Source organism: Streptomyces sp. NPDC046335, assembly GCF_055587985.1.
In genome coordinates, this window is sequence record NZ_JBVJFF010000019.1 from 114,364 (window position 1) to 172,034 (window position 57,671).

Consider the following 57,671-nt stretch of genomic DNA (forward strand, 5'->3'; position numbering starts at 1 on the left):
GCCGTGGTGGCGCAGAAGGCCGCGACCATGCAGCTCCTCGCCGAGGGCCGCTTCCGGCTCGGCCTCGGCTCGGGCGAGAGCCTCAACGAGCACGTCGTCGGGACCGGCTGGCCCTCGCCGAAGGTCCGCGTCGAGATGCTCGAAGAGGCCATCGAGATCATCCGGGCGCTCTTCACCGGCGACAACGTGAACCACCAGGGCACCCACTTCGACGTCGCGGACGCCCGCCTCTGGGACCTGCCCGACGAGCTGCCGCCCATCGGCGTCGCCGTCTCGGGCAAGCGGTCCTGCTCGGTGGCCGGACGCCTCGCCGACCTGGTCATCGCGACCGAGCCCAAGGCCGAGCTCCTCGACGCCTTCGACCGGCACGGCGGCAGCGGCAAGCCCCGCGTCGGCCAGCTCCCGGTCTGCTACGACACCGACAAGGACGCGGCGATCGCCCGCGCCCACGACCAGTTCCGCTGGTCCGTCGGCGGCTGGCCGGTCAACTCCGAGCTGCCGGGCCCCTCCGGCTTCGCCGGTGCCACCCAGCACGTGACCCCGCGGGACCTCGCGGAGACCATCCCCTGCGGCGACGACGTCGACGCTTTCGTGGCGGCGGTACGCCCCTTCGCGGAGGCGGGCTTCACGGAGATCGCGCTCGTCCAGGTGGGCGGCGACCACCAGCGTCCCTTCATCGAATGGGCGGAGAAGAAGCTGCTGCCCGCATGCCGCGAGCTCTGACCCCCGGATACCCGGGACGCCCCCGGATACCCGAGACGCCACCGGGTACCCGCGCTCCATCAGCCACAGCCAAAGGCACAGCCACCTAAGCCACCTCCACCTGCCATCCCACGGAGAGACTCAGCGTGAACGACACCCCGAACGCCGCATCGCCCGACCCGGATTCCCCCTCCCCCTACCTGGTGCAGGTCGTCCTCGACCAGTGCTCGGCGGCCGACGCCGACACCGTCTTCGGCGTGCTGCGCGAACACTTCCGCTCCGACCGGGGAGAGGACGCGCCCCGCCAGACGGGCCAGCACGAGCCCGCCGTGTGGACCGGGGAGTTCTGCGCGGACAAGCCCCCGGGGCCCGTCTCCGGCGTCCTGCTCGCGGACTCCGTCACCGCCGACCTTCAGGGCGGCCCCGTCGCGGTCGACCGGGTGCACTCGGTCCTGTGCTCGGCCTTCGTCGCCGAGGAGGGCGGCAAGGCCTCCGGTGACCAGGAGGTCCAGCTACAGCTCCGGCTGACGGGCGCCGAGCACGGGGAGCCCCGCAAGAAGGCCTGATCGGGCGCACTCCTCCGCGTGTCGTACGCCGAACCCCGGGGCGCCGGCTCGGCGTACGGCATCGTGTCGGCAGTGCTCGCACCCGGCGCGGGACCCCCGCGGGGTGACGCAGGGTGCGGCAGCCCACGGCCCGGCGGCCCGCGAGGGGAGCGGTATCGGTGCGCGCGAGAGGCTCGGCCCTGCTCACGGTGGCGCTGCTCGGCGCGCTCACCGGCTGCGGCGGCGTCGACGTACGCGAGGACGCCGCGGCACGGGCGGCCACCCGCTTCGAGGAGAGTCTGCGCACCGCGGACACCGCACGCGGCTGCGCCGCGCTCGCCCCGGGCACCCGCGACGAACTGGAACAGAACGCCGAGCTGCCCTGCGCACGCGCCCTGCCCGACGCCGGACTGCCCGACGCGGGCCCTGTCCGCTCCGTCGACGTCCACGGAAAGCAGGCACGGGTGGTGGCCGCCGGGGACACGCTCTTCCTGTCGTCCTTCCCGCGCGGCTGGAAGGTCGTGGCCGCGGGCTGCACCGAACGCCCGGAGCGGCCGTACCAGTGTCTGATCAAGGGCGGTTGAGCGTGCGGACGTTGTTCACGGCGTACCTGGTGATGGTGCTCGGCGGCCTCGCCTACTGCGTGGCCCTGGGGCTGATGCAGCGATGACGGGCCCCCGCCGCTTCCTCCGCGACAATGGACTGACCCTCGCCTTCGGCGTGGCCTTCCTGCTCTCCCTCGCCGGACAGGCCGTCGCGGGCCACGCCGACTTCAACAACCAGCTCATCGCCGAGGACCTGCAACCGCTGAGCTTCGGCGGCTACCTCCTCAGCTCCGACTTCGCCGTGGACGTGACGGAGAACTGGCAGTCCGAGTACCTGCAGTTCTTCCTCTACATCTTCGGCACCGTCTGGCTGCTCCAGCGCGGCTCGCCGGAGTCCAAGCAGCTCCACAAGGCGGGCGTCGAGTCGGACGAGGAACAGAAGGTGGGACGGCACGCCAAGTCCGACTCACCGCGCTGGGCGGCCGCCGACGGCTGGCGCCAGTCCTGGTACGCGCGCTCGCTCGGCACCCTGATGTGCGTGCTGTTCCTGCTGTCCTGGCTCACCCAGTCCGTGACCGGCGTGGCCGCGTACAACGAACAGCACCTGCGCGAACTCCAGGCACCCATCAGCTGGCAGCAGTACCTGGGCGCCGCCGACTTCTGGTCGCGCACCCTCCAGAACTGGCAGTCCGAACTGCTCGCCGTGGGCTCGATGGCCATCTTCTCCGTCTATCTGCGCCAGCGCGGCTCACCCGAGTCCAAGCCCGTCGGCGCACCGCACGGCGCGACCGGCGTCGAGGGCTGACCGCCGCCCACGCGGCACGCACCCCTCATGCTTCGCGCATCGCGCTGCGGCCCTGCCGCCAGCTCCCCAGCAGCAGCGCGCCGAGCCGGTCCTCCAGGAAACCGGTGGTCTGGATGCCGAACGCCACGTCGGCGTCGAGATCCGGCTCGGCGGCGAGGAGGCCGCCGACGACATCCCTGCGGACCACCTGCTCGTGCACCGCGTCCGCCTCCACGTGTTCGTCGTAGAACCGCTGCGCGGCCGGCCCCGCACCGACACGGCGCAGGGCGGCGGCCAGCCGCCGTGAGCCCGGCGGCGAGGTGACCTCGACAGCCGCGAAGTGCCCGACCAGCGCGCCGCGCAGCGCGCGGTGCAGGCCGAAGAGCGACATCAGGTTCACCGTGGCGATGGCCTCCGCGGGCGCCGCCTCGGTGTAGTGGCCGTAGTCCGTCTCGAGGTCGAGGTCGGCCATCAGCTCCGCGAACAGCCGGGCGTGGATGTCCTCGGCGCGCCCGGCGCCGAACTCGTCGAACTCGATGGCCACCATGGCCGCCTTGGCCCTGCCGTGCAGCCGGGGGATGACCCAGGCGTGCGGGTCGGCCTCCTTGAGGTGGTACAGGGAGCGCAGGGCCGCGTACTCCCTGAGCTGCCACAGCTCTCCGTCGCGCTGGAGGTGGTGGCTGACGCTGCTCCCGTCGTGGCCGACGGGTTCCACCAGGAGCCCGGCCAGGGCCTCCTCGGCGGTGTCGACGGAGGGGACGTCGGCGCGCAGGGCCTGGAGGAACCGCTGCTCAAGGGCGTGCCGCACGGTCAGCAGCCCGGGGTCCCACTCCCGCTCGTCGGAGACGTCCGCGTAGCCCTGGTAGTGGAGTTCGTACAGGACGTAGAGGGCGAGCTGGAGGTCTTCGCCGTACGGGTCGGCGTCCGCCGCCTGCCGCTGGAGACGGGGCGCGGGCCCGGCCTGCCGCAGGGCGGCGATGACCCCGTCGGAGAGATCGCCTCGGGGGGCGGGCAGCGCGGGGCTGTGGAGGCGTGATTCCCGGGTGGCGGCGGGGGCGCTCATGACGTCTCCTCCGTTTCCCCGGAGCCGGCCGCCGTGCGCGCACGACGGCCCTCCGGTTTCACTCGCTTGCGGTGGCTGGTGTCGCACCACGGGTACATGCGGCTGCGGCGGCAGGTGCAGATCGCGACGTTGAAGCGCCGTGACGTGTGGACGGTCCCGTCCTCGCCCACAACCTCGACGGGGCCCTCCAGCAGGAGCGGTCCCTCGGGGTCGACCGTGACGCGGCGGGGGCGGTCATCGGCGTTCGGCACGGATCACCACCAGTTCTTCGAGGTTCTCGTCCGCGCCGAGGAGGTTCTGGCTGCGCAGCCACGCCTTGCGGGAGCGGAGCACCGGGCCGAGCGGGATGTACTCCCGGTCGGTGACCCTCGGGACCATGCCGGCCTCCCTGAGCCTGGTCAGCGTGGTGTCCACGTCGCAGAGCGCGGAGTGCACCATCAGCAGGACGCCGTCCTCGCGCAGGGCGTGCGGTGCCGCCTCGCAGACCCGGTCCACGATGGACCGGCCGCGGGGGCCGCCGTCCCAGGCCCGCGCCGCGCCGCGCCGGGGCAGCACGGGGGAGGGCGAGGGGACGTAGGGCGGATTGCTGATCAGGAAGTCGTACGGGCCGTCCGGCGCCGCGGCCGCCAGGTCGCCCCGGCGCACGGTGACCGACTGCCCGGCGAGGCGGGCGTTGAGCCGCGCGGTCAGCACGGCCCGCCGGGAGATGTCGACCGCTGTGACCCGCCCGCCCCGGCGGGCCGCGGCCACGGCGAGCGCGCCGCTGCCCGTGCCCAGGTCCAGTACGGACGCGCCGTCGACGGCCTCGCGGCGCAGGGCGCGGATGAGCAGCTCGGTGTCGTGCTGGGGTGCGTATACGCCGGGCGGGGCTATCAGGCGTGCCGGGCGTACCGGGGTCGGCATGGGTATCCGCGTCTGCGTCGTCATACGGCGTCTCCCGTCTGTGGGAACTCCCACGAGGGGCGTCCCTCCCTCCACACTCCGCCGATTCGCAGGGCGTCACCAGTCGAACCGTGACAGTTCGTGACAAGTTGCGAACAGTGCGGATTTCTTCCAGGCTTCCGTCCCGGAACTGAGTGCCCGCCCCGCCCTGATCCATTCCTCGGCGCACGGAAGCGCCCGGCCGCCACCTGGTGTGACCGCCCGGCCGGCGCCCCACCGACTACTGACGACCCGCGTCCTCGGCCTTGTCGTCTTCCTCGTCCTGGTCCGGCGTCGTGTGGCGGTGCCGGGCCCAGGCGGGCAGCACGAACCAGCAGAGCAGGTACCAGCCGACGACTCCGGCCACCAGGAAGGGCACCACGTCGTTGTGCGTGGCCACGCGCAGCACGAGCAGCAGCGCCGCCGTCAGGGTGCCGAGGAGCAGCACCAGGCCCACGAGGGTGAGGCGCGAGGCCCACGCCACCGACTCCGGTTTGATGCGGCGGCCCGTCACCAGGCGGTGGAAGGAGACGGGGGCGATGAGGGCACCCGTCGCCGTCGAGCCGAGGACGACCGTCACGATGTAGATGGCCCGGTCGGTGTCGCCCAGATTCGCGAACCGCTCGGTGAAGACGACGGTGAGCAGGAAGCCGAAGAGGATCTGCACGCCGGTCTGCGCCACCCGGACTTCCTGGATGAGCTCCCCCCAGCGCCGGTCCGCGCGCTCCTCCTGCGTCTCGCGGCGGCCATCACCCCCGGGCGCCTCCCGGCTCTTGTCATCGGCCCCGCCGCGCAGCACGTCCACGGCTTCGAGTCTGCCCACGAACCGGGGAAACGACAATCGGAGAGATCGGCGCCGATCCTGATTCGAGTGACCGGGGCGGGGCAGACGGACCGCTGAGGGAAATGCTCACGACAGAGCCTGAGGGAGGAGCCCCCGTGCTGCTGGCACACCCCGTCCTGCTGGAAGACCTGGTGAAGCGCTACAAGGCCCTGGCGAAGCTGCGTGCCGACCAGGGCAGCGCCGCGAGCCGCCAGGAGTACGAGGACGTCGCGTACAGCCTGTGCGTCGCGACCGGTACGAGCGACGTCGACGCCGCGCTGCTCGCGGCCAGCCACCGGCTGCCGGGTGCCCGCACGGCGGACGACTCCCTGCTGACCGCCGAACACCTGTGAGGTCTACTCGGTCGGGCCGTACCAGACCGTCGTGGCGTTGCAGAACTCGCGGATGCCGTGGCCCGAGAGCTCACGGCCGTAGCCGGAGCGCTTGACGCCGCCGAAGGGCAGGCCGGGGTGGGAGGCGGTCATCCCGTTGAAGAACACGCCGCCGGCCTGGAGGTCGCGTACGCAGCGCTCGATGTCGGCGTCGTCGCGGGTCCACACGTTGGAACTGAGCCCGAACGGCACGTCGTTGGCGAGCGTCACCGCCTCGTCCAGGTCCCGCACGCGGTACAGCGTGGCCACGGGGCCGAACGTCTCCTCGCGGTGGACGCGCATCTTGGGGGTGATGTCCGCCAGGACGGTGGGGGAGTAGAACCAGCCTTGGTCCCGGTCCTCGGGACGCCCGCCGCCGCAGAGGGCGGTCGCGCCCTGGCCCAGGGCGTCGTCGACGAGCTCCTCCAGGGCCGCGCGGCCCTGTTCGCTGGAGAGCGGGCCGACGTCGGTGTTCCGGTCGAGGGGGTCGCCGACGGTCAGCTCCCGCATTCCGGCGACGAACCGGTCGCGGAAGTCGTCGTAGACGTCGGCGTGCACGATGAAGCGTTTGGCGGCGATGCACGACTGGCCGTTGTTCTGCACCCGGGCGGTCACTGCGGTCCTGGCGGCGCGTTCGACGTCGGCGCTGGGCAGGACGAGGTAGGGGTCGCTGCCGCCGAGTTCCAGGACGGTCTTCTTGATCTCGTCGCCCGCGACGGAGGCCACCGAGCGGCCCGCGGGTTCGCTGCCGGTGAGGGTCGCGGCGGCCACCCGGTCGTCGCGCAGGATCGCCTCGACGGCGTCCGACCCGACGAGCAGCGTCTGGAAACACCCCTCGGGGTATCCGGCCCGCCGGAAGAGGTCCTCCACGTACAGGGCCGTCCGCGGCACGTTGGACGCGTGCTTGAGCAGGCCCACGTTGCCCGCCATCAGGGCGGGGGCGGCGAAGCGCACCACCTGCCAGAGCGGGAAGTTCCACGGCATCACGGCGAGCACGACGCCCAGCGGGCGGTAGTGGACCATGGCCTGGGTGGCGCCGGAGTCCGTCACGTCGGCCTGCGCGGGGTGCTCGTCGGCGAGGAGTTCCTCGGCGTGCTCGGCGTACCAGCGCATGGCCTTGACGCACTTCGCCGTCTCGGCCTCGGCCGCCTTGACGGGCTTGCCCATCTCGGTGGTCATCGTCCTGGCGATGTCGGCCGTGTCCTCTTCGAGGAGGTCGGCGGCCCGGTTCAGCAGCCGGGCACGCTCGGCGAAGCCGGTCGTGCGGTGTTCGGCGTACGCCGCTTCGGCCGCCGCCAGGCGGCGCTCGATCTCCGCGGACCCGAGGGGCTCGAAGGTTTCGAGCGTCTCACCGGTGGCGGGGTTGACCGTGGCGATGGGCATGCGCTTCCTCCTGGTGGGGGTGCCTGGGCGCGGCGGACGAGGGCCCCCGGCCCGGGATGGCCAGCGTAGGCCGGGGGCTGCGCGGGGGCATGCGGAGAGACCGGAACGCGCCGGCCCGGGGGAGAGGAGAGCGGCGCGTTCCGGCGACGACTGGGTGTCAGTCGGTGGAGAGGGCTTCCAGGAGCTGTCCGGCCTTGGGGTCGGCGAGCGCGCGGGCCGCGTCGGCGAGCGCCACCATCCCGACCAGGGCGTGGCCGTCGATCACCGGGAGCCGCCGTACCTTGTGGCTCGTCATGGTCGCGAAGATCTCGTCGGCGCTGTCGTCGGCGCCGATCGTCACGGCCTCGCCCTGCGCGAGCTCCCCCACGAGCACCTTGGAGGGGTCCTTGCCCTTCCCGAGGACCTTGACCACGATGTCGCGGTCGGTGAGGACCCCCTTGAGGCGGTTGTCGGTGCCGCAGATGGGCAGCGCGCCGACGCCGAGTTCGGTGAGCTTGGCGGCCGCCTGAAGGACGGTCTCCTCGGCTCCCGCGCATTCGGCGCCCGGGGTCATGATGTCGCGAGCGGTGGTCACGTGTGCCTCCTTGCCGGTCGTTGGGCGTTGCGGTCCGGTGTGCCGGACCGTCGACGTACCGGACCGTCGACGCCCTCCGGGTGCCCAGCCGGGCGGGACGTAACACGCCCGTCGCCCGGCGCTCATCGCACGGCGCCGCTCACAGTCCGAGTTCGGTGAGCCCGGGGTGACCGTCGGGGCGGCGGCCGAGGGGCCAGTGGTAGAGACGGTCGGACCCGGCGATGGGGAGGTCGTTGATGCAGGCGTGACGCACCGTCATCAGGCCGTCGTCGCCGAACTCCCAGTTCTCGTTCCCGTACGACCGGTACCACTGCCCGGAGTCGTCGTGCCACTCGTACGCGAACCGCACCGCGATGCGGTGGCCGTCGTGTGCCCAGACCTCTTTGATCAGCCGGTAGTCGAGCTCGCGGGCCCACTTGCGGGACAGGAAGGCGACGATCTCCGCGCGTCCGTTGATGAACTCGGCGCGGTTGCGCCACCGGGAGTCCTCGCTGTACGCGAGGGCCACCTTCTCGGGGTCGCGGCTGTTCCAGCCGTCCTCGGCGAGCCGGGCCTTGTGGATCGCCGTCTCGCGGGTGAAGGGGGGTACGGGGGGTCGCGCGGTGGTGGTCATGACTCTCCTGGTGGTTGGGCTGACGGAGAGCGTACGTTCATGAGAACCGGACCAGCGAAAGAGCGAGGGGCCGGGCGGTCCTGATACGGGATCAGGACCGCCCGGCCCCGGTGCTCGGCGCTCGCGTCAGCAGCTCAGGTTGGAGCCCGGCGTGGTGCCGAGGACCTGCGTGAACTGCTTGTAGCGGTCGATGCGGCTCTGCACCTGGGCGGGGTTGCCGCCGTTGCACTCCAGGGTGCCGTTGATGGCGCGGATGGTCTCACCGAATCCGGCACCGTTGACCATGGCGTTGTGCGGCGTCATGGTGCCCGGTCCCGACTGGGTGTTCCAGTACCAGAGGCCCGTCTGCCAGGCGACCGCCGGGTCCCGCTCCACCAGGTACGGGTTGTTCAGGAGGTCGATGCCGAGCGCGTCGCCCGCGGCCTTGTAGTTGAAGTTCCAGCTGAGCTGGATCGGGCCGCGGCCGTAGTAGGCGGCCTGTCCTGCGGGGCAGCCGTAGGGCTGGTTCGCGTCGCAGTAGTGCGGGTAGTTGGCCTGGTTCTGCTCGACCACGTGCACCAGACCGCCCGTCTCGTGGTGGACGTTGGCGAGGAACGCCGCCGCCTCCTGGCGCTTGACGGTGTCGCTGCCGGTGTTGGCGAAGGCCGGGTACTTCTTGAGGGCGTCGGTCAGGCCCTTGTACGTGTAGAACGAGTTCCGGCTCGGGAACATCTGGTTGAACTGGCTCTCGCTGACCACGAATCCGGACGGGTCGGGGTTGCCCGGGTCCGTGCCGCCGCCGCAGGTGCCCGCGTCCGCCCAGACGTCGGAGCGGCCCGGCGTCTCGTTCTGGGTCCACCACTTGGCGGTCCAGTTGTGCCCGTTGTGCGAGGCGGTCTTGCCGCCCGTGTAGACGGAGGAGGAGCTCCACGGCGAGGCGCAGGCGGCGGCGGACGCCGTGGCGGCAGCCGGGCCGAGGACGATCATCGCGCAGAGCGCGGCCAGCGCGGCCGCGAGACTGGTGAGGCGTTTGATCATGCGACAACTCCTAACGGGCGGGCGTGGGGTGGGTTCCACGTCGCCATGGGGGTGTCGGTGACTCAAGCGAAATGGTCTGAACCTGTCAAGGTCTGGACCAATATTGGTCCAGACCTTGACCAAGATGGGACCGTCGGCCGGCGCTCGGCGCCGCGCGAAAGCCGGTCGGCCGGGCAGGATGGAACGGGTGCGGTCCACGGCGGCCCACCGTGTCCTTCGAGAAGGGTGCAGCGATGACGGATTCGGCCCCCGGGCGGCTCGCGGTCTCGCGGGCGACGCTCGACGACTGGCGTGTGGTGACCGGGTGGGCGGCGGACGAGGGCTGGAACCCGGGCCTCGCCGACGCCCCCTCGTTCTTCGCGCAGGACCCCCAGGGGTTCTTCGTGGGGCGCGTCGACGGCGAACCGGTCTCCGCGGTCTCCGTGGTCAACTACGGCGACGACTACGCGTTCCTGGGTTTCTACCTCGTCCGCCCCGACATGCGCGGCCGCGGCCACGGCCTCGCCACGTGGCAGGCCGGGCTCACCCACGCCACCGGCCGGACCGTGGGCCTCGACGGCGTCCCCGCCCAGCAGGACAACTACCGCCGCTCCGGATTCGCCCACGCGCACGGCACCCGGCGCTACATCGGCGTGCTGCCCGCCCCCGACCTGCCCGACCTGCCCGACCGGCACGTACGCCCCGTCGAGGCCGCGGGCCTACGGGCGCTCACGGCGTACGACGGTGCCTGCGTGCCCGCCGACCGCCCGCGCTTCCTCCGGTCCTGGCTCGCCGCCCCCGGGCACCGGGCGCTGGCCCGTGTCGTCGACGGCGCACTCACCGGGTACGGGGTGATCCGCCCCGGCCGTGACGCGCTGCGCGTGGGGCCGCTCTTCGCGGACACGCGCGCCGACGCGGAGGCGCTCCTGGACGCGCTGGCCGCCGGGGCGGACGGCACGCCCGTCGCCATGGACGTGCCGGAAAGCAACGCGGCGGCCGTCGCGCTCGCGGAGGCGCGCGGCATGAAGCCCACGTTCGACACGGCCCGGATGTACACCGGGCCGGTCAGGGAGTTCGCGCGCGAGCGGGTCTTCGGCGTCACCACCCTCGAACTCGGTTGAGCCCGGCCGCCGTCGCCTCAGGTGATCGTCAGCGTCCTCTTGGTCTTCGCCTCCGAGCTGTTGCCGACGTAGAGGTCGACGGTGCCCTCCTCCACGACGAACTCGCCGTGCGGCGCGTTCGTCCAGAAGCCGAGGTCCTCGGCGCCCAGCCGGAAGCGGACGGTGCGTGACCTGCCCGGCGCCAGGGTGACCCGGCGGAAGCCGCGCAGCCTGCGCACCGGCTGCGTCATACTGGCCGCCACATCGTGGACGTAGAGCTGGACGACCTCGTCGCCCTCGCGGTCGCCGGTGTTGGTGACGCGCACGGACACCTCCAGGGTGTCGCCCTTGCGCAGGGCGTCCGCCGGGACGCGCTCACGGCTGAGCTTCGGCTCGCCGGTCTCGAACGTCGTGTAGCTCAGACCGTGGCCGAAGGCGAACTGCGGGCCCGGCGGCAGGTCGAGGTACTTGGAGGTGTACTTGTTGTCCGCGTCGTAGGGGCGGCCCGTCGACTCGTGGTTGTAGTGGACCGGGATCTGGCCGACCGCGCGCGGGAACGACACGGGCAGCTTGCCGCCGGGCACGACCTCGCCGAACAGCACGTCGGCGATGGCGTTGCCCGCCTCCAGGCCCGGGTGCCAGGCCTCCAGGACGGCGGGCGCGGAGTCCAGCCAGTCGCCGATGGTCAGCGGACGGCCGTTGACGAGGACGACGACGAAGGGGCGGCCGGTCGCGGCGATGGCCTTGACCAGCTTCTCCTGGGCGCCGGGCAGCGAGATGTCGCTGCGCGCCGCGGCCTCGCCGCTCATCGCTGACGGCTCGCCCACCACGACGACCGTCACGTCGGCGGCCTTCGCGGCGGCCACCGCCTTGCCGATGCCGCCGGTGTCCTCGCCCTCGGGGTCGACGCCCCGCGCGTACGTCACCTTCGCACCGGGCGCCGCACGTTTGACGGCGTCGAGGACCTTCACCGAGGGGTACTTCTTGACGGCGCCGGGGAACGACCAGGTGCCGAGGAGGTCGTCGGAGTCGCCGAAGGGGCCGACGACGGCGATGGACTCGACCGACGGCTTCAGCGGCAGCGCCCTGCCCTTGTTCTTGAGCAGCACCATCGAGCGGGCGGCGGCCCGGCGGGCCGCCTTGCGGGTGGCGGCGCTCGGCCCGTCAATGGCGTCGTCCTCGTCGACGTACGGGTCCTCGAAGAGCCCGAGGTCGAACTTGAGGCGCAGAACGCGGGCCACCGCGTCGTCGAGCCGCCGCTCGCTGATCCTGCCGTCGCGCAGCAGCTTCTTGCCGTGCTCGGCCAGGTTGGTGCTGGTCATCTCCATGTCGACGCCCGCGTTCAGGGAGAGGCGGGCGGCCGCCGCACCGTCCTCGGCGAAGCCGTGCGCGATCAGCTCCTGAACGCCGGTCCAGTCGCTGACGACCATGCCGTCGAAGTCCCACTCCTTCTTCAGGATGTCGGTGAGGGTGTGCGTGTTGCCGTGCGCGGGGACGCCGCTGATGGTGTTGAACGAGGCCATGACCGTGGCGGCCCCGGCTTCCAGGGCCGCCTTGAACGGCGGGAGGTAGAGGTTGCGCAGGCGTGACTCCGAGACGTCCACCGTGTTGTAGTCACGGCCGCCCTCGGCGCCGCCGTACGCGACGAAGTGCTTGGCGCAGGCGGCGACGCGGTCCTTGGCCCGGTAGGGCGCGGAGTCCTCGCCGTCCGCCTCACCCTGATAGCCCGTGACCTTGGCCGCGGCGAACACCGACGTCAGGTACGGGTCCTCGCCGTTGCCCTCCGCGACGCGGCCCCAGCGCGGCTCGTGCGTGACGTCCATGGCCGGCGCGAACGTCCAGTGCACACCGTTGGAGCGGGCCTCCCTCGCCGAGACCTCGCCGTCCGCCCGGGTGACGCCGGGGTCGAAGCTCGCGGCCTGCGCCAGCGGGATCGGGAACGTCGTCCAGAAGCCGTGGATGACGTCGAGGCCGAAGACCAGCGGGATGCCGAGGCGCGACTCCTCGACGGCGATGCGCTGGAGCGCGTTGGTGGACTTCGCGCCGTAGATGCTCAGCACGGAACCGAGCCTCCCCGCGCGCGCCGCGTCCTCCGCCTCCTTGGTGTCACCGCCGCCGGGACCCGTGTCGTATGTCCACGGGAGCTGCTGGAGCTGACCCAGCTTCTCTTCGACTGTCATACGGTCGAGCAGCTTCTGGATCTTGTGGTGATACGTGTTCACCGGGCGGGCCCCTGGGCTGCCCTGCGCCGCGTCTGCGCTGCCCGCACCCAGGGTGCCCACGGCGCCGAGCGCGCCTCCCGCGACCGCCGTGCCGCCCATCGCGGACAGCAGAGTACGCCTTCGTACATCACGCATGCGTTCGCCTTCTCACCTCAGTGGGGGGACAACTTCTCTGGTGACCACAAGAATTGAAGCGAAAGTACGTTCCTGTTACACGTGGGGTCAAGAGACGCGGCAGAGGCGATCGTGCCTGTTGTGAATGGTTGACCTGAAGTTAGCTTGAGGTCCTAACGTTCTCCCCATGAGCATGGAAACCACGGCCTGGACCCAGCTGTACAGCGTGATGCACGCGCAGCAGGACCGCCGCCCCTTCGCCCGAGCCACCCTCCGCCGCATCGGCACCTTCGCGCGCCCCCACCGCAAACGCATCTGGCAGTTCGTGCTGCTGAGCGTCGTCACCGCACTGCTCGCCGTGGCCACGCCCGTCCTCGCGGGGAAGGTCGTCAACGTCATCGTCTCCGGCGGCGACTCCGGCACCGTCGTCCGCTACGCCCTCCTGATCGCCGCCATCGCGCTCGCCGAGGCCGGCATCGGCCTGCTGAGCCGCTGGCTGTCGGCCAACCTCGGCGAGGGCCTCATCCTCGACCTGCGGACCTCCGTCTTCGACCACGTACAGCGCATGCCCGTCGCCTTCTTCACCCGCACCCGCACGGGCGCCCTGGTCAGCCGCCTCAACAACGACGTGATCGGCGCCCAGCGGGCCTTCAGCAACACGCTCTCCGGAGTCGTCGGCAACGTCGTCACGCTGGTCCTGACCCTCGCCGTGATGCTCACCCTCTCGTGGCAGATCACCCTGCTCGCCCTGGTGCTGCTCCCCGTCTTCGTCGTGCCCGCCCGCCGCATGGGCACACGCATGGCCAAGCTCCAGCGGGAGGCCGCGCACCACAACGCCGCCATGGGCACCCGGATGACCGAGCGCTTCTCGGCGCCCGGCGCCACCCTCATCAAGCTCTTCGGCAGGCCCGGCGACGAGTCCGCCGAGTTCGCCGCGCGGGCCCGCCGCGTGCGCGACATCGGGGTACGCACCGCCATGGCGCAGTCCGCGTTCATCACCGCCCTCACGCTGGTCTCGGCGCTCGCGCTGGCCCTGGTGTACGGGCTCGGCGGGTACTTCGCCCTTGAGGGGTCCCTGAAGGCGGGCGCCATCGTCTCGCTCGCGCTGCTGCTCACCCGGCTGTACGCGCCGCTCACCTCCCTGGCGGGCGCACGGGTCGAGGTGATGAGCGCCCTGGTCAGCTTCGAGCGGGTCTTCGAGGTCCTCGACCTGAAGCCGCTGATCGAGGAGAAGCCGGAGCCCGCGAAGGTCCCCGACGGGGCCGTGGCCGTCGAGTTCGACGACGTGCGCTTCGCCTACCCGGCCGCCGACAAGGTCTCCCTGGCCTCCCTCGAAGAGGTCACCTCGCTCGACACCCGCGGCGGCGACGAGGTCCTGCACGGCGTCTCCTTCCGCGCCGAACCCGGCCAGACCGTCGCGCTCGTGGGCTCGTCCGGGGCGGGCAAGTCGACCATCGCGCAACTCCTCCCGCGGCTCTACGACACCGACCAGGGGGCGGTGCGCATCGGCGGCGTCGACGTGCGGGACCTGTCGGCCGAGTCGATGCGGGCCACCCTCGGCATGGTCACCCAGGACGGCCACCTCTTCCACGAGTCCGTACGCGCCAACCTGCTCCTCGCCCGGCCTGACGCGAGCGAGGACGAGCTGTGGGACGTGCTGCGGCGCTCCCGGCTCGAAGACCTGGTGCGCTCCCTGCCCGACGGCCTCGACACCGTCGTCGGCGAGCGCGGCTACCGCCTCTCCGGCGGCGAGCGCCAGCGCATGACCATCGCGCGCCTGCTCCTGGCCCGGCAGCGGGTCGTCATCCTCGACGAGGCGACGGCACACCTCGACAACACCTCCGAGGCGGCCGTCCAGGAAGCGCTCGCCGAAGCCCTCGATGGCCGCACCGCCGTGGTCATCGCCCACCGGCTCTCCACGATCCGCGCCGCCGACCTCATCCTCGTCGTCGAGGCGGGGCAGATCGTCGAACGCGGCACGCACGAGGAGCTGCTCGCCCTGGACGGGCGGTACGCGGAGCTGCACCAGACGCAGTTCGCCAAGGGGCCGGGCCCGGCCGACGCCGCGGCGGAGGTCGTGGAGGCGGCGTGAGGCCCACGAGGCGGCCCGAGGCCCACGGACGCGTCGAATCCGTGTCCGGACGTCCACCGGGAGTTCATCCGTTCCCCACCATCCCCGCCCGCATCCGTGAGAGAAACCCTCCATGTGCGACGACGAGCTGATACCGCCGAGCGCGGACATGACCGAGGAGCAGTGGCTGCGGGCGGACCCCGCGCTCTCGCAGGGGCCGGTGGGGGAGCGGGTCCGTGCCATGCGGGCGCCGGGGCGGCGGGCCGTGCTCGGCTCGGTGGTGGCGGGCGCGGCGGCGCTCACGGTCCTGCCCGGCGCGGGCCACGCGCCCGCGGCGGCCGCCGCCCGCGCCGACACGTTCCCGCTGCCCTCGGCCCCCGGCCGGAACGGGGAGTACGCGGTGCTCCTGACCGGTGACGCCGGTACGGGCGAGGAGGCGCAGCACGCGGTGGCCGCCGCGGCCCGCGAGGTCTGCCGCGCCGAAGGGGTCACCCTGGCCGTGGGCCTCGGCGACAACATCTACGAGAACGGACCCGAGTCCGCGGACGACTCCGAGTTCCGCACCAAGTTCGAGGAGCCCAACGCGGGCCTGGACATGCCGTGGCTGATGGTCCTCGGCAACCACGACTGCTCAGGGCTGATACCCGGCAGCGGCGGCGACCCCTCGCGCGGCGACCGCGAGGTCACCTACGCCAAGGGTTCGCCACGCTGGCACATGCCGGGCCGCTACTACAACGTGGCGCTGCCGGGTACCGGCGAGGACGGGCCGCTGGTGGAGTTCTTCGCCATCGACACCAACCCCGTCTCCTCCTACGTGGCCCAGCTCGACCCGCGCTACCGGTGGGACGGCCCCTACATGCGGGAGCAGCGCGCCTGGCTGGACGGGGCGCTCAAGGCGTCACGGGCCCGCTGGAAGGTGGTGCTCGGCCACCACCCGTACCTGAACAACGGCAAGCACGGCAGCGCCGGTTCGTACGACGGCTTCGTGATCGGCAACTACACCAGCGGCATCCACCTCAAGGAGCTGTACGAGGAGGTGGTGTGCGGTCGGGCCGACCTCATCCTCTCCGGCCACGACCACACGCTCCAGATCCTGGAACCCACCACCCGCACCGGCGGCACCCGCCAGATCGTCTGCGGGGCCGCGGGCAAGGCGGGCGACGGCAAGGCCCACTTCACCCACCCCGCGGCCTGGCAGAACTTCGCCGACCACGGCTTCATGCTCCTCAAGACCTCGGAGCGGGCGATGACGCTGGACGCGTACACCGTGGACGTCCCCACCCGCACGGCCCGCCTGGCCCACAGCACCCGCACGGCGCGACCGCTCGGCGCGACCGCGTCCGCGCCGGTGCGGTGAGGTCAGGCGAACGTCACCCGCGCCACCGGGGCGAGCTGGTTCCCGTCGAGCAGGGCCCGGCAGCGGAAACGCTGGATCTTGCCGCTCGGCGTCTTCGGCAGGACGCCGCGCGGCAGGAACAGGCACTCCGCCAGCGCGACCCCGGCCTTCTCCATGGCCAGGGTCGCCGCCTCATCGGCTATGGGGCGGTAGTCGCGCGGGTTGCCCTGCGCCTCCACCAGCAGGACCAGCCGCGACATGCCCGAGTCGCCCGCCTCGACGACGGCGGCGCAGCCCTTGCGCACGTTCTTGAGGCTGTCGACCGCCGACTCGATCTCCGAGGCGTACACCTTCCTGCCGCCCACCGACAGCATGTCGTCGGCCCTGCCGAGCACATACAGCTCACCGTCCCGCACGAAGCCCAGGTCGCCCGTGCGCAGCCGGCCGTCGACGAAGCGGGCCGCGGTGCGCTCGGGGTCGGCGTAGTAGCCCCGCGCCAGGCTCGGTGACGCCACCTCGATCTCGGCGATGGCGCCGTCCGCGCCCGCACGGACCGAGACGCCGGGCAGGGGCGTGCCGTTGGAGACGAGGCGGGTGGCCTTCGGGTGGTCCGGGGCCACCTCGACGACCCGGCCCTCGACGAGCGCGGGCCCGTCGAAGGCGAGCGCCCCGGGCGCCTGGTCCCACGGCTTGCCGGTCACCGCCAGCGTCGCCTCCGCCATGCCGTACGCGGGCTGGAAGGCGGTGTCGGACAGACCGAAGGGCCGGAACTTCTCCGTCGCCGTGGCCAGAGTGCCCCAGTCGACGCGCTCGGCGCCGATCACGGCCGCCCGCAGCTTCAGCTCCTTGGGCAGCTCCCCCCGGCCCTGCGCGCGCGCCGCGAGGTAGACGGCGGTGCTCGTGCCCGCCGTCATGGTCGCCCCGTACTCCGACATGTCACGGAACCAGGTGCGCGGCGCCATGCCGAACCGGTCCGGTGAGGAGAGCACGAAGTCGAAGTCGTACGCCCACGAGTACAGCAGGCAGCCGAACATGCCCATGTCGTGGGAGAGCGGCAGCCAGGAGGCGACGGTGTCCGCGCCGGGCCGTCCGCCCGTCAGGTGCAGGATGATCCGCAACTGCTGCTCGATGGCGCGCGTCGTGAGCGCACACCCCTTGGGCGTGCTGGTGGAGCCGGACGAGTACTGGATGAACGCCAGGTCGTCACGGCCCGGCGGGCTCGGTGTGCACCGCGCGCCCGTGCCGCGCAGCTTCGACCAGCCGTACACCGGGAGCCGGCCGGCGAGCCCCGGCGGGACCATCGCCGTCAGCCAGTCGTCGACGAGCAGCAGCGTCGGGTCGAGCCGCGCCGAGAGGGCGACGAGCTGGTCCCCGTACGCCTCGCCGCTCTGCCCCCGGGTGGGCAGCGGGAGCGAGGCCACCGCGCCGCCCGCGAGCCAGACCGCGAGCAGCCCGCGCACGGTGTCGGGGGTGTTGGTGAGGATGCCGGCGACCCGCGTGCCGGGGCCGACGCCGAGGGCGCGGAGCTCGGCGGCCATGCCGTGGGCGTCCCGGACGACCTCGCGCCAGGGCGTGTGGTCGAACGCGTCGCCGTTCCACTCGTGCAGGACGCCGTGCGAGGCGCCGTTGGTCAGGGCGTTGAAGAACTCCATGCGTGTGATTCCCCGTTGACTTGTTGGGTCCCCGTGCGGGGCGGCTACTCGACGTCGACGAGAGACGTGTCGGAGTCACGCCGGCGCTCGGCCATGGGGGCCAGGTTCTGCTGCGACTCCAGGAGCTGCTTCTTGTCCAGGGCGGAGCCGGAGACCCGGCTGACGTTGGCCTCGCGCATTTCCATGCGCTCGGGGTCGATGCGGACGACCTTCCAGGCCAGGTGGGTCTTCTCCAGGGACCAGATGAGGATGGCGGAGAGGTCGATCTCGTACCACTTCATGCCGTGCCTGGCCGAGCGCGGGAAGGCGTGGTGGTTGTTGTGCCAGGCCTCGCCGAAGGAGGGGATGGACAGCCAGGCCACGTTGCGGGACTGGTCGGTGGTCTCGAAGCGGCGGCGGCCGAAGACGTGGCCGACGGAGTTGACCGCGTAGGTCATGTGGTTGATGAGGAAGATGCGGACCAGGCCGCCCCAGAGCATGCCGGTCAGGCCGGCCTTCCAGTCGCCGCCGGTGATGGCGAAGGCGATGAGGCCGGGCAGGACGACGCTGGAGGCGGTGACCAGGACGAGGTTCTCGCTGAGCCAGCGCAGGGGCTTCTCGCGGACCAGGTCGGGGCAGTAGCGCATGGGGTCGGAGGAGAGGCTCACGTCGAAGAGCCAGCCCAGGTGGGCGTGCCACAGACCGGCCATGGTGCCCTTGAAGCCCGGCTCGAAGTCCAGGTGCGGGGAGTGGGGGTCGCCGGGCTTGTCGGCGACGCGATGGTGTTTGCGGTGGTGGGCGGCCCAGATCAGCGGCGGGCCCTGCCCGGCCATGACACCGGCGGTGGCCAGCGCGATGCGGATGGGTTTGTAGGTCTCGAAGGAGCGGTGGGTGAGCATGCGGTGGTAGCCGGCGGAGATGCCGAAGCCGGAGATCGCGTACATGATGACCAGCACGACGACGTCCGACCAGCCGAAGATCTCGTTCCACAGCAGGCCCATGGCGCCGAAGACCGCGACCAGCGGTATCAGCGACGCCCCGAGGATGAACCAGCGGTGTTTCCTGCCGTCCATGTACCTCTCACTTCCGGAAGTTGGGTGTCCGACGGTCTTGCGTGGTGCTTCTCGCGCTGCGCAGCATGGGCAGGAACGCCCGGCGCAGCACGGGGAAGAGCAGCGGTCGCGGGGTGTGGCGGCCCGCGAGGTACTGGGCCTTGGCGACCGGGCCCGGGACCACGAGACGGCGCCCCTGCTCCAGGCCCCGCAGGCCCGCCTCGGCGACGCGCCCGGGCGTGAGCCAGGCCAGGAACGACCGGTCCTGGAGGCCCGGCACACCGCCCACCGCGTAGAAGTTGGTCCGCACGGGACCGGGCGAGAGCAGCGTGCAGCTCACCCCCGTGCCGCGCAGCTCGACGTGGAGCGCCTCGGCGAAGGTGTTGGCGAACGCCTTGGTCGCCGAGTAGGTGGCCGCTGTCGGCACGGGCTGGTAGCCCGCCGTGGAACCGGTGACCAGGACGCGGCCCCGGCGCCGGGCCAGCATCCCCGGCAGCAGGGACTGGGTCAGGGCGTGCAGCGAGACGACGTTGACCTGCACCTCCGCGCTCTCCAGCACGGGGTCGTTCTCGCTGAACGGACCGCAGGTGGGAAATCCCGCGTTGGCGCAGAGCACCGTCACGGGGTGCGCGGCCAGCTCGTCGACGAGCGCGCCGCGCGCGGCCGGGTCGGCGAGGTCACAGGTCCTGACCTCCACCGGCACGCCGTGGGCCGCCCGCAGTTCGTCGGCGAGCAGCTTCAGGGCGTCGGTGGACCGGGCGACCAGCCACAGTCCGTACCCGCGCCGGGCCAGGCCCCGGGCGAGGTGCTCGCCGATGCCGGAGGAGGCGCCCGTCACCACGGCCCAGTCGGTGCGGCTCACGCGGGCGGCCCGAGGTGGTCGGCGAGCCGGCCGGCCGCCGCGCGGCCCGTGCGCGCGCAGGCCTCGATGGACACGCCCTGGATGTAGTCGCCCGCGAGCTCCAGGCCCGCGATGTCCGTCACGCCCCCGCGGATCTCGGCGAGGAAGTCGGCGTGGTGGGGGAGATAACCGCTGTAGGCGGCCTTCCAGTGCTTGACCAGGAGGTTGACGCGCTCGGCGCGCGGCGCGCCCAGGTGGGTGACGAGCCGCTCCTCGGTCTCCCGCGTGAGCCGGTCGATGTTCTCGGGGCTCAGGTCGGTGAGCCTGCCCTCGCGTCCGCTGTACGTGTAGCGGACGATGTGCCGGTCCTCCATCCCGTACGAACCGGCGTTGCTGCACGGTCCGTCGTCCATGGCGAGCGCGCGCACGTCGTGCGTGAAGATGTCCCGGTCGTACTCCACGAGGACCACGGTCGAGGGGAAGTAGTTCACGTCGGAGAGGCGGCGGGCGAGCGCGGGACGGGCCGAGCGGACGATGTCGGCGGTGGCGTAGGCCGGGGTGGCGAGCACGACGCCGTCGTAGTCGCGGGATGTTGCCTCGGCGCCCTTCTCCGAGATCCGCAGGCCGGTGACCCTGCCGTCCCGGATCTCCACGCCCTCCACCGTGGAGTCGAGCCGTACGGGCACGCGCTTGGCGAAGGCTTCGAGGACCGGCTGGATGCCGCCCGAGAGCTGGTCGTAGTGGTCCATCAGCATGGCGATGTTGGTGCCGAACGTGCCGGGATAGACCTCGTCGGGCTCGGCACCGTTGTTCCGGATCACCATGGGCCGCACCAGCATGTCCGTCATGCCGGTGCCGAAGAACGAGCTGAGCGGGGCGTGGTCGTGCCGGCGCGAGACGCCGCTGAAGTAGCGGGAGCCGAGGAAGCGGTTGCTCTCGTCGGCGCGGATGCGGGCCGCCATGGCCGCCATCCGCGCGAAGTCGCGCGTCGAGCCCATGCGGCGGATGTTCTTCAGGGTCTGGCTGCGGCGCTCGCTGTCGAGGGTGAGTACCTCGCCGTCCTTGATGCGTGAGGCGTTGTACCCGAAGGACTCGTAGCGGTCCGAGCCGAGCTCCGAGGTGAACCAGCGGAAGGTGTGGTAGCGGCGGCCGATGTTCTTGCCGCCCGTCATGACCGGCCGGTCACCGAGCTTGTCGAGGCCGAACCGGCCGCCCAGGGTGGCATCGGCCTCGATGACTTCTACGTCGTGGCCGAGCAGGTCGAGGCGGAGCGCGGCGGTGAGGCCCGCGATGCCGCCGCCGACCACGGCTGTCCGGCGTTTGGTGCGTTCAGATGACATGGATCAGACTCCGTGACCTCGGGTGGCCGGATGGGAGGTGGGATGCGGGCTCGGGCCCGCGGTCGGGTGGGGGAGCAGCTCGACGCGGCCCTCGACGACCGTGCTGCCGAACTGCCGCAGGTCGACGGCGACCGGGACGCGGCCGTCGGGGGTGGGAGTGCCGACCCGCGCCTCGTACACGAGGTCCGCCTCGAATTCGGCGAAGTCCAGGAACGCCGCCTCACAGCCGACCGCGATGGCGTGGGCGTTGTCGACGGCGCCGGTCCGGTGGGCCGCGGCGACGGCCGCCTGACGCAGCCCCTCGACCATGAGGGGCCCCGGCACGTGGTCGTACTCGTGGTCGAAGAACGCGGGGTGCCGCTGATCGGCGGCCAGCAGGTACCGCACGGGACGCTCCTCGGGGCGGGTGGACGCCAGGTCGTCGGAGCCCGGGGCGGCCGAGCCGATCACGACGTTGCGGGCGATCTCCCGGCCGACCAGGGCGGGCTCAAGGCGCCGGGCGGGTGTCGACTCGGCGGTGTCCACGGGCTTGCGGGCCCGCTGGAAGGCGCGGAAGACGTCGTAGTCCTCCTGGGACATGAAGGCGAGGTGCGCGTTGAGCGTCATGGCCCGGCGGCCGCCGATCTCCATGACCCCGTCCAGGACCATGCTCACCACGTCGGAACCCTTGCCCTGCCGCTCGGCGACCCGGTAGTGCACATAGCCCTGGAGCGCGGAGGTCCCGTCGTTGGCGTACGCGGCCGGGTCCTCGACCCGCAGCGTGATCCGCTGGAGGCTGAAGGGCACGCCGACCGGGACTCCGACGTGGCGGTGCAGCAGCACGAAGATGGACTGCCGAGCGGCCTCGGCGGAGGCGAACGGGTCGTGGTGGGAGGGGTGCTGGTCCGCCCAGAGGCTGTGCGCGCGGGGGATCTGGAAGGACAGGTGGAAGTCGTCCTCCGAGCCCTGCACGGAGTCGGCGACGAAGACCTCGCCGATCTGTCTGCGGTGCGCGAGGGAGCGCGGCACGGTCTGCTCGAAGCGGAGCTTGTCGGCGGCGAGTCGTGTGGTCGCGAGTCCTGCGGTCATGTGATCGGCTCCGGTTCGGGCGATTCCTGCTGTACGGGGCGCGGCTGCGGGCCGCTCTGGTAGACGGGCCTGCGCATGGCCTGGCGGCGGCGGATCTCCGTGGCGGCGAGCCGTCCCAACTCGCCCACCGCCATCCGGCGTTGCTCGCGACCGCGCAGCGCGGCCCGGCCGGTGGCGCCGAGCACGCGGCCCGGGGTGAGGACGTCGAGGACGGAGGCGCGGTGGCTCAGCAGGTTCAGGACGCCGTCGACCCGGCCGTCGGCGTGCAGGCCGCGCACCACCCGGGGGACGACGCCCGCGATGGGGCCCGCCACTCCGAGGTCAGCGGCGAGGCCGTAGTACTCGGCGTAGGTGCGGTCCCGCCACCGGCCGAACCCGGCGGTGGCCCGGTCGAGCCCCGCGGCGCCGCGGTTGTCCGCCAGCGCCGCCACGATCGCGGACGCGAGCCGCTCGGCCTGGTGGAAGGCGTCGCCGATGCCGCGCCCGCCCGCCGGGTCCTTGAAGTGCCCGGCGTCGCCGAGCAGCACCCAGCCGGCGCCCGCCGCCTCGCGGAAGTATCCGAAGAAGCGCCGGATGCCGTAGATCCTGCCGACCCTGGTGGCTCCCGCGAGGGCCTTGGCGATGGGCGCGCAGCGCAGCGCGTGGGCGTGCACGGAGCCTTCGAGGTCGGTGCGGAAGGACTCCCGCTCGTGCCGCTGCGGGGAGACGCCCACGATGTACAGGCCGTTGTCGGCGGGGCCGCCGAGCATGTGCCGGTCGCCCCAGCGGTGGAAGACGAAGGTGGGCCGCTCGCCGAGGTCCGCGCCCTCGAAGTAGGTCCAGTAGTAGCTGCGTTCACCGGGTGTCACGTGGTACATGCGGGCCCCCGCGGTCTCGGCGACCTTGGAGGTGCGGCCGTCGGCGCCGACGACGAGGCGGGCCCTGAGGACGGTCTCGACGCCGCCGGACACGGTACGTACGCCCGACACGCGTCCGCCGTCCCGTACGAGTCCGGTGACCCGGGTGCCCAGACGGACGTCGGCGCCGGAGTCGCGGGCCGCGTCCACCAGGACGGGGTCGAGCACCTCCCTGCGGATGCAGGCCGCGCCGCCCACGTCGCCGGGGGCCTGCGGGAAGGCCGCCTCGCAGCGGAACTCCTCCAGCCGCATGTCGACATGGCTCATGGGGTTCACCCCGGCGGCCCGCAGGGCGTCCATCACGCCGAGGCGATTCAGGAAGGCCAGCGAGTCGGCCTGGAGGATGTTCGAGGACAGGGTGGAGCGGATGGCCGTCGCCTGGTCGAGCACGGCGACCCGCACACCCTGGCGGGCAAGCAGCGCGCCGAGCGTGGCACCCGCACAGCGCGCGCCCACGACGACGACGTCGTAGTGGTCGGCGGGCACGTCGCGCACGTGCCTCGCGGACGTGCTCATGCGGCACCGTTCCAGCGCACGGCGGCAGCCGCCGCGAAGTCACCGGCGTGCGCGAACCCGGACATCACGATGAGGTCGCCGTCGCGCAGCTCACCGGCGCGGGCCGCCTGGTCGAGGGTGACGGGCACGGCCGCGCCGTACAGGTTGCCGAACCGGTCGAAGGTGTCGAGGTGCCGCTTGTCGTCCACGCCCAGGGCCTGCCGCCAGTTCTTCAGGAAGATCCGGTTCGGCTGGTTGGTGACCAGGACGTCGATCGCGGACGTGGGCTCGCCGAGTTCGGCGCAGAGCTCCTCGACGAGTTCGGGGACGAGTGCGTTGCCGCGCCCCAGGATCTCCGTCTGTTTCGAGGCGTCGAACCAGATGTCGGTCTGGCCGGTGCCGGGTTCCCAGTACTTGCGCCCGTCCGGTGCCGCGAGGCCGAGGTCCACGGAGTACTCGGGGGTGCTGCGCTTGTGCACCCCGAGCACCGGTGAACCGCCGCCCGCCTCCAGATAGGCCACCCCGCAGCCGTCGCCCGGCACCGCCGCGTGCGAGTGCTTGCGCACCTCGGACTGGGCGAACATCTGGCCGGCGGTGTTCTGCACGTTGGCGATCAGCGCGGTGCGCGCGGAGCCGTCGGCCATGATCTTCCGGGCCAGCTCCACCATGTACATGAACGAGGCGCAGCCCGCGTTGTGCAGGTCCACGATCCACTCGGGGCCGATGCCGAGGCGGTGCGCGGCCTGGGCCCCGATGCCCATGAACGGCTCGTCGGGGAGCAGGACGTTGGTCAGGAGGACGTCCACGGGCGGCTTCCCGCCGAGCCGGCGGAAGAGCGGCTCGGCGGCCTTCGCGATCATGTCGGAGGCGCGCTCGTCGGGTGCGACGTGATGGCGGGCCGCGGGCACCTTGAACAGCGGCGCGTTGGCGAGGGGGTCCACCGGGGCGTCCGGGTCGTGGAAGAACTCGGGCCCCACGACGTTCTCGGGGAGGTAACTCCCGAAGTCGACTATGCCGACGGGTTGCATGGCAGTTCCTTTCCGAGCCAGTCCTCGACCGTCCGCGCCGTGCCGACGGCGTCGTCGTCGAGGAGCGAGAAGTGGTCGCCGGGGACCGGCGTGACGGTGTCCGCCGCGCGCCACGGGCGCCAGTCGGCGGCGCCCGGCGCGCCGGGGCCGCGTTCGGCGGTGAGCAGCAGCGTCGGGGCGGTCAGCGGGTCGGCGGCCCAGTCGCCGAAGAGGCGCAGATAGCCGCCCATGGTCAGGACGTCCGCCTCATCGGCGTGGGCGTCTCCTTCGGCGTGGTCGAGGATGTGGCCCATCGCCCAGGCGAACACCTCGCGCTGCCGCTCCTGTTCGGGTTCGTAGGTGTCGATCAGGACGACGCCCGCGACCCCGTGCCCCGCGCGTTCCAGGTGCGCCGCGGCGGCGTGGGCCAGGGCGCCGCCGATGGAGTGCCCGATCAGGACCGGTGGGGCGCCGCCCGCGGCCCGCAGGGCGGCGTCGGCGAGGCTCTCGACGGCCGCGCCCCAGGAGCCGGGCAGGAGGGTGGAGGTGCCGGGCCCCGGCAGGGGCAGCGCCGTCATCCGCGGCCTGCGCCGGAATCCCGCCGCGAACCGGGCGAACTGGTGCGGCCCCGATCCCGCGAGGAAGGACGGCAGACAGACCACGGCGGGCTCGGCGGCCCCGTCGGAGACCAGGACGGCCGGCGGCGGCGCGTCGAGCCGCGCGGCCGAGGTGAACGTCGGGAGCCGCTCGGCCGCACGCTGCAACTCCGGAACCACGTCGGCCAGTTCACCCCGTACGTGGGCTTCCCGCAGCAGGGCCGCGAGGGAGCCGGACGGTGTGGGTTCGGGCGGTGACGGGACCGCGGTGACGGCGAGCAGGGGACGCAGGTGGTCGGCGATCGCTCCCGGAGTCGGGTGGTCGACCAGGAGCGTCGCGGGCAGGTCGAGCCCGGTGACCGCGGACAGGCGGCGCTGGAGCCTGACGGCACCGAGCGAGTCGATGCCGAGTTCCAGGAGGGTCCTGTCCACGTCCACCGAGGAGGCGTCGTCGAAGCCGAGGACGGCGGCGGCCTGGGCGCGGACGTGATCCAGCACGTCCCGCTCGGGCTCGGCATCCGGACTCTGCCGCGGCTCGGTAGGCGTGTCGGCCGGTGCCGGGCGCGGATCGCGCACCGACTGCTGTACGTCGATCCAGTGCCGCCGGGTCTGGAACGCGTACGTGGGAAGGCTCACCCCGTGGCCCGCCCCCGGCGCGAACAGCCCCGCCAGGTCACCGCCCGCGCCCCCCGTGTGCAGCTCGGCGAGAGCCGTGACCAGCGCGGCAGGCTCGTCGCCGCGCCCGTCGAGCGAGGCCGCGAGGACCGCTCCGGACCCGTCGCCAAGACACTCCCGCACCATGGCGGTGAGCACTCCGGCGGGGCCGAGCTCCAGGAAGCCGGTCACGCCCGCGTCCCGCAGGGTGTGCGTACCGTCGAGGAAGCGGACCGGGAGTTCCGCGTGGCGCACCCAGTGGTCGGGCGTGGCGAGGGCGGCCGGATCCGCGAGCGCCCCGGTGAGGGTGGAGACGATGGGGATGCTGGGCGTGCGGTAGCTGAGCCCCGCCGCGACGGCCCGCAGCCGCTCCAGAACAGGGCGCATCAAAGGCGAGTGGAAGGCGTGGCTGACCCGCAGGCGGCGGGTGCGGCGGCCCCGCTCGCGCCAGGGGCTTTCCCAGGCGTCGAGGGCGTCGGCCGCGCCGGAGACGACCGTTGAGCGGGGCCCGTTCACGGCGGCCACCGCCAGGTGCGGCAGTCCTTCGAGGCTCTTGGCCACCTCGTCCTCGGACGCCTCGACGGCGACCATCGCGCCGCCCTCCGGCAGCGCGTCCATGAGCGTGCCGCGGGCGGCGACGAGGCGGGCGGCGTCGGCCAGGGAGAACACCCCCGCCACGTGTGCGGCGGACAGCTCGCCGATCGAGTGGCCCATCAGGAAGTCCGGCCGGTAGCCCCAGGATTCGAGCAGCCGGTACAGGGCCACCTCCAGGGCGAACAGGGCGGGCTGCGTATAGCCGGTGCGGTGCAGGAACGCCGCGTCCGGGCTGCCCTCGGCGGCGGACATGACCTGCCGCAGGGGCCGCTCCAGATGCTGGTCGAGTTCGGCGCGGACCTCGTCGAGCGCGTCGGCGAACACGGGGTGCGCGGCGGCGAGTCCATGGCCCGTCCCTGGGCGCTGTGAGCCCTGCCCGGAGAAGAGGAAGGCGGTCTTTCCCGGCCGTGCGGCCACTCCCAGGACGCCGTTGCCCGGCAGCCCGCCCGCGCCGAACTCCCGCAGCCCGGCGAGCAGTTCCTCGGGGGAGCAGCCGATGACGGCCATCCGGTGGTCGAAGCGGGCCCGGGTCCTGAGGAGGGCAGCGCCGATCTCCGCGGGCGGTGTGCCGGGGCGGGCGGTGAGGTGGTCGTGCAGACGGCGGGCCTGGTCGCGCAGGGCCTCGGGGCTCCTGGCGGAGAGCACCCACGGCACCGAGGGAAGCCCGGCGCCGTCCACCGAGGCCCCCGCCGGGGTGTTCCCCGTGGGCTCGGACGGGGCCTCTTCGAGGACGACGTGGGCGTTGCTGCCGCTGATGCCGAAGGAGGAGACCGCCGCGCGCCGCACCCGCTCGCCGCGCGGCCAGGGCGTGGCCTCCGTCAGGAGGGAGACGGCCCCGCCGGACCAGTCGGCCTTCGGCGTCGGCCGGTCGACGTGCAGGGTCGCGGGGAGCACCTCGTGACGCAGCGCCTGCACCATCTTGATCAGTCCGCCGACGCCGGCCGCCGCCTGGCTGTGCCCGAGGTTCGACTTCAGCGAGCCGAGCCTGAGCGGAGGCCGGTCCGCCCGGTCACGCCCGTACACGGCGGAGAGGGCGTCGATCTCGATGGGGTCACCGAGCGTGGTGCCGGTGCCGTGGCCCTCCACGGCGTCGATGTCGGCAGGACGCAGCCGCGCCGCCGCGAGCGCCTGGCCGATGACACGTTGCTGCGAGGCGCCGTTGGGCGCGGTCAGGCCGTTGCTCGCGCCGTCCTGGTTGACGGCCGAACCCCTGACGACCGCCAGGACCCGGTGACCGTTGCGCCGGGCCTCACTCAGCCGTTCGAGCAGGACGACGCCCACACCCTCGGCCCAGCCGGTGCCGTCCGCCGCCTGCGCGTAGGACCGGCACCTGCCGTCCGGGGACAGCGCCCGCTGCCTGCTGAACTCCGTGAACACCCCGGGCGTCGACATCACCGTCACACCACCGGCCAGCGCGAGGGAGCACTCGCCCTGGCGCAGCGCCTGCACCGCGAGGTGGACACCGACCAGGGAGGACGAGCACGCCGTGTCGATCGTCAGGGCGGGGCCCTCGAACCCCATCACGTACGAGACGCGCCCCGACAGGACGCTGCCCGCCGAGCCGATGCCCCAGTACCCCTCCAGGCCGGCGGGGCCCGAGCGGGCGAGCTGTACGTAGTCCTGGCCGGTGGTGCCCACGAACACACCCGTGCGCGAGCCGCGCAGCGTGCCCGGGTCGATGCCCGCGTCCTCCAGCGTCTCCCAGACGGTCTGAAGGAGCAGCCGCTGCTGGGGGTCCATGGCCTGCGCCTCGGTGTGGCCGACGCCGAAGAACCCGGCGTCGAACTCCGCCGCCCCGTCGAGGAACCCGCCCGCCCTCGCGTACGTCGTGCCGGGGTGGTCGGGGTCGTCGTCGAAGAGGTGGTCGAGGTCCCAGCCGCGGTCGCGGGGGAAGTCCCCGACGACGTCGCGCCCGGCGGCCACGGCCTCCCAGAGCCCGTCGGCGGAAGCGATGCCGCCCGGGTAGCGGCAGGCCATGCCGACCACCGCCACGGGTTCGTTCGTACGTTCCTCCGCGCGACGCAACCGCTCGCGGGTGTCCTGGAGTTCGGCGGTGACCCGCTTGAGGTACTGGAGTGTCCTGGCCTCGTCCGGCATGTCAGCGCACCCCCAGGTCGTTGTCGATCAGGTCGAAGAGTTCGTCCGCGGTGGCGTCGTCCAGTCCTTCGCGCTCCGTACGGGGCTCCTTCCGCCCCTCGAACGCGGCGAGGAGCTGCCGCAGCCGTGCCTCCACGACGTCGGCGTCGGCCGCCGCGACCGAGGGCAGCAGGGCCGCCACGCGGTCGAGTTCCGCGTGGAGGACGGGCGCGGTCTCCGGCTGCCCGGGCGGTGCTTCGCGCTCGTCGAGCAGGGTGCGCAGGTGGGCCGCCAGGGCCGGGACGCTGGGGTGACTGAACACCAGGGTCGATGGCAGGGTGAGCCCCGTCGCCCGGCCGAGCTGGTTGCGCAGCCGTACCGCGCCGAGCGAGTCGAGGCCCAGCTCCTTGAAGGGCCGCTCCGCGTCGACCGCCCCGGCGTCCTCGTGGCCGAGAGCGGCGGCGACCTCGGCGATGACCAGCTCGGTGACGAGGGCGTCCCGCCCGGCTTCGGGCGTGGCCGCGAGCCGCGCCGCCAAGAGGCCGCCCGAGGGGCCCGCGGGCCGGGGCGCGGCGGGCACCAGGGCCCGCAGCACCGCCGGCAGGGTGTCGTCGCGGGCCTGGGCGCGCAGGGCGGCCATGTCGAGGCGGGCGGGGAGCAGCAGCGACTCCTCCGTGCCGTGGGCGGCGTCGAAGAGGCCGAGCCCCTCCTCGGTGGTGAGCGGGGCGATGCCCGACCTGCCGAGCCGGGCGACTCCGGCGCCCGCCAGGTGCCGGGTCATGTCGCTCGCTTCGCCCCACAGCCCCCAGGCGAGGGAGACGGCGGGCAGGCCCTCCGCCCGGCGCCACCGGGCGAAGGCGTCCAGGAAACTGTTGGCGGCGGCGTAGTTCGCCTGCCCCGGGCCGCCGATGGTCCCGGCGACGGAGGAGAACATCACGAAGGCGTCGAGCGGCGCGCCCACGGTCGCCTCGTGCAGGTTCAGCACGGCGTCGGCCTTCGGCCGCAGGACCCGGTCGAGCCGCTCGGGGGTGAGCGATTCGACGAGCCCGTCGTCGAGCACGCCCGCGGAGTGGATGACGGCGGTCAGCGGATGGGCGGCGGGTACGGAGGCGACGAGCGCGGCGGTGGCATCGCGGTCGGCGAAGTCGCATGCGGCGACGGTCACGTGGGCGCCGAGGGCGGTCAGCTCGGCGGCCAGCGCGTCGGAGCCCTCGGCGGCGCGGCCACGCCGTCCGGCGAGCAGCAGGTGCCGGGCACCGTGCCGGGCGGCGAGGTGCCGGGCCACCTGGGCGCCGATGCCGCTGGTGCCGCCGGTGACGAGGACGGTGCCCTCGGGGTCAAAGGTGAGCGGGTCCCCGGCGGCCCGGGCGCGGACGACCCGCGGTACGAGCACCCGCCCTTCGCGCACGGCGACCTGCGGCTCCCGCGAAGCAAGGACCTCGCTCAGCGCGGAGACGTCCTCCGGCTCACCCAGGTCGACGAGCACCAACCGCCCCGGATGCTCGGCCTGCGCGGCCCGCACCAGCCCCCAGAGGGCCGCGACGCCGGGCCGGCCGACGTCCCCCTCCCCGGCGGCGACGGCCCCCCGGGTGACGAACACGAGCCGCGCCCCGCTGAGCCGCTCATCGCCCAACCACCCCTGCACAAGAGCGAGCCCCCCGTGCAGAAGCCCCCGAACGTCCCCCGCACCGAGGCCACCCGAGAGCTCGGGCACGTCCACGAGCACGATGTCGGGAGCGGGATGACCGGCGTCGAGAGAGGCGGTGAGGGCGGCGAGACCGGGGTAACGGGCGTGGGCGGCGAGGCAAGGATGAGCGAGGAGACGACCGCCGACGTCCTGGGCGGGGGCCTCGGTGCGCCCCCCGGTCTCCTCGCACATCCCCAGTACCCCCCACCGCTCCTCCGAAGAGGGTGACGGCGGCGGCTCCTCCGGAACTCCGGCCCGCTGCCACTCCAAGCGGAACAGGGACTCCGTCACCGGTCGGGACGACGTCAGTTTCGACGGGGGTACCGGTCGGGCCACCAGCGAGGCGATCGTCACCGTCGGCGCGCCCGTCTCGTCCGTCGCCGACATGCCTACCGCGCCCTCGCCCTGCGGGGTCAGCGTCACCCGCAGGCGCGTGGCCCCCGGGCGGATGACCCGTACGCCGGACCAGGCGAACGGCAGCCATGCCCCGGCGGACTCCGTGTCCGGGCCCGCGAGCTCCGTGAGCTGGACGTGGAACGCCGCGTCGAGCAGCGCCGGGTGCACCCCGAAGCCGGCCGGGTCCGCGGCCGTTTCCACCTCGGCGAGGAGCTTGCCGTCGTGCCGCCAGGCCGCGCGCAGGCCGCGGAAGGCGGGGCCGTACCCGAAGCCGCGGTCGGCGAGGTCGTCGTAGAGGGCGTCGACGGGCAGCGGGGTCGCCCCCGGGGGCGGCCACGGCGTCGCGGCAGCGGGAAGCGCGGCAGGCGGTGGCGTGACGGAGAGGAACCCCGTGGCGTGGCGGGTCCAGGGTGCGTCGGGGGCGCCGGCAGGGCGGGAGTGCACGGCGATGGTGCGCCGCCCCTCCGCGTCCGGCGCGCCCACCGAGGTCTGCACGTCCACCGCGCCCTCGTCCGGGAGGATCAGCGGCTCCTCCAGGGTCAGCTCGTCCACCACCTCGCAGCCGCTCTGCGCCGCCGCCCGCGCCGCCAGGTCCGCGAAGGCGGTGCCGGGCAGCAGGACCGTGCCGTGGACCGCGTGGTCGTCGAGCCAGGCGTGGGCGGCCCGGGAGACCCGCGCGGTGAACAGCCACCCCGCGCCCTCGGCCAGCTCCGTGGCCGCCGCGAGGAACGGATGCCCCGTCGTACGCAGGCCCGCGCCCGCGATGTCACCCGTCGAGGGGCGGGGAGGCGCCCAGAGCCGCTCCGCCCGGAAGGCATAGGTGGGCAGGTCGACGCCGTGGGCGGCGCCCGGGGAGACCAGCGCGTCCCAGGCCACCGGCGCTCCGTGCGCCCACGCGTCGCCGAGCGCCGCGGTGTAGCGGGACAGCTCACCGTCGCGCCGCGCCGAGCCGAAGACGGCGGCCGCGGGACCCGACGCCGACTCCACGGTCTGCTCCAGGGCGAACGTGAGGATGGGGTGCGGGCTCACCTCGATGAAGGTGGTGTGGCCGAGCGCCAGCAGACCGCGTACGACCTCCTCGAACCGGACGGTCCGCCGCAGATTGCGGTACCAGTACCCCGCGTCGAGACCCGCCGTGTCGAACGCGGCACCGGTGACGGTGGAGTGGAAGGGGACCGAGCCGGAGCGGGGCGCCAGGGACGCGAGGGCGTCGGCCAGCGTGCCCTCGACCGACTCGACGTGCGGGGAGTGGGAGGCGTAGTCGACGGGGACCCTGCGGGCCCAGATGTCCTGCGCGGCGCACACGGCGAGCAGCTCGTCGAGCGCGCCGGGATCGCCGGAGACCGTCATGGAGGACGGCCCGTTCACCGCGGCCACGGATATGCGGTCGTCCCACTGCCCGAGCAGGGGGAGCAGCCGGTCGGGGGTGGCGGTGACAGAGGCCATGCCGCCTTCGGCCAGGCCGGCGATGGCCTGGCTGCGGAGCGCCACGACGCGGGCCGCGTCGTCGAGGGACAGGCCGCCGGCGACGTACGCGGCCACGATCTCGCCCTGCGAGTGCCCGACGACGGCGTCCGGCCGGACCCCGTGGTGGCGCCAGAGCGCGGCGAGGGCGGCCATGACGGCGAACAGCGCGGGCTGCACGACGTCCACGCGGTCCAGCGGGGGCGCGCCCGGCGCTCCGCTCAGCACGTCGTCGAGCGACCAGTCGATGTGCGGCGCGAGGGCGTCCGCGCAGGCCCGCAGTTCCTCGGCGAACACCGGGTGCGCGGCGGCGAGTTCACGGCCCATGCCGGCCCACTGCGAGCCCTGTCCGGGAAAGACGAGGACGACCTTGCCGCCGGTGCGCGCGCGGGCGACGGCGGCCCGGTCGGTGGACTCGCCCCGCGCGACGGCGGCCACGGCGTCGAGCAGCTCCGCCCGCGTCGCACCGGTCACGGCGGCCCGGTGCTCGAACGGGGCCCGGGTGAGCGCGAGCGCGGCGGCGACCGCGTCGAGCGGGGCGTCCGGGCGGGCGGTGAGGTGACCGGCCAGCCGCCGCGCCTGATCACGCAGGGCGGCGGGTGACTTCGCGGAGATGACCCACGGGATGGCGGGCGGACCCGGCACCTGTGCGGCAGGCTCCGGAGCGGCGTCCGGCAGCGGCGCCTCCGCCACGAGGACGTGCGCGTTGGTGCCGCCGACCCCGAACGCGGAGACCCCGGCCCTGCGCACCCGGGCCCCGCGCGGCCACGGCACCGTCTCCGTCAGGAGGGCCACCGCTCCGCTGCTCCAGTCGGCCTTGGGGGTCGGCCGGTCGACGTGCAGGGTCCGGGGGAGTTCCCCCTGCCGCAACGCCATGACCATCTTGATGAGGCCGCCGACCCCGGCCGCCGCCTGGCTGTGCCCGATGTTGGACTTCAGCGAGCCGAGGCGCAGCGGCTGTCCGGCCGGGCGGTCCGCGGCGAACACCGCGGTGAGGGCGTCGATCTCGATCGGGTCGCCCAGGGTCGTGCCCGTGCCGTGGCCCTCCACCGCGTCGACGTCGCCGGGGCGGAGCCCGGCCGAGGCCAGCGCCTGCCGGAGAACGCGCTGCTGGGCGGGGCCGTTGGGCGCGGTCAGGCCGTTGCTCGCGCCGTCCTGGTTGACCGCGGAGCCGGGGATCAGCGCGAGGACGCGGTGGCCCTTGCGGCGCGCCTCACCGAGGCGTTCCAGGGCGAGGAGCCCGACCCCCTCGGCCCAGCCGGTGCCGTCGGCCCCGGCCGCGTAGGACCGGCACCTGCCGTCGGGGGAGAGGGCGCGCTGCCTGCTGAACTCCGTGAACACCTTGGGCGTCGCCATCACGGCGGCGCCCCCCGCGAGGGCGAGCGAGCACTCGCCCCGGCGCAGCGCCTGCACCGCGAGGTGCACGCTCACCAGGGACGACGAGCAGGCCGTGTCGACGGTGATGGCGGGGCCCCCGAAGCCGAAGGCGTAGGCGACGCGGCCGGAGAGGACGCTGCCCGCCGAGCCGATGCCCCAGTAGCCCTCCAGGTCGGGCGAGCCCGCGCGCGCCACCTGTTCGTAGTCCTGGCCGCTGCTGCCGATGTAGACGCCGGTGGGTGACTCGCGCAGGGTGCCGGGGTCGATGCCCGCGTCCTCCAGGCACTCCCAGGCGGCCATCAGGAGCAACCGCTGCTGTGGGTCCATGGCCAGGGCCTCGCGCCGGGCGATGCCGAAGAAACCGGCGTCGAAGGAGGCCACCGGGTCGAGGAAGCCACCGGTGCGCGCGTAGCTCGTACCGGCCGTCTCCGGGTCGTCGGAGAAGAGCCCTTCGAGGTCCCAGCCCCGGTCGGCGGGGAAGTCCGAGACCACGTCGCGCCCGGCGGACACCACGTCCCACAGGCCGGCCGGGGAGGTCACGCCGCCGGGGTAGCGGCAGGCCATGCCGACGACCGCGATGGGCTCGTCGTCGGGCGCCGCCTCCTCCGTCCCGGGATGTGCGGTGTCGGCGGGGGGCGTGGCGTCGAAGCCGAGCAGCGTCAGGAGGTGCCGCGCCACCGCCGTCGGCGTGGGGTGGTCGAACAGGAGCGTGAGGGGCAGGTCGAGCCCGGTGGCGGTGCTGAGGCTGCCGGTCAGCGCCACGGCGGCCAGGGAGTTGTATCCGAAGTCCCGGTAGGCGAGGCCGGGTTCGACGTCGCCGGGCTCCGTGCCGAGGAGCTCCGCGGTCTTCTCCCGTACGAGGTCCAGGGCGGCGTCGAAGCGGCCCGCCTCGGGCAGTGCGGCCAGGTGCCGCATCCGGGGATCGGTCCGCGCGGTCGCCTGCTCGTCCATCGGGTCAGCCATGCCGTCCTCCACGTCGTCACCCTGCGCCCCCGCGCCTTTTTCGACCGCCGCTCCCCCCGGGAAGGGGGAGCGGCCACAGAGTCCCGCCGTCCGGACTAGCTCTCGGCCCGGCCCGTCAGCAGGAACGACCGGATGTGTCCGGCCAGTTGTTCCGGCTGGTCCTCGGGGATGAGGGTGTAGCTGTCTTCGATCTCCACCAGCTGGCTCTTGGGCAGCAGCCCGGCCAGCTTCCGCCCGTGCTCGGGCGGCATGACCTTGTCCTCGGCGGCCCACACCACGAGCGCGGGCCGGTCGAAGCTCTTCAACTGCTCGGACCAGTTGAGGAGTTCCTCCTTGGGCGGCACCCCGAGCACGTACTTCCGCAGGTCCCTGCGGATCTCCTTGGAGGTCCACAGGGGCTGGAACCAGGTGTCCATCACGTCGTGCGGGACGGGTCGCTTGCTCATCCAGCCCCACGTCATGGGCAGCCGGCGCATCGGCTTCAGCTTCAGCAGCTTGAAGGCGAAGGTGATGCCGCCGGGGAGCTTGGCCGAGGTGTACAGGTTGGAACCGGGCACGCCCGGCGGGTAGTTGTCGAAGGCCTCGCAGGAGGTGATGACCAGGCGGCCGACGCGGTCGTCCTTGCCCAGTGCCACCAGGGCCTGCGCGCCGCCCCAGTCGTTCATCACCAGCGTGACGTCGCGCAGGTCGAGTTCGTCGAGGAACTCCGCGACGAGCTTCGCGACCCCGGGGATCGACAGGTCCGCGTCGGCCTTCATCGGTGTGCGATGGCCGCCGAGCGGCAACGTCGGTACCACGCAGCGGAACTCACCGCGCAGAGGTGCCACCACGTTCCGCCACAGGGAGCCGTTCATCGCGACGCCGTGCAGCAGAACCACCACAGGCCCGTCACCGCCTGTGTCCTGATACTCCACCGGGCCCGCGGAAAGGTGTACCTCAGACATGTGAGTCTCCTGGGAGCTGGTTCGGATACGGAGGGCCTGGAGTGGCCCGCCCCGCACACGATGTCAACACACGGGGTCGTTCGGCAGCCCGATGGCCGATCGACCGGGGTGAGTCGGGACAAGCAAAACACCTCGGGCCCTTTTTAGCCAGCGACAATTTACCGAAGATGATCATTGCCCTAAAGGGCAATAGTGCGCCGGTCGGGGTGTCTGTACCGTGTGCCACTAACGTGCTGGGACCTTCCCGCAGAGCCGCCCGTGGCGGCTCGTACCGGAGCCCGCGAATCCGCCTCGCGTTTCTGCTGTCAGGACGGGTGTCGGGCTGTCCGGAAACTCAGGTAATTCATCGCAGTTCACCTGAAAGGCAAACCGTGATCACTGCTGAAGAGGTATGCGCCCGCATTGCCAAGAAACTGGGCAGCAAGGCGAACAACCACGAGCTCGACGCCGAAACGTCTTTCGACTCGGTGGGCCTTTCGAGCCTGCAGATAGCCGATATCGTCTACACCATCGAGGACGACCTCGGGATCGAGTTCGACGAGTCGAGGGCCGCCGGCGTCAAGACCGTGGCGGACCTCGTGCGGCTCGCCGCCGAGACCGAGCAGGGCAGCGCCGCCGCGTGACGGCCATCGATTACCGCGGCGCCACCGCGGAATCCATCCGGCATCACTACGACGTGTCGAACGATTTCTTCGCGCTGTGGCTCGACGCCAATCTCACCTACACCTGCGCGCTCTGGGACGACGGCGACGCGGGCGAGAGCCTGGAGACGGCCCAGGAGCGCAAGCTCGACCACCTGATCGAGGGGGCGAGGGCCAAGGGCGCACGCCGGGTCCTCGACGTCGGCTGCGGCTGGGGCAGCCTCCTGGAGCGCCTGGTCACGACGTACGGCGTGGAGCGGGCCGTGGGCCTCACCCTCAGCGACAGCCAGGCCGAGAAGCTCCGGGAGGCTGCTCTGCCCCGCACCGAGGTGCGGGTGGAGAACTGGCTGGACCACGAGCCGGACGAGCCCTACGACGCGATCATCTCCATCGGTGCCTTCGAGCACTTCGCGCGCACCGGTCTGTCCCGCGCCGAACGGATCGCGGCCTACCGGCAGTTCTTCGACCGCTGCCGCGACTGGCTCCCCAGGGGCGGCCGGATCGCGCTACAGACCAACATCAAGGGCAATAACGTCCGGATGGACAAACAGACGGTCCGCGACCTGATGTTCATCATGGACATCATTTTCCCGGAATCGGAGATTCCAGCACTTTCCGAAGTCATCGAATCGAGCGAGAAGCGATTCGATGTCGTCAGCCTCCGCAATGACCCGGATCACTACAGCCGTACCTGCCGCGAATGGCTGAACAGGCTCCGGTCCCATCGCGAGGAAGCCGTGCGGATCGCGGGCGAGGAGAACGTCGCCAACTACGAGCGCTATCTCGGCTCGACGGTCGACCACTTCGCCAATCGCCACCTCGGCCTGTCCAGGATCGTCCTAGAAGCGGTCTGAGGAGCACCGGTGTGAAAACCTACAAGCACGTCGTCTACTGGCACGACACCGAACCCGTCACCCCCGGAGCACCTCTGCGGGAAGACGTCGACTGCGATGTCTGCATCGTCGGGGGCGGCTTCACGGGGCTCTGGACCGCCTACTTCCTCAAAGAGGCGGAGCCGGCCCTCGACATCCGTATCGTCGAGGCGAACCATTCCGGTTACGGGGCGTCAGGGCGCGCCGACGGATTCGTCACCCCCACCATCGGCAAAGACATCCAGGCCCTGGTCAAGGAATTCGGTCAGGCACGTGCCCTCCAGGCATCGCAGGCGGTGGGCAGGTCGATCCTGGAGATCGGCAGGTTCGCCCGCAGGAACCGTGTCGACGCCGAGTACGAGGCCAACGACTACCTCATGGTCGCCACCGACGCAGCGCAGCTCAAGCGGTTGCGCGAGGACCGCGACCTCGCCGAGCGCATGGGGGCCGCACAGCCCAAGATTTTGTCGGGGGCGGACTCGCGGGCGGTCATCGACTCGCCCGCGGTGATCGGCGGCATGCGCACCGGCGGCGCCCTGGTGAACCCCCACAAGCTCGCGCGCGGCATCGCCCGCGTGGTGCGCGACAAGGGCGTGGAGATCTACGACAACACGCCCTGCCTGCGCGTCGAACCGGGCACCCGGCCCACCGTCGTGACCGCCGGCGGCCGCGTCAAGGCCGACAAGGTGGTCCTCGCCACCAACGTCCACATGGACGCCTTCCCGCCGTTCCGCAAGAAGGTCATCCCCGTCTGGACGTACGCCATGGTGAGCGAACCCCTCACCGACGCGCAGCTCGCCCGCGTGAGCTGGGCGGGACGCGAAGGCATGGTCGAGGCCAAGTCCCTGCTGACCTGTGCCCGCTTCACGCACGACAACCGCGTCATGTTCGCCGGCGGCCCAGCCCCGTACTACTACGGCAGGGACAAGCGGCAGCGGAACATGAACCGGCCCGAGGTCTACCGCGAGATCCACCGCGAGTTCCTGCGGTTCTTCCCGCAGTGGGCCGACCTCCGGTTCACGTACGCCTACGGCGGGACGGCCGACGTCGTCCGCGACTACGCGCCGCACTTCGGCAGGCTCGGCGGCGGCAACATCCTGTACGGGTACGGCTACTGCGGCAACGGCATCGCGGCCACCCACACCGGCGGCAAGGTGCTGCGCGACCTGGCGCTCGGCAAGGACACCGACTACTCCCGGCTGCTCTTCGTGGACGACGAGCACCGCAAGCCGCCCGCCGACTTCCCGCCGGAGCCCGCCCTGTACGTCGGCGCGCGCGCCATGACCCGCCTGATGAACTTCAAGGAGTCCCGCGCATGACCGCCCGGCGTACGGTTCTGCTCACCGGGGCCTCCGGCGTCGTGGGCCGCAGCATCCTGCGCGAGCGTGCCGCGCTCGGCGAACGCGGGCCGCGGATCATCGCCGCGTCCCACAGCGCCCCGGTCCCCGAGGCCGAGGAGCCGCCCCTGGCGCTCGACCTGACGGCCGAGCGCCTGGGACTCGACGAGGAGAGCCACTCCGCGCTCGCCGCGGAGGTGGACGTCGTCATCCACTCGGCGGGCCTGACCGAGTGGGGGCTGCCCGCCGGGGCCTACGATCCCGTCAACGTCGAGGGCACCCGGCGCGTCATCGAATTCGCCGAACGGGCCGGAGCGCCGGTGCACTTCATGAGCACCGCGTTCGTGGCCGCCCTCGCGCCCACGGCCCCCGTGGCGCTCGGCGAGGCAAACGTCTGCGGGAACTACATCCGCTCCAAGGCCCTGGCCGAACGGCTGCTGCGCGAGAGCGGCCTGCCGCACACCGTCTTCCGGCCCACCAACCTCATCGGCGACTCCACGACGGGCTGGACGTCCCAGGGCCAGATCGTGCAGCTCATGTCGGACTGGCTCGGCCGGGGCAGAGCGCCGTTCATCCCCGCGCACCCCGGCATCCGCATGGACTTCGTACCGCAGGACCTGCTCTCCAAGGCGGTCTTGAGCGCCATCGGACTCGGCACCGAACAGGGCGAGTTCTGGGTGACGTACGGCGAAGAGGCGATGGACATCGAGACGTGCCTCGGCGTCCTGGTGAAGCACGCGGCCGGGCGCGGGCGGACGCTGGACCTGCCGCCCCTGGTCGACGCCGACACGCTCGACCCGTCGGCCATCGCGGACACGGCGCCGATGACCCGCTCGTACCTCTCCGTCCTGCGCGACGTCAGCGAGGTCACCCGGTGCGGCGGCGGGGTCCTGCCGACCTCCATGCCGGAGCTGCGCGAGCGCTTCGGCGTGCCGCGCGTCGACGACACGGCCGCGTACCTGACGAGCCTGGAGTACGCCGCCGAGCACCTCGGCTGACGCCCCGCCCGCGCGGCGGAGAGCCGCGACGGCACGAACGGAAGGACAACTGGCGTGAACGACGCCTGGAACGCCCCCGATCTGAGCGGCAAGGTGGCCGTGGTCACCGGAGCGAGCCGCGGCGTGGGCCGCGGCATCGCGCTCGCGCTCGGCGAGGCGGGCGCGACCGTGTACGTCACGGGGCGCAGCACCCGCACCGGTGAGCGCACCGAGAACCTGCCCGGCACCGTGGACGACACCGCCGACGAGGTCACCGAGCGCGGCGGCCAGGGGATCGCGGTGCGCTGCGACCACGCCGTGGCGGCGGACAACGAGGCGCTCGCCGAACGGATCAAGGACGAGCGGGGCCACCTCGACCTGCTGGTCAACAACGCCTGGGGCGGGTACGAGCGCTCGGCCGAGGTCCGCTTCGACGCGCCCTTCTGGGACCAGCCGATGTGGCGCTACGACCTGTTCGAGGCGTCCCTGCGCGGCCAGTACGACGTGACGCGCAGGCTGGCGCCCCTGATGATCCCGCGGCAGAGCGGCCTGGTCGTGGGCATCAGCTTCTCCGACGGCGACATCTACCTCGGGCAGGTCGGTTACGACGTGTTCAAGTCGGCCTCCGACCGCATGTGCCGCGGCTTCGCCGCCGACCTGCGCAAGCGCGGGGTCGCCGCGGTCTCCCTGCACCCGGGGTTCGTGCGTACCGAGCGGGTGGCGGCGGCCTGGGAGGCGATGGGCAGCGGCCCGGCGTCGGTGGTGCACTCCCCGGAGTACGTGGGCCGGGCCATCGCCGCGCTGCTCGCCGACCCGGACGTCATGGAGCGCACGGGCAAGGTCCTCAGCACCGGTGACCTGGCGGCCGAGTACGGCTTCGACGACGTGGACGGGCGGCGCCCGCCGGCGTTCCGCCTGGAGGGCCGGATGAGTCTGGCGACGCGCATGCACCGCCTGAACAAGGTGGTCGGCGCGGCTGGCGGTGGGCAGCAGCGGTAGGGGGTGGGCCGGGATGACGTCACGGGAGCAGCAGAGGGGCGACCCGCACGAAGGGGACGGGGCCGTCCGCCGCGCCGTCGCCGCGCACGGCGACGGCGGCCTGGTAGCCGTCGGGCGCCGGCACGTCGATGAGGTGCCAGCCCGCGGGAACCGGCGGCGCCCAGGGGGGCGCCAAATCCCCCGGCAGGCCCACGTGATGGCGGCCCACACCGCCGGGCAGTCCCGTCCCGATGCCCTTGAGGTAGGCCTCCTTGCGCACCCAGCAGCCGAGCGTGGCCCGCTCGCGCCGGGCGGGGGAGAGAGCGGCGATGGCGCGCCGCTCCTCGGTGTGCAGCCGTCGGCGCACACCGCCCAGGCTGTCGCGCATCAGCTCGGCCGACTCGATGTCCGCGCCGACCGGCGAACCGGCGACCGCGATCAGCGCGGCGTCGCCCGCGTGCGACAGGGAGAAGTGCGGCCGGAGGCGGCCGGCGATCGCCGGCCGCCCGTGCGGCTCCTCACAGTCCGGCATCCCGCAGGGTTCGCGCACGAACTCCACGTCCTGCGGGGCCAGCCCCAGATATCCGCCGAGCAGTACGCGCAGGGCGACATGGGAGGCGAGGTAGCGCGTACGCGCCGCGGGATCCTGAAACCCGTCCGCGCGTGCGGCTTCCCCGGTGTCGAGCAGTCCCATGCGGTCAGCGGCGGTCCCGGCGAGACCGGGGATCCACAGGGTCCGGACATGGACCTCGTGGGGACCGGGAGGAGCGTTCATCACCCGCGCTCGGGACTCTCCGCGCCCGAGTGGAGGACATCGGCCCACTGGATGGAGAGGACTGTCGCCTCCATCCTGTTCCGCAGGCCCAACTTCCTCGTGATGCTCGTCAGGTGTGCCTTGACGGTGCGCTCGGCTATCCCGAGCCGACGGGCCAGAGCCCTGTTCCCCTCGCCGTTCGGCAGCACGCTGAGAACCTCGCGCTCCCGCGGTGTCAGATCCGACAGTGCCGAACGCGCCACCTGCGCCACACCTGAGCCGCCCCCTGTGAACCTCGCTCCCCCCGTGATGATCGTGCCAGTCGGATGGTGCTCCCCGTTCATGCGCTCTCCAACTCCTTGAGCAACTCGTACCACCGGAGGAATCGAGTGTCCGCGACTGCCGAAGAATCAATTCCCCCTTGCTGCCGGGACGGACCCGGCTCGCAATAACCGCACTGTACCTTTGAGCCGACTGGATGTCAGCCGTCCATTTGTGGGCCCTGTATCGACTCCTTCATGAAGCGTCAGCAAGGGTGGCCGTGCTTGTGTGACCGGGCAACTCCGGCCTGTGACAAGGGGATTGGCACGGGTGGATGTCCCTCTCTGAAATGTGATACCGAAGATCATCAACTGTTGTCGAAATGGGTCGTGCGGCGCTTCTCGGTGCCCTGCCCGAACTTTCTTCTTCGGGGATCGGTAAAACTCCGGTAAGTTTTTCAAAAATGGAGTTGCCGCCTCCGTATATTGCGAAGGCCCGCATTCGGCGCGCAAAGAGCGCCGCATTGGCGGCCGCCGCCGAGCCGGCGCCGCAGACTCGCCGAGGTGACCGTATGTCGTCCCATTCATCCGCGCAGGCCGTCCTCGACGCCGGACGCGGCTCAAGCGCAGCGGCCGGAACCGGCCACGGCTCGCACATCGTGGCCGTCGCCGGCGTACGCCCCGAACGGCTGGTCGGCAACGAGGAACTCGGGGCCTCGCTCGGCGTCTCCGCCGAGTGGATCGAACGGCGCGTCGGCATCCGCGAGCGGCGTTTCGCGGGCCCGGACGAATCACTCACCGGTATGGGCGCCACCGCCGCCGCCAAGGCGCTCTCGGCCGCGGGCCTCGTCCCCGCCGACATCGACCTCGTCGTCCTCGCCACCTGCTCCATGCCCTCACCCATGCCGAACGGCGCCGCGTCCGTCGCCGCGCTGCTCGGCATCCCCACGGTGGCCGCCTTCGACGTCAACGCCGCCTGCGCGGGCTTCTGTTACGGCCTCGGGATCGCCGACGGACTGATCCGCTCCGGCACCAGCCACCGCGCTCTCGTGGTCGGCGCCGAGCGGATGACCGACTGGGTCGACCCGGCGGACGTCGACACCGCCACGGTCTTCGCCGACGGCGCGGGCGCCGCGGTCGTCGTGCGCGGCGACCGGAGGGGCATCCACCCCGTGGTGTGGGGCGGTGACGGCGAGAGGGCGTCCCTGGTCGCCATCCCCGACCGGCACGGCAGTGTGACGATGAGCGGTCAGGCCGTCTACCGCTGGGTCACCACGGAACTCGTACACGTCGCACGGGAGGCCTGCGCCCGCGCGGGCCTGGCGCCCACGGAGCTCAAGGGCTTCGTCACCCACCAGGCGAACCTGCGGATGATCGAGCGCCTGGCGGCGAGCCTCGGCGCGACCGACGCGGCCGTCGCCCGGGACATCGTCGATACGGGCAACACCTCCGCGGCCTCCGTCCCGCTCGCCCTGTCCCGCCTCATCGACCTGGGCGAGATCGGCTCCGGCGACCCCGTACTCCTGATGGGCTTCGGCGCCGGGCTCAGCTACGCGGCGCAGGTGGTGACCGCGCCCTAGGGCCACGCGAAGGGTGGAATCACAGGCTGCTCAGGATCTGCGGCGAGAGCGTCTTGATCATGGTGTTGGTCCAGCGCATCTGACGGATCGTCCGCGGGTGGCAGGACGAGACGAGTCGGAGCAGGCCACCGTCCTTGGTGGCTTGCGCGGCCTGGCCGAGCATCTCCCAGTGCAGCGAGTTCTCCGACGCCGCCAGGTGCAGTGTGCGCAGGTCACGCAGGAGGAGCAGGCCGGGCTCCGGCGGACGCCCCGCGGCTTCGCCCGGCCCCGGCGTCCGCGCCGCCAGGAAACCGGAGAGGGACGCATCCGGCGCGCCCTTCAGGGACAGGTGCCACTCCCCGGCCATGTCGGCGAGGCGCCGCACATGCTCGCGCGACCACGCGGCGAGGTCCGTCGCGACGTGGTGGACCTCGTGCTCCGCGGCATGGCGCCCGGCGACCGCCGTCAGCTCATCGGCCATGCGCGCCTCGCCGTCGTGGACGGCCCGCAGCATCAGCTCGACACCGTTCACCGGCCGTCTCCCTCGCGCTGGTTCCAGGTGGTGTCCGGCGCCTGGGACACCCGCGCCCGCGGGCCTCCCGTGGTGACGGCGACACCCTCGGGCCTGGCGGGGGCGGACGCGGTGGTGGTCGGCGCCGGGGAGTGTCCGCCACCGCCGCGCTCCACGCGGCGCAGGGCCGCCGCGGCCGTCTTGAACAGGGGCTGCTTGGAGACCGGGTCCCAGTCGGTGACGGTGGCCTCGTTCGCCGCGCGGCCCGGCGTGGTGGCGTCGGGGCCGCTGCCGCCCGGCGTGTCCCAGTAGCCGTAGTGGAACGGCACGAAGAGCAGGCCGGGCCGGATGCCGGTGATCCGCAGCCGGGCCCGCAGGGAGCCGCGGGGGGTGGCGACCTCCATCAGGTCCCCTTCCCGGCAGCCGAGCGCGTCCGCGTCGGAGGCCGAGGCCTCCACCCAGACATCGGGGGCCGCGCTGTTGAGCTGCGGCGCCCGCCCTGTCTTCGTACGGGTGTGGAAGTGGTAGATCGTGCGCCCGGTGGTGAGCTGGAACGGATGGTCCTCGTCGGGCTCCTCGTGCGGCGGCAGGTAGTCCGCGCCCTTCAGCATGGCCTTGCCGTCGGGGTTGGCGGCGCGGTACGCCGCGGCGTCGTTCGACGCTCCCGTGACGAGGTCCTTTCCGTAGGCCTCGCACAGCTCCGGGCCGGCCCAGTCGATGCCGTCGGTGTAGAGGCGCCCGGTGCCCTCGGGGAAGCGGTCGTTGCAGGGCCACTGCACACCGCTGGCCCCGCGCAGTCCCGCGTACGTGAGGCCGGTGTAGTCGCACGGCCGGCCCGCGCTGCACCGCTTCCACGCCTCGAACGCCGACTCCGGGTCGTGCCAGGTGACCAGGGGGCCGCCGTCCTTGTCGCGGAAGTCCATGCGGGCCGCGTAGTCCAGGAAGATGTCCAGGTCGGGGCGGGCCTCGCCGGGCGGTCCCACGGCCTTGTCGGAGAGGTGCACGGTCCGGTCGGCGTTGGTGAACGTCCCCGTCTTCTCGCCCCACGTCGCCGCTGGCAGCACCACGTCGGCCAACTGGGCCGTCTCGGTCAGGAAGAGGTCCTGCGCGACGACGAAGAGCCCCTCCGAGGCCAGGACCGAGCGGATGCGGGACAGTTCGGGCAGCGAGACCGCGGGGTTGGTGCCGCTGATCCACAGCATGCGGATCGACCCCTGCTCGGCGTACCGGAACATCTGCATGGCGTGGGTGGGCGGCGCGTAGTGCGGGATGGTCCGCGGGTCGACGTTCCACACGCGCGCCAGGTCGGCGACGTGGTCGTCGTTCTGCCAGTTGCGAAAGCCCGGCAGGTCGCCGTTGGCTCCGCACTCGCGGGTGTTCTGCGCCGTGGGCTGGCCGTTCATCTGGAGCACCCCGGCGCCCGGCCTGCCGAGCATGCCGCGCAGCAGGTGGAGGTTGTTGACCTGCACCGCGGCGGCCGTCGCCTGGTGGGACTGGTAGACGCCCTGGAGCACCGTGGACAGCATGCGCCCGGCGTCCCCGATGATCTCGGCCGCCGCCCTGATGCGGTCGGCGGGGACGTCGCAGATTCCGGCCGCCCACTCGGGCGTGCACTTCTCGACCTGGGCGGCCAGTCCGTCGAAGCCCACCGTGTGGGCCGCGACGTAGTCGTCGTCGACGCGGCCGGTACGGATCACCTCGTGCAGCAGGGCGTTGAGCAGCGCCACATTGGTGCCGCCGCGCGGCGCGAGGTGCACGGTGGCCTTGCGCGCCACCAGGGTGGGCCGCGGGTCCACGCAGAGCAGCCGGGGCGGATCGGCGCCTTCGAGGCGGTCGAGGATGCGCATCCACTGCACCGGCTGGGTCTCGGCGAGGTTGTGGCCGTAGAGCGCGATGACGTCCGCGTGGTCGATGTCGTCGTAGCTGCCGGGCTGTCCGTCGCAGCCGAAGGTCTCCTTGAGCGCCTCGGCCGCCGTCGATGTGCACAGCCGGGTGTTGCCGTCCAGGTGGTTGGTGCCGATGCCGGCCCGGGCGAGCACGGCCAGCGTGTAGTACTCCTCCAGGAAGAGCTGGCCCGAGGTGTAGAAGCCGATCGAGCCGGGGCCGCGCTCGTCGAGCAGTTCCTTGGAGCGGGAGACGATCCGGCCGAGGGCGGTGTCCCAGTCGCACTCGACGAGCCGCCCGCCCTCCCGGACCAGCGGCCGGGTCAGCCGGTCGGGGGAGCCGTTGGCCTGCCAGCCGAAGAGGTCCTTCGGCCCGAGACGGCCGTGGTTCACCCGGTCCACGGCCCGGCCGCGCACACCGACCATGCGGCCGTCCTTGACGGCGACGTCCATCGCGTCGCCGTCGGAGTGCAGGATGGACGCCGTCTGCACCCACCGGTCGACGCCGTCGGGGTCGACGCCCTCGGCCAGGTGGGTGTCCACGCGGGCCGGCCACGGTTCATGCCTGCCGTACGGGGAGCGGCTGCCCCACGGCTCCGCGATCCGGTCCACCGAAGCGTCCACGCCTGTCTCCTCGCCTGCCTGCCGAGCGATGACGGCGCAGAGGGCGCCGATCGGTCACCGGTACCCTCTGCCGCAGGCTTCTAACGAACCTTCGCTCTGGCCACCGCGAGGGCGCTCTGTATGTCGCGGGTCCCGGTGGAGACACACAGGGTGTAGACGAGGTCTTCCATGCGCCGACGCGCTTCGGCGCTTTCCGCGCCTTCCGTGCTCTCGGCTCGGGCGGGGTGGTGGGAGCTCAGCTCCTCGTAGTTCTCGACAAGGTTTCGCAGAACCGGTTGGGCCATCAGCACGGCGGTCATCCTTTCGGGCTAATCGACTTACGCCCTTGCTGTACCCCGCGCCCATCCCGGCATTCCTCCCCTTCTTCTTCTTTTTCTTCTTTTTCGCCAGGATGGACATTTCGCCACAGGCTGGTGATGGCAGCTCCCGGCTCACTGCTCGTCGAGGGTGATGACCACCTTGATGTCGTCCTCGCGCGCGGCGAACGCCTCGGCGGCGCGTTCCAGCGGCACACGCCTGGTGATCATCCGCTCCAGCCAGGAGCGGTCGGCCTTCGCGAGGGCGTCCGCTCCCTGGCGGTAGTGGCGGAGGTTGGCGTTGACCGAGCCCACGACCGCGTCGTTCTCCAGCACCAGGTCCCTGTTGATCGTCCCCGCGTCCACCGACAGCCGGCGACCCTTGGGCGAGACGCCGGTCAGGCAGACGATCCCGTACGTAGCCGTCCCGGCCATCGCCCCGAAGACCACGGAGCCGGCGCCGGTCGCCTCGATCACCACGTCGGGACGGAGCGCCGCGGTGACGTCGCCGCTGTCCTCGCTGTGATAGGTCGCCCCCAGGTCCCTGACCAGGCCCGGCTTCGGCCCCCGGGTGACCTGGTCCAGTACGTGTACGTCCAGACCGCGCTGCACGCCGAGCAGTGCCGCGAGCAGGCCGATCGGCCCCGCCCCCGTGACAAGGACACGACGCGGCTCGAACCAGGCACGGCTGCCGACCCGCTCCACCTGCTCCCACGCCTTGGCCACCACGGTGGTCGGTTCGAGCAGCATCCCCACCGGCTCCAGGGCGGCGTCGAGCCTGACCGCGTAGTCGCTCTCCACGGTCCAGGAGCGGCTGGCGTAACCGTGGCGTTCCTTGATGCCGCGCTCGGTGTAGCGGCCGTTGCGGCACATGTCGAACTCGCCGTGGGCACACGCGCCGCACGGCTCCGGGTCCGGGCGGCGCACCACGCCCACCACCAGATCCCCCTCGGCGAAGCCGCTGTCCCGCGGTGCCTCACGCACCCGGCCCAGCGACTCATGGCCGAGGATCAGTCGGTCGTCGCCGGGCGGCGCCCAGCCGTAGTCGCCCGCCACGATCTCCTTGTCGGTGCCGCAGACCCCGACCGCGAGGCCGTCCACCAGCAGCTCACCCTCGCCGCGCACCGGCTCGGGCATGTCGCGTACGGACAGGGAATCGCGGGCGGAGGGTCGGACGGTGACGGCACGCATGGGCACTCTCCAGGTTCTGTACGGGCGGACGGATGGGCGGCCGCGTGGCGTAGGGGGCGTTCGACGACCGCTGCCCCTGGGTTCCCGCCCTCGGGAGGCCCATACGCCGCCGTTCGCCCCCGGCGCGAGTGCCGATCGGCCCGACGCTCCGCATAATCCCCACAGAAGCATCTTTACGTGTGACCGGTGCGGCGGCAGGGGGCGGAGAAGGGGACGTCCGTGGACCTGGAGACGGTCGCCGACGAGCTGTACGGACTGCGGCCCGAGGAGTTCACCGCCGCCCGCGACCAGCGCGCGGCGGCGGCCCGGAAGGCCGGTGACCAGCCGCTCGCCGAGCAGATCAAGGCCCTGCGGCGCCCGAGCCTGGCCGCCTGGGCCGGCAACCTCCTGGTGCGCGGGCAGCCCGAAGAGGTACAGCCCCTCATCCGACTGGGTGAAGGGCTCCGCCGGGCGCATCGCGACATGGACGGGCAGCAGCTCCGCGAGCTGTCACGTCAGCAGCACGCCTTGATCAACGCCCTGTCCCGGCAGGCAAGGCAGCTCGCCGCCGACGCGGGCCACGCGATCGGCGAGGCCGCCCAGCGCGAGGTCGAACAGACCCTGCACGCCGTCCTCGCCGACGAGCGGGCCGCGAAGGCGTGGGCCGAGGGCCGGCTGACCAGGCCGCTCGACGCCACCACCGGCTTCGACGCCGCCCTCCAGGACGTCGGAACCCGCGAGGAACGCCCCGCCGAGCCGCCGACGGAGAAGCGCCGCTCACAGAAGGAGCCACGGAAGCCGGACACCGCGGCCGAGGAACGCCGGCGCCAGAAGCTCGCCCGCGCCCGGCAGGACGCCGAGGACGCGGACCGCGTACTGCGGGAACGCCGGGAGGAGGCAGCGGCGGCCGACGGCCGGGCCGAGGAGGCCGCGGGCCTGGTCCGGGAGGAGGAGCAGCGCCTCGAAGAGCTGGCGCAGGAGCGCGAGAGCGTGGCGGAGCGGCACCGCAAGGCCCGCTCCGCCGAGCGCGAGGCCCGCGACGCGGCGCATGCGGCCGACCGCGCGGCACGCGAGGCGGCGAGCCGGGCCGAGAAGGCGTCCGCGCTCCTGCGGCGGCTGACCGCCGATGACCGCGACCACCGTGACGGCGAAGGAGACGACGACTGATGGCGAGATCGATCTGGAGCGGGGTGCTGACCTTCGGGCTGGTCACGGTCCCCGTGGGCCTCTTCACCGCGACCGAGGACCACACCGTCCACTTCCACCAGCTCCAGCGGGGCACCGGCGACCGCATCCGCTACAAGCGGATCAACGAGCGCACCGGAAAGGAAGTGGAGAACGACGACATCGTGAAGGGCTACGACCTCGGCGATGGCGACTACGTCGTCGTCGAACCCGAGGAGCTCGACGACATCGCCCCGGGCAAGTCGAAGGTCATCGACATGACGGGCTTCGTCGACCTCGACCGGATCGAGCCCGTGTACTTCGACCGGACCTACTACGTCGCGCCGCGCGGCAAGGAGTACGCCAAGGTCTACGAGCTGCTGCGCGCGGCCCTTGAGCGGTCGAACAAGGCGGGCATCGCCACGTTCACGATGCGCAGCAAGCAGTACCTCACCGCCCTGCGCGCCCAGGACGACGTACTGGTGCTGCACACGATGCGCTGGGCCGACGAAGTGCGCGACCCGCGCGAGGACCTGGACGTCATGCCCGCCCGGCGCCCCAAGGTGGCCGACCGCGAGCTGAGGACGGCCCAGCAGCTGATCGACGCCCTCAGCATCGACTGGGACCCGGACGACTACCACGACACGTACGAGGAACGCGTCAAGGAACTCGTCGAGGCCAAACGCGAGGGCAAGGAGGTCGTCAGCGAGGAAGGGCCGCCCGACGCCACGAATGTCGTCGACCTGATGTCGGCCCTGGAGCGGAGTGTCGAACGGAACCGGGGCAAGAGAGCCGCGGGCAAGCGGGACGCGGGGGAGAAGGCCGCGGGGAAGAAGGCCCGCGACCGCACGGCCGGGGGGACCCGGCGGCCGGACCTCTCGTCGCTCACCAAGAGCGAGCTCTACCGGCGCGCGACCGACGCGGACGTCCCGGGCCGCTCGAAGATGAGCCGGGAGCAACTCGTCGAAGCCCTCCAGGGGCGGAACGCCGCGGCCTGAATCGGGGCCGTTCGGCCCGTGACAGGCGGCGGCCACCGGGTACGCGTGCGGGGGCCAGCGGACAAATCGAGAGGAATTCACGTGACCGTCAAGGTGTCCGACCACATCCTGGAGCGCCTGCGCGCATGGGATGTCGACCATGTCTTCTCCTACGCGGGCGACGGCATCAACGGCCTGCTCGCGGCCTGGGGCCGCGCGGGGAACAGGCCCGAGTTCATCCAGGCGCGCCACGAGGAGATGGCCGCCTTCCAGGCCGTCGGGTACGCCAAGTTCTCCGGCAAGGTCGGTGTGTGCGCCGCGACGTCGGGCCCCGGGGCCATCCACCTGCTCAACGGCCTCTACGACGCCAAGCTCGACCACGTACCGGTCGTGGCGATCGTCGGACAGACCAACCGCAGCGCGATGGGCGGCTCCTACCAGCAGGAGGTCGACCTCCTCAGCCTCTACAAGGACGTCGCATCGGACTTCTGCGAGATGGTGACGGTGCCCGAGCAGCTCCCGAACGTCCTCGACCGGGCGATGCGCGTCGCCCGCACCGAGCGGACCGTCACCGCCGTGATCGTCCCCGCCGACGTCCAGGACCTCGAATACTCCCCGCCGACGCACGCGTTCAAGATGGTGCCCTCCAGCCTCGGTGTGTCCACGGGGGCGCCGGTGCCCGCGCCCGAGGACATCGCCCGCGCGGCGGAGATCCTGAACGCCGGCGAGAAGGTGGCCGTCCTGATCGGGCAGGGCGCCCGCGGTGCCCGCGCCGAGGTCGTGGAGCTGGCGGACGTCCTCGGCGCAGGGGTCGCCAAGGCGCTGCTCGGCAAGGACGCGCTGCCGGACGACCTGCCCTTCGTGACCGGGTCCATCGGCCTCCTCGGCACGCGGCCCACGTACGAGATGATGCGGGACTGCGACACCCTGCTCGTGGTGGGTTCGAGCTTTCCGTACTCCCAGTTCCTTCCCGAGTACGACCAGGCGCGGGCGGTCCAGATCGACATCGACGCGTCCATGGTCGGGCTGCGCTACCCCTTCGAGGCCAACCTCGTCGGCGACGCGCGCGAGACCCTCAAGGCCCTGCTGCCGCAGCTCAGGCGCAAGAAGCACGGCGCGTGGCGCAAGAAGATCGAGAAGGACACCGCCCGCTGGTGGGAGGTCATGGAGCGGCGTGCCGCGGTGGACGCCGACCCGGTCAACCCCGAGTACGTGGTCCACGCCCTCGACGAGCTGCTGCCGGACGACGTCATCCTCGCCGCCGACTCCGGCTCGGCGGCCAACTGGTACGCACGTCACCTGCGCATGCGCGGCGACATGCGCGGGTCGCTCTCGGGAACGCTGGCCACCATGGGGCCCGGCGTGCCGTACGTCATCGGCGCCAAGTTCGCCCACCCGGACCGGCCGGCGATCGCCATCGTCGGCGACGGCGCGATGCAGATGAACGGCATGGCCGAGCTCATCACCATCTCCAAGTACTGGGAGCGGTGGAGCGATCCGCGGCTGGTCGTCGCCGTGCTGAACAACGGCGACCTCAACCAGGTCACCTGGGAGATGCGGGCGATGGAGGGCGCGCCGCAGTTCGAGCCCTCGCAGAGCATCCCGGACGTGCCGTACGCCGACTTCGCCCGCTCGGTGGGGCTCGGGGGCGTACGGGTGGAGAAGCCCGGCGACGTCCAGGCGGCCTGGCGGCAGGCGCTCGCCTCCGACCGGCCCTTCGTCATCGACTTCCGCACCGACCCGGCGGTGCCGCCGATCCCGCCGCACGCCTCCCTCGACCAGATCGAGGCCGCGGCCTCGGCGGTCCTCAAGGGCGACAGCGACCGGGCGGGGATGGTCCGGCAGGGGATCAAGTCGAAGATCCAGGAGATGCTGCCGGGCAACCGGCACCGCGACGACCGTCCGGGTGCGGACGGAGGCTGAGCGGCGGCCGCGTACGACGGCGGCCGCGTACGACGGGGTGCCCGTGGCGGTGAGACCGCCGCGGGCACCCCGTCGCTTCCGCCGTTCCGTCGTTCCGCGTCAGCGCCCCAGCGCCTTCTTGAGCTGCTGCTTGTTCATCGAGGAGCGGCCGTCGACGTTCTTCTTCTTGGCCTCTTCGTAGAGCTGGTCCCTGGTGGGGCCCTGGGAGCCGCTGTGCGAGCGCTCCCCGCCGCGCTGCGACGCTGACTTGGGGTCCTTCGTCGACGTCCTGCTCGCCGTCTTGGACTCGCCGGAGCGGGCCCGTTCCTTGTTGACCGTGCGCGCCGCGATCTCCTTGGCCCGGCCCTCGGACGTGCCGCGGTCCTCGGCGCCTTCCTTGATGTGCTCGTACTGACGCTCACGCTTCTTGCTGGATCCAGCCGGCATGACTACCTCGCTCTCTCATGGCCACCGGTCACCGGGTGTGCTCACGATGGCCCTGCTTGTGGGTATGTGTCCCAGTTTCACACCGGTACCCGGACCTCGCCCGATCACGCATACGGGTCGTGCGGCGCCCAACTGCCGGGGCGGCGCCGGTCGCTGTGGTCCCAACGACCGGCGCCCGGCCCTCGCGTACGAGGACCTCTCTCGCGGGTGATCCGGTACGGCGATGTCATGCCCGCCCGGCCCCGAAGACTCCGCAAACTTCCTTCAGGGGCTCTCGTCCCGCTCGTTGTAGGCGCGGGCCGCCCGTTCGTTCAGGGCGCTCCCGGCCCGCTGCACGGTCCGCGTGACCGGTCCCCGTGGCGGGTCGATGTCCTTGCCCTCGCGCTGCCCGCCGGGGCCGCCGGGGGCGCTCGGCAGGAGGCGCGCGGCGACGCCGCTGAGCCGGGTGGTCGCCGCAGGGGCGATCCCGTGCGCCAGGTCGGCCGCGCGCGCCGCGGGGGTCAGCACGAGGCGGGTGCGGCGCCGGACGACGGCCCGCACGATGCGCTCGGCGGCGCGCCCCGCGTTCATCGACACCAGCGGCGTGCCCGCGAGGGTGGAGAACCACCCGTACTCCTGGCTCCGCGCGCCCCCGAACTTCGCGTGCAGATGGGAGCCGGTGCGCATCAGGCCCGGGTACACGGCCGTCACGCTCAGCCCGCTGCCCGCCGTCTCGGCCCGCAGCCCCTCGGCCAGGACGCCGATGGCCGCCTTGGCGCACGAGTAGGGCAGCAGGTGCGGAACGCCGAGCAGACCGCCGATGGAGGAGATGAGCGCGAGCCGGCCGCCGGCGGGGCTCTCCCTGAGATGGGGGAGGGCCTCGAGGGCGGTGTGCAGGGCGCCGTGGAACATCGTCCGCATCGCCTCCTCGAACTCCTCGGCCCGCAGCGCCTCCAGCGGAGCGACCTGGATGATGCCGGCGTTGGCGATGACGATGTCGACGCTTCCGCAGGCCTGCCGCGCGGCGGTGAACAGCTCGCGCACGGCCGCCTGGTCCCGTACGTCGCAGACCGTCGTCCGCACGGTCGCCGCAGGGTGGCGGGCGAGCAGCTTGGCGCGGGCCCGCTCCAGTTCCCCGCCGTCGCGCGCGGCGACCGTGACGGCGCAGCCGCGGGCCAGCAGGCGGTCGGCCATGAGCAGTCCGAGGCCGCGCGATCCGCCGGTCACGACGGCGGAGAGACCACCGAGGTCGTCCGCGCTCCCCATGGTCCCGGCCATCGCCCTGGTCACCCGTCTCTTCCTGTTCCCGTTCCCGTTCCCGTTCCTGTTCACGGCCGCAGCAGCGTCTTGATCATGCCGTCTTCCTTGGCCTGGAACGTCTCGTACACCTTCGGGGCCTCCTCCAGGGAGACGTGGTGGGTGGCGAAACCGTCGACGCCGAGCGGGTCCTCGTCGGTGAGCAGCGGCAGGATGTCGTCGACCCAGCGGTGGACGTTCGCCTGGCCCATGCGGAGCTGGAGCTGCTTGTCGAACATCGTCAGGAGCGGCATCGGGTCGACGGCTCCGCCGTAGACGCCGGAGAGCGAGACCGTGCCGCCGCGGCGGACGATGTCGATCGCCGCGTAGAGGGCGCCCAGACGGTCGATGCCGGCCTTCTCCATCACCTTCGCGCCGACCGCGTCGGGCAGCAGCCCCACGCCCCACTGGGCGGCCTTGGTCAGCGGCGCGCCGTGGGCCTCCATGCCGACGGCGTCGATCACGGAGTCCGTGCCGCGGCCGTCCGTCAGCTCGCGGATCGCGTCACCGATGTCCTTGCCGTGGCGGCGCAGGTCGATGGCCTTGACCCCGTCGAGCGACGCCCTGCTCAGCCGCTCGGGCACCAGGTCGACGCCGACGACCAGGCTCGCGCCGCGGTGCAGGGCGATCCGCGCGCACATCGCCCCGATCGGCCCGAGACCGAGCACCGTCAGGGTGCCGCCGGGCGGGATCGCGGCGTACTCGACGGCCTGCCAGGCGGTCGGCAGCACATCGGAGAGGTAGACGAACCGGTCGTCGGCGGGGCCGTCGGGCACCTTGATGGGCAGGGTGTTCCCGAACGGCACACGCATGTACTCGGCCTGCCCGCCCGGCACCTGTCCGTAGAGCTTGGTGTAGCCGAAGAGGGAGCCGCCGGTGCCCTGGTCGCGGTTCTGCGTCGTCTCGCACTGGGAGTGGAGGCCCTGGCCGCACATGAAGCACTCGCCGCAGGAGACGTTGAACGGCACGACGACCCGGTCGCCCACGGCCAGTTCCGTCACCCCGGGGCCGATCTCCTCGACGACGCCCATGGGCTCGTGGCCCAGGATGTCACCGGCGTCCAGGAACGGGCCGAGAACCTCGTACAGGTGGAGGTCCGAACCGCAGACCCCCGTGGAGGTCACGCGGATGATCACGTCGGTCGGATCCTTGATGACCGGGTCGGGAACGGTCTCCACCCGCACATCCCGCCTGCCCTGCCACGTCAGTGCCCGCATCGCTCACTCCTCGCACCAGCTGTTGGTCGTAGCCCTGCTGTCGGCGCGCGGGTTCCCCGGGCCGGAGGTGTCATGCGGGACCCACGACGACGCGAGCCACGCCCACCCTCCAGCAAACCCACACCCACCCGCCCCCGCCAACCGCAGCGGGGCGTTCGGGGCACCGCCGGGCTCTCACGCCACGGGTGGCAGGGGTTGCTCGGTCCAGATGGTTTTGCCCGAGTGGGTGTAGCGCGTTCCCCATCGCTGGACGAGCCGCGCGACGATGAACAGTCCTCGGCCGCCCTCGTCGTCCTCGCTGCTGTGGCGCAGGTGCGGTGAGGTGTGGCCGGTGTCCGCGACCTCGCACAGCAGGGTGCGGTCACGGATCAGGCGTACCTGGATCGGCCCTTCGGCGTACCTGACCGCGTTGGTGACCAGTTCGCTCACGACCAGTTCGGTGGTGAACGCCAGCTCCTCGAAGCCCCAGTCGTGCAGTTGCCGCGTCGCGAGCTCCCGGGCGTGGCCCGCGGCGACGGGTTCCGCGGGCAGCTCCCACTCGGCGACCTGCGACATGTCGAGTTCGCGGGTGCGGACGAGGAGCAGGGCCGTGTCGTCGGCGGTCGAGCCGTCCGGCAGGAGCTCCGCCACGGCCCGGTCGCAGAGCTCTTCGAGCGACGCGTGGCGGTCGCTCAGCACCCGCCCCAGGGTGTCGAGGCCGTGGTCGATGTCGCGGTCGCGCGCCTCGACCAGGCCGTCGGTGAAGAGCGCGAGCAGGCTGCCCACCGGCAGTTCGATCTCCGCGGACTCGAACGGCAGGCCGCCGAGGCCCAGCGGCGGCCCGGCCGGCAGGTCGGGGAAGGACGGCCGTCCTTCCGGGTCGACGACCGCGGGCGGCAGATGCCCGGCCCTGGCCATGACGCAGCGCCGCGTGACCGGGTCGTAGACCGCGTAGAGACAGGTCGCCCCGGTGGTCACGTCCGCGTACGTGCCGTCGGACGGCCCGAAGCCGCTCTCCTGCTCGTCCGCCGTCTGCGCCACCAGGTCGTCGAGCCGCGTCAGCAACTCGACGGGGTCCATGTCCATCTGGGCGAAGGCGCGTACGGTCGTACGGAGCCGGCCCATGGTGGCGGCCGCCTGCAGGCCGTGGCCGACGACGTCGCCGACCACGAGTCCGACCCGCGTCCCGGACAGCGGGATGACGTCGAACCAGTCGCCGCCGACCCCTGTCACGTCGTCCGTGGGCAGATAGCGGTAGGCGAGGTCGACCGCCGACTGCTCCGGCAGTTGCTGCGGCAGCAACTGGCGCTGGAGGGCCAGGGACGCCGTGCGTTCCCGGGTGAAGCGGCGGGCGTTGTCGATGGACACGGCCGCACGGGCGACCAACTCGTCGGCCAGCGCCACCTCCCCGCTGTCGAAGACGGCCGTGCCGGTGCCGCGGACGAAGGTGACAAGGCCCAGCAGACTGTTCTCGGCCCGCAGCGGCACCACCAGGGCCGTGTCGTCGAGTACGAGCCCGCCCGAGGAGAGGCTGCGGTCCTGCGGTGAGCCGGACGGGTACTCCACGGGCGAGCGGTTCGCCGGGGGAGGGGCGGCGAGGCCGTCTCCCGGCGCTGCCTCTGCCGAGCGGCGGGCGACCCGCACCAGGGACATGGCCTGCGAGGAGCCGGTGGCCGGCGTCTCGCCCTCCAGGACCGCCCTGCCGAGGTCGACCGTGACCGCGGCGGCGAACTTCGGCACCGCCACCTCGGCGATCTTCTCGGCCGTGGCCGTCACGTCCAGGGCGGTCCCGATGCCGCGGCCCGCCTCGACCAGCAGGGCGAGGCGCCGCTGGGCCTTGTCACGGTCGGAGATGTCGAAGGCGTCCTCACACACTCCGAACACGTGCCCGTCGGCGTCCTGGAGCCGGTAGTAGGCGCAGGACCAGAGATGGTCAGTCTCCGGGTCGCTGGGCGGACGGCCCTGGAAGTGCAGGTCGAGGAAGGACTCACCCGTGTCGAGGACGTGCCGCATCACCGCGTCGAGCGTCGGCGGATGCCCCTTGGTCACGAACTTGCCCTCGAGGTACATGTCATCGGCCCGCGAGCCGCGGAACTCGGCGAACGGCCGCCCCATCTCCTGCTCGTACGCCGCGTTGCACCAGGCCAGACGCAGATCGGTGTCATAGATCGCGAGCCCGACGGGCGACTGGGTGGCCAACCCGTGCAACAGCGCGAGCCGGGCCTCCCACAGCCGCACATCCGTGAGTTCCGCCATGACGAGGACACGCGCCGCCGGTCCTGCGTCCGCCAGCTCGCACGGCGCGACGGCCACGATCAGCTCACGCCCGTCCCGGTGCCGGGCGACGCGGATCTCGTTCCTCCGGAACCCGGGCGGCACGGCCGAGGGCGCCGGGACCGGCGGCAGGAACGCGACCAGGGGCTGCCCGACGATCTCCTGCGCCCGGTGGCCGAGGAGCCGCTCGGCGGCGGCGCTCCACCCGATGACCGTGTCCCGGGCGTCGAGGACCGCCGTGGCCCCTTTGGTGACGTCCAGCGGGCCACGGAAGTCGGTTCTCGGCTCGGCGTTCGGTGCAGTCATGGCGCCACATCAGCCCCGTTCATTGCCTCCAGCGTCCGCCGTCCCCGGGAGAGGCACAACCGCGGAGGCCGACGGCTCGCCCATGCGGGGTGCGGAGCCGGAACACGAGCGGGGTGCGGAGCCGGGGGCACGGGCTCAGCCCACCACCCGGACGGAGGTGACCTCGTGGACGACGGCGGAACTCATCGAGAGGCCGCGGCAGGTCAGCTGACGCGGCGGTGTCCGGTGGGAGCGCACCTCGACGTCGAAGGCCGCCGGGTGAGGCGTTCGGGTGGTGACGCGGACGCGCCAATGGTCGTGCTCGCGGACGGTCGCGACGACCGCGTAGTCATGCCGGCCGGCCGGACCGAAGCGCCTGAGCAGCGCCGCGACAGCGGCCTGCTGCGGCGGGAAGAGGTCCGTGTACCCGCGCAGATGCTCGGCGTGGATACGGTCGGCCAGATGCCCCGCGACGGTCTCCACGCACGAGGCGGCATCGAGGTTGCCGTAGTAGACACCGTCGGGCACGACGACGACGTTGCCGGCGAACCGGTCGCCGCCCACGTGGCTGCACTCCCACACCAGATCCGGCCAGCGTTCGCTGAGGGCACGCCCGACCGGCCGGCCGCGCACGGCGCAGCAGGTGTCGTGCTGACCGTGGGCGCAGACGCCGACGACGGGCGGCAGGCCGAGTCGTCCCCGCGCGCCGAGAGCGTCCGCGATCCGCGCCAGGTCCTCGTCGCGGTTCCACGTGCCCCACTGCTGACGGTGGGCGCCGGCGCTGTCCTGGCGAAGCACGGCCCACTGCCGGGGACCTTGCGGGGCGCGGCGTCCGTGCCGCCTGATCAGAAGGATGCGCGCGCGCACCGACCGGGCCGCGGAGAACACGAGTTCTTTGACGTGGGGCTCAAGGGCGAGGCCGTCGAAGCCGTTGGACGGCCAGCCGCCCCCGTACTCGACGAGGACCCAGACGGAGCCGTACGGCGCCGTGCCCGCGAGGGGGTCGCCGCGCGTTCTGGCGGCATCGGCGCAGAAGAAGCGTTCG

General features: G+C 72.4%; 47 protein-coding genes (2 of these 47 only partly in view). 17 read left to right on the plus strand and 30 right to left on the minus strand.

Translation table 11 applies throughout. The features are described from left to right. From ACZ6JY_RS36410 to ACZ6JY_RS36425, 4 genes are all read left to right on the plus strand, one after another. Window positions 1-723 carry the 3' portion of an LLM class F420-dependent oxidoreductase gene (locus ACZ6JY_RS36410; RefSeq protein ID WP_469203120.1) on the plus strand. It extends 243 nt beyond the left edge of the window, so only the last 723 of its 966 coding nucleotides appear in the window; its start codon lies beyond the left edge, outside the window; the stop codon is at window positions 721-723. A gap of 125 nt (window positions 724-848) precedes the next feature. Beyond that, entirely contained in the window at window positions 849-1,268 is a 420-nt protein-coding gene (locus tag ACZ6JY_RS36415) for a hypothetical protein (RefSeq protein ID WP_469203122.1), read from the plus strand. Between the two features lie 158 nt (window positions 1,269-1,426). Beyond that, window positions 1,427-1,831, plus strand: coding sequence for a hypothetical protein (locus tag ACZ6JY_RS36420; RefSeq protein WP_469203123.1), 405 nt, complete (start codon window positions 1,427-1,429; stop codon window positions 1,829-1,831). Window positions 1,832-1,913: 82 nt separating this feature from the next. Continuing rightward, window positions 1,914-2,597: a DUF6766 family protein gene (locus tag ACZ6JY_RS36425; RefSeq protein WP_469203124.1), complete on the plus strand. Its 684-nt coding sequence runs from the start codon at window positions 1,914-1,916 to the stop codon at window positions 2,595-2,597. Between the two features lie 25 nt (window positions 2,598-2,622). Here the strand turns inward: ACZ6JY_RS36425 and ACZ6JY_RS36430 are convergent, their stop codons facing one another. From ACZ6JY_RS36430 to ACZ6JY_RS36445, 4 genes are all read right to left on the minus strand, one after another. After that, window positions 2,623-3,639 (minus strand): iron-containing redox enzyme family protein, encoded by a 1,017-nt coding sequence (locus ACZ6JY_RS36430; protein ID WP_469203125.1) that lies wholly within the window; start codon window positions 3,637-3,639, stop codon window positions 2,623-2,625. Then, window positions 3,636-3,890, minus strand: a complete 255-nt coding sequence (locus ACZ6JY_RS36435) for a CDGSH iron-sulfur domain-containing protein (protein WP_469203127.1) — start codon at window positions 3,888-3,890, stop codon at window positions 3,636-3,638. The genes ACZ6JY_RS36430 and ACZ6JY_RS36435 overlap by 4 nt, the downstream gene beginning before the upstream one ends. After that, the gene (locus ACZ6JY_RS36440; protein ID WP_469203128.1) at window positions 3,874-4,566 is read right to left on the minus strand and encodes a HemK2/MTQ2 family protein methyltransferase; all 693 of its coding nucleotides are present in this window, start codon (window positions 4,564-4,566) and stop codon (window positions 3,874-3,876) included. Before ACZ6JY_RS36440 ends, ACZ6JY_RS36435 begins: the two co-directional genes overlap by 17 nt. Window positions 4,567-4,801: 235 nt before the next feature. After that, window positions 4,802-5,365: a DUF6328 family protein gene (locus ACZ6JY_RS36445; RefSeq protein ID WP_469203223.1), complete on the minus strand. Its 564-nt coding sequence runs from the start codon at window positions 5,363-5,365 to the stop codon at window positions 4,802-4,804. A 134-nt stretch (window positions 5,366-5,499) separates the two neighbouring features. On the opposite strand from ACZ6JY_RS36445, the gene ACZ6JY_RS36450 reads away from it, so the two are divergent. Continuing rightward, complete coding sequence (locus tag ACZ6JY_RS36450) at window positions 5,500-5,736, plus strand: DUF5133 domain-containing protein (protein WP_469203130.1); 237 nt, start codon at window positions 5,500-5,502, stop codon at window positions 5,734-5,736. Window positions 5,737-5,739: 3 nt separating this feature from the next. On the opposite strand, the gene ACZ6JY_RS36455 is transcribed toward ACZ6JY_RS36450, so the two are convergent. From ACZ6JY_RS36455 to ACZ6JY_RS36470, 4 genes are all read right to left on the minus strand, one after another. Beyond that, complete coding sequence (locus tag ACZ6JY_RS36455) at window positions 5,740-7,137, minus strand: NADP-dependent succinic semialdehyde dehydrogenase (RefSeq protein ID WP_469203133.1); 1,398 nt, start codon at window positions 7,135-7,137, stop codon at window positions 5,740-5,742. A 157-nt stretch (window positions 7,138-7,294) separates the two neighbouring features. Beyond that, entirely contained in the window at window positions 7,295-7,711 is a 417-nt protein-coding gene (locus tag ACZ6JY_RS36460; protein ID WP_469203135.1) for a CBS domain-containing protein, read from the minus strand. 139 nt (window positions 7,712-7,850) lie between these two features. Next, complete coding sequence (locus ACZ6JY_RS36465) at window positions 7,851-8,324, minus strand: nuclear transport factor 2 family protein (protein WP_469203136.1); 474 nt, start codon at window positions 8,322-8,324, stop codon at window positions 7,851-7,853. A 126-nt stretch (window positions 8,325-8,450) separates the two neighbouring features. After that, on the minus strand, window positions 8,451-9,341 hold the full coding sequence (locus ACZ6JY_RS36470) for a glycoside hydrolase family 19 protein (protein ID WP_469203138.1): 891 nt from the start codon (window positions 9,339-9,341) through the stop codon (window positions 8,451-8,453). Between the two features lie 233 nt (window positions 9,342-9,574). Between ACZ6JY_RS36470 and ACZ6JY_RS36475 the strand changes: the two genes are divergently transcribed. Continuing rightward, on the plus strand, window positions 9,575-10,441 hold the full coding sequence (locus tag ACZ6JY_RS36475; RefSeq protein WP_469203140.1) for a GNAT family N-acetyltransferase: 867 nt from the start codon (window positions 9,575-9,577) through the stop codon (window positions 10,439-10,441). Window positions 10,442-10,458: 17 nt separating this feature from the next. On the opposite strand, the gene ACZ6JY_RS36480 is transcribed toward ACZ6JY_RS36475, so the two are convergent. Then, window positions 10,459-12,777, minus strand: a complete 2,319-nt coding sequence (locus ACZ6JY_RS36480; RefSeq protein WP_469203142.1) for a glycoside hydrolase family 3 N-terminal domain-containing protein — start codon at window positions 12,775-12,777, stop codon at window positions 10,459-10,461. Window positions 12,778-12,943: 166 nt separating this feature from the next. On the opposite strand from ACZ6JY_RS36480, the gene ACZ6JY_RS36485 reads away from it, so the two are divergent. Together ACZ6JY_RS36485 and ACZ6JY_RS36490 are read left to right on the plus strand one after the other, a co-directional pair. Beyond that, window positions 12,944-14,848, plus strand: coding sequence for an ABC transporter ATP-binding protein (locus ACZ6JY_RS36485; protein ID WP_469203144.1), 1,905 nt, complete (start codon window positions 12,944-12,946; stop codon window positions 14,846-14,848). Window positions 14,849-14,960: 112 nt separating this feature from the next. Then, window positions 14,961-16,184 carry a metallophosphoesterase gene (locus ACZ6JY_RS36490; RefSeq protein WP_469203146.1) on the plus strand — a complete coding sequence of 408 codons (1,224 nt, stop codon included), beginning with the start codon at window positions 14,961-14,963 and terminating at the stop codon, window positions 16,182-16,184. Between the two features lie 2 nt (window positions 16,185-16,186). On the opposite strand, the gene ACZ6JY_RS36495 is transcribed toward ACZ6JY_RS36490, so the two are convergent. The 10 genes from ACZ6JY_RS36495 to ACZ6JY_RS36540 form a co-directional block, all read right to left on the minus strand. After that, entirely contained in the window at window positions 16,187-17,815 is a 1,629-nt protein-coding gene (locus ACZ6JY_RS36495) for an AMP-binding protein (protein WP_469203148.1), read from the minus strand. A 44-nt stretch (window positions 17,816-17,859) separates the two neighbouring features. Further along, the gene (locus ACZ6JY_RS36500) at window positions 17,860-18,867 is read right to left on the minus strand and encodes an acyl-CoA desaturase (protein ID WP_469203150.1); all 1,008 of its coding nucleotides are present in this window, start codon (window positions 18,865-18,867) and stop codon (window positions 17,860-17,862) included. Between the two features lie 7 nt (window positions 18,868-18,874). Continuing rightward, window positions 18,875-19,708, minus strand: a complete 834-nt coding sequence (locus ACZ6JY_RS36505) for an SDR family NAD(P)-dependent oxidoreductase (protein WP_469203152.1) — start codon at window positions 19,706-19,708, stop codon at window positions 18,875-18,877. After that, window positions 19,705-21,027 (minus strand): protoporphyrinogen/coproporphyrinogen oxidase, encoded by a 1,323-nt coding sequence (locus ACZ6JY_RS36510; RefSeq protein WP_469203154.1) that lies wholly within the window; start codon window positions 21,025-21,027, stop codon window positions 19,705-19,707. Before ACZ6JY_RS36510 ends, ACZ6JY_RS36505 begins: the two co-directional genes overlap by 4 nt. A gap of 3 nt (window positions 21,028-21,030) precedes the next feature. Beyond that, the gene (locus ACZ6JY_RS36515; RefSeq protein ID WP_469203155.1) at window positions 21,031-22,095 is read right to left on the minus strand and encodes an AfsA-related hotdog domain-containing protein; all 1,065 of its coding nucleotides are present in this window, start codon (window positions 22,093-22,095) and stop codon (window positions 21,031-21,033) included. After that, window positions 22,092-23,507, minus strand: coding sequence for an NAD(P)/FAD-dependent oxidoreductase (locus tag ACZ6JY_RS36520; RefSeq protein WP_469203157.1), 1,416 nt, complete (start codon window positions 23,505-23,507; stop codon window positions 22,092-22,094). Before ACZ6JY_RS36520 ends, ACZ6JY_RS36515 begins: the two co-directional genes overlap by 4 nt. Then, a complete protein-coding gene (locus tag ACZ6JY_RS36525; RefSeq protein ID WP_469203159.1) occupies window positions 23,504-24,514 on the minus strand; it encodes a 3-oxoacyl-ACP synthase III family protein in 1,011 nt (336 codons plus the stop codon). The genes ACZ6JY_RS36520 and ACZ6JY_RS36525 overlap by 4 nt, the downstream gene beginning before the upstream one ends. Then, window positions 24,496-28,434, minus strand: coding sequence for a type I polyketide synthase (locus ACZ6JY_RS36530; RefSeq protein WP_469203161.1), 3,939 nt, complete (start codon window positions 28,432-28,434; stop codon window positions 24,496-24,498). The genes ACZ6JY_RS36525 and ACZ6JY_RS36530 overlap by 19 nt, the downstream gene beginning before the upstream one ends. Window position 28,435: 1 nt before the next feature. Continuing rightward, entirely contained in the window at window positions 28,436-34,300 is a 5,865-nt protein-coding gene (locus ACZ6JY_RS36535; RefSeq protein WP_469203163.1) for a type I polyketide synthase, read from the minus strand. Between the two features lie 95 nt (window positions 34,301-34,395). Continuing rightward, the gene (locus ACZ6JY_RS36540) at window positions 34,396-35,244 is read right to left on the minus strand and encodes an alpha/beta fold hydrolase (RefSeq protein WP_469203165.1); all 849 of its coding nucleotides are present in this window, start codon (window positions 35,242-35,244) and stop codon (window positions 34,396-34,398) included. Between the two features lie 371 nt (window positions 35,245-35,615). Between ACZ6JY_RS36540 and ACZ6JY_RS36545 the strand changes: the two genes are divergently transcribed. From ACZ6JY_RS36545 to ACZ6JY_RS36565, 5 genes are read left to right on the plus strand one after another with little or no spacing between them, the layout of a single operon-like run. After that, complete coding sequence (locus ACZ6JY_RS36545) at window positions 35,616-35,867, plus strand: acyl carrier protein (RefSeq protein ID WP_469203167.1); 252 nt, start codon at window positions 35,616-35,618, stop codon at window positions 35,865-35,867. Continuing rightward, complete coding sequence (locus ACZ6JY_RS36550; RefSeq protein WP_469203169.1) at window positions 35,864-36,739, plus strand: class I SAM-dependent methyltransferase; 876 nt, start codon at window positions 35,864-35,866, stop codon at window positions 36,737-36,739. The genes ACZ6JY_RS36545 and ACZ6JY_RS36550 overlap by 4 nt, the downstream gene beginning before the upstream one ends. A gap of 11 nt (window positions 36,740-36,750) precedes the next feature. Beyond that, the gene (locus ACZ6JY_RS36555) at window positions 36,751-38,076 is read left to right on the plus strand and encodes an NAD(P)/FAD-dependent oxidoreductase (protein WP_469203171.1); all 1,326 of its coding nucleotides are present in this window, start codon (window positions 36,751-36,753) and stop codon (window positions 38,074-38,076) included. After that, window positions 38,073-39,092: an SDR family oxidoreductase gene (locus ACZ6JY_RS36560; protein ID WP_469203174.1), complete on the plus strand. Its 1,020-nt coding sequence runs from the start codon at window positions 38,073-38,075 to the stop codon at window positions 39,090-39,092. Before ACZ6JY_RS36555 ends, ACZ6JY_RS36560 begins: the two co-directional genes overlap by 4 nt. A 54-nt stretch (window positions 39,093-39,146) precedes the next feature. Beyond that, entirely contained in the window at window positions 39,147-40,070 is a 924-nt protein-coding gene (locus ACZ6JY_RS36565; protein ID WP_469203176.1) for an SDR family NAD(P)-dependent oxidoreductase, read from the plus strand. A 19-nt stretch (window positions 40,071-40,089) separates the two neighbouring features. Here ACZ6JY_RS36565 and ACZ6JY_RS36570 read toward each other — a convergent pair whose 3' ends face one another. Both ACZ6JY_RS36570 and ACZ6JY_RS36575 read right to left on the minus strand, forming a co-directional pair. Continuing rightward, on the minus strand, window positions 40,090-40,743 hold the full coding sequence (locus ACZ6JY_RS36570; RefSeq protein WP_469203178.1) for a 4'-phosphopantetheinyl transferase family protein: 654 nt from the start codon (window positions 40,741-40,743) through the stop codon (window positions 40,090-40,092). Between the two features lie 80 nt (window positions 40,744-40,823). Beyond that, window positions 40,824-41,147, minus strand: coding sequence for a helix-turn-helix domain-containing protein (locus ACZ6JY_RS36575; RefSeq protein WP_469203181.1), 324 nt, complete (start codon window positions 41,145-41,147; stop codon window positions 40,824-40,826). A gap of 488 nt (window positions 41,148-41,635) precedes the next feature. Here ACZ6JY_RS36575 and ACZ6JY_RS36580 point away from each other — a divergent pair, with 488 nt between their 5' ends. Further along, a complete protein-coding gene (locus ACZ6JY_RS36580) occupies window positions 41,636-42,643 on the plus strand; it encodes a beta-ketoacyl-ACP synthase 3 (RefSeq protein ID WP_469203183.1) in 1,008 nt (335 codons plus the stop codon). 19 nt (window positions 42,644-42,662) lie between these two features. Here ACZ6JY_RS36580 and ACZ6JY_RS36585 read toward each other — a convergent pair whose 3' ends face one another. From ACZ6JY_RS36585 to ACZ6JY_RS36600, 4 genes are all read right to left on the minus strand, one after another. Then, window positions 42,663-43,154 carry a hypothetical protein gene (locus ACZ6JY_RS36585; RefSeq protein ID WP_469203185.1) on the minus strand — a complete coding sequence of 164 codons (492 nt, stop codon included), beginning with the start codon at window positions 43,152-43,154 and terminating at the stop codon, window positions 42,663-42,665. Next, window positions 43,151-45,640: a molybdopterin oxidoreductase family protein gene (locus tag ACZ6JY_RS36590; RefSeq protein WP_469203187.1), complete on the minus strand. Its 2,490-nt coding sequence runs from the start codon at window positions 45,638-45,640 to the stop codon at window positions 43,151-43,153. The genes ACZ6JY_RS36585 and ACZ6JY_RS36590 overlap by 4 nt, the downstream gene beginning before the upstream one ends. An 80-nt stretch (window positions 45,641-45,720) precedes the next feature. After that, window positions 45,721-45,930 (minus strand): DUF5133 domain-containing protein, encoded by a 210-nt coding sequence (locus ACZ6JY_RS36595; RefSeq protein WP_469203226.1) that lies wholly within the window; start codon window positions 45,928-45,930, stop codon window positions 45,721-45,723. Window positions 45,931-46,071: 141 nt separating this feature from the next. Next, complete coding sequence (locus tag ACZ6JY_RS36600; RefSeq protein WP_469203189.1) at window positions 46,072-47,127, minus strand: glucose 1-dehydrogenase; 1,056 nt, start codon at window positions 47,125-47,127, stop codon at window positions 46,072-46,074. 219 nt (window positions 47,128-47,346) lie between these two features. On the opposite strand from ACZ6JY_RS36600, the gene ACZ6JY_RS36605 reads away from it, so the two are divergent. The 3 genes from ACZ6JY_RS36605 to ACZ6JY_RS36615 all read left to right on the plus strand — a co-directional run bounded on the left by ACZ6JY_RS36605 (window position 47,347) and on the right by ACZ6JY_RS36615 (window position 51,170). Further along, a complete protein-coding gene (locus ACZ6JY_RS36605) occupies window positions 47,347-48,273 on the plus strand; it encodes a hypothetical protein (RefSeq protein ID WP_469203191.1) in 927 nt (308 codons plus the stop codon). Continuing rightward, window positions 48,273-49,268 carry a non-homologous end joining protein Ku gene (gene ku, locus ACZ6JY_RS36610; protein ID WP_469203194.1) on the plus strand — a complete coding sequence of 332 codons (996 nt, stop codon included), beginning with the start codon at window positions 48,273-48,275 and terminating at the stop codon, window positions 49,266-49,268. Before ACZ6JY_RS36605 ends, ku begins: the two co-directional genes overlap by 1 nt. An 81-nt stretch (window positions 49,269-49,349) precedes the next feature. Beyond that, a complete protein-coding gene (locus tag ACZ6JY_RS36615; RefSeq protein WP_469203196.1) occupies window positions 49,350-51,170 on the plus strand; it encodes a thiamine pyrophosphate-requiring protein in 1,821 nt (606 codons plus the stop codon). A 99-nt stretch (window positions 51,171-51,269) separates the two neighbouring features. Here the strand turns inward: ACZ6JY_RS36615 and ACZ6JY_RS36620 are convergent, their stop codons facing one another. From ACZ6JY_RS36620 to ACZ6JY_RS36640, 5 genes are all read right to left on the minus strand, one after another. Next, window positions 51,270-51,596 (minus strand): plasmid stabilization protein, encoded by a 327-nt coding sequence (locus tag ACZ6JY_RS36620; RefSeq protein WP_469203198.1) that lies wholly within the window; start codon window positions 51,594-51,596, stop codon window positions 51,270-51,272. Window positions 51,597-51,860: 264 nt separating this feature from the next. Further along, complete coding sequence (locus tag ACZ6JY_RS36625; protein WP_469203228.1) at window positions 51,861-52,841, minus strand: SDR family NAD(P)-dependent oxidoreductase; 981 nt, start codon at window positions 52,839-52,841, stop codon at window positions 51,861-51,863. Between the two features lie 62 nt (window positions 52,842-52,903). Continuing rightward, the gene (locus ACZ6JY_RS36630) at window positions 52,904-54,088 is read right to left on the minus strand and encodes an alcohol dehydrogenase catalytic domain-containing protein (protein WP_469203201.1); all 1,185 of its coding nucleotides are present in this window, start codon (window positions 54,086-54,088) and stop codon (window positions 52,904-52,906) included. 174 nt (window positions 54,089-54,262) lie between these two features. Further along, window positions 54,263-56,647: a SpoIIE family protein phosphatase gene (locus ACZ6JY_RS36635; protein WP_469203203.1), complete on the minus strand. Its 2,385-nt coding sequence runs from the start codon at window positions 56,645-56,647 to the stop codon at window positions 54,263-54,265. 135 nt (window positions 56,648-56,782) lie between these two features. Then, window positions 56,783-57,671, minus strand: the 3' portion of a protein-coding gene (locus ACZ6JY_RS36640) for a sucrase ferredoxin (RefSeq protein ID WP_469203204.1). It continues 11 nt past the right edge of the window; only the last 889 of its 900 coding nucleotides appear in the window; the start codon falls outside the window, past its right edge; the stop codon is at window positions 56,783-56,785.

Coding starts and splice junctions, on each gene's coding strand:
- ACZ6JY_RS36425 (WP_469203124.1), top strand. CDS start 1,914: ATGACGGGCCCCCGCCGCTTCCTCCGCGACAATGGACTGACCCTCGCC.
- ACZ6JY_RS36430 (WP_469203125.1), bottom strand. CDS start 3,639: ATGAGCGCCCCCGCCGCCACCCGGGAATCACGCCTCCACAGCCCCGCG.
- ACZ6JY_RS36440 (WP_469203128.1), bottom strand. CDS start 4,566: ATGACGACGCAGACGCGGATACCCATGCCGACCCCGGTACGCCCGGCA.
- ACZ6JY_RS36455 (WP_469203133.1), bottom strand. CDS start 7,137: ATGCCCATCGCCACGGTCAACCCCGCCACCGGTGAGACGCTCGAAACC.
- ACZ6JY_RS36465 (WP_469203136.1), bottom strand. CDS start 8,324: ATGACCACCACCGCGCGACCCCCCGTACCCCCCTTCACCCGCGAGACG.
- ACZ6JY_RS36470 (WP_469203138.1), bottom strand. CDS start 9,341: ATGATCAAACGCCTCACCAGTCTCGCGGCCGCGCTGGCCGCGCTCTGC.
- ACZ6JY_RS36475 (WP_469203140.1), top strand. CDS start 9,575: ATGACGGATTCGGCCCCCGGGCGGCTCGCGGTCTCGCGGGCGACGCTC.
- ACZ6JY_RS36480 (WP_469203142.1), bottom strand. CDS start 12,777: ATGCGTGATGTACGAAGGCGTACTCTGCTGTCCGCGATGGGCGGCACG.
- ACZ6JY_RS36485 (WP_469203144.1), top strand. CDS start 12,944: ATGAGCATGGAAACCACGGCCTGGACCCAGCTGTACAGCGTGATGCAC.
- ACZ6JY_RS36490 (WP_469203146.1), top strand. CDS start 14,961: ATGTGCGACGACGAGCTGATACCGCCGAGCGCGGACATGACCGAGGAG.
- ACZ6JY_RS36495 (WP_469203148.1), bottom strand. CDS start 17,815: ATGGAGTTCTTCAACGCCCTGACCAACGGCGCCTCGCACGGCGTCCTG.
- ACZ6JY_RS36500 (WP_469203150.1), bottom strand. CDS start 18,867: ATGGACGGCAGGAAACACCGCTGGTTCATCCTCGGGGCGTCGCTGATA.
- ACZ6JY_RS36510 (WP_469203154.1), bottom strand. CDS start 21,027: ATGTCATCTGAACGCACCAAACGCCGGACAGCCGTGGTCGGCGGCGGC.
- ACZ6JY_RS36515 (WP_469203155.1), bottom strand. CDS start 22,095: ATGACCGCAGGACTCGCGACCACACGACTCGCCGCCGACAAGCTCCGC.
- ACZ6JY_RS36520 (WP_469203157.1), bottom strand. CDS start 23,507: ATGAGCACGTCCGCGAGGCACGTGCGCGACGTGCCCGCCGACCACTAC.
- ACZ6JY_RS36525 (WP_469203159.1), bottom strand. CDS start 24,514: ATGCAACCCGTCGGCATAGTCGACTTCGGGAGTTACCTCCCCGAGAAC.
- ACZ6JY_RS36530 (WP_469203161.1), bottom strand. CDS start 28,434: ATGCCGGACGAGGCCAGGACACTCCAGTACCTCAAGCGGGTCACCGCC.
- ACZ6JY_RS36535 (WP_469203163.1), bottom strand. CDS start 34,300: ATGGCTGACCCGATGGACGAGCAGGCGACCGCGCGGACCGATCCCCGG.
- ACZ6JY_RS36540 (WP_469203165.1), bottom strand. CDS start 35,244: ATGTCTGAGGTACACCTTTCCGCGGGCCCGGTGGAGTATCAGGACACA.
- ACZ6JY_RS36560 (WP_469203174.1), top strand. CDS start 38,073: ATGACCGCCCGGCGTACGGTTCTGCTCACCGGGGCCTCCGGCGTCGTG.
- ACZ6JY_RS36570 (WP_469203178.1), bottom strand. CDS start 40,743: ATGGGACTGCTCGACACCGGGGAAGCCGCACGCGCGGACGGGTTTCAG.
- ACZ6JY_RS36575 (WP_469203181.1), bottom strand. CDS start 41,147: ATGAACGGGGAGCACCATCCGACTGGCACGATCATCACGGGGGGAGCG.
- ACZ6JY_RS36580 (WP_469203183.1), top strand. CDS start 41,636: ATGTCGTCCCATTCATCCGCGCAGGCCGTCCTCGACGCCGGACGCGGC.
- ACZ6JY_RS36600 (WP_469203189.1), bottom strand. CDS start 47,127: ATGCGTGCCGTCACCGTCCGACCCTCCGCCCGCGATTCCCTGTCCGTA.
- ku (WP_469203194.1), top strand. CDS start 48,273: ATGGCGAGATCGATCTGGAGCGGGGTGCTGACCTTCGGGCTGGTCACG.
- ACZ6JY_RS36620 (WP_469203198.1), bottom strand. CDS start 51,596: ATGCCGGCTGGATCCAGCAAGAAGCGTGAGCGTCAGTACGAGCACATC.
- ACZ6JY_RS36625 (WP_469203228.1), bottom strand. CDS start 52,841: ATGGGGAGCGCGGACGACCTCGGTGGTCTCTCCGCCGTCGTGACCGGC.
- ACZ6JY_RS36630 (WP_469203201.1), bottom strand. CDS start 54,088: ATGCGGGCACTGACGTGGCAGGGCAGGCGGGATGTGCGGGTGGAGACC.
- ACZ6JY_RS36635 (WP_469203203.1), bottom strand. CDS start 56,647: ATGACTGCACCGAACGCCGAGCCGAGAACCGACTTCCGTGGCCCGCTG.